This window comes from Clostridium sp. (assembly GCF_051654825.1).
GTDB lineage: Bacteria > Bacillota > Clostridia > Clostridiales > Clostridiaceae > Clostridium.
In genome coordinates, this window is the sequence record NZ_JBOFYU010000041.1 from 1 (window position 1) to 46,440 (window position 46,440).

The 46,440-nt window shown below is 29.7% G+C and carries 39 protein-coding genes, 8 tRNA genes, 1 riboswitch and 2 other annotated features; of the genes, 42 read left to right on the forward strand and 5 right to left on the reverse strand.

Annotated elements, in window-relative coordinates; all coding sequences use genetic code 11:
- Together ACRDBA_RS02450 and ACRDBA_RS02455 are read left to right on the forward strand one after the other, a co-directional pair.
- The coding region (locus ACRDBA_RS02450; protein WP_438571354.1) for a 4Fe-4S single cluster domain-containing protein at positions 1-409 on the forward strand (409 nt) is incomplete at its 5' end.
- Between the two features lie 45 nt (positions 410-454).
- Positions 455-554, forward strand: a riboswitch (purine riboswitch).
- A gap of 76 nt (positions 555-630) precedes the next feature.
- Positions 631-1,203, forward strand: coding sequence for a xanthine phosphoribosyltransferase (locus tag ACRDBA_RS02455; protein ID WP_438571355.1), 573 nt, complete (start codon positions 631-633; stop codon positions 1,201-1,203).
- 148 nt (positions 1,204-1,351) lie between these two features.
- Here the strand turns inward: ACRDBA_RS02455 and asnS are convergent, their stop codons facing one another.
- Positions 1,352-2,746: an asparagine--tRNA ligase gene (gene asnS / locus ACRDBA_RS02460; protein WP_438571356.1), complete on the reverse strand. Its 1,395-nt coding sequence runs from the start codon at positions 2,744-2,746 to the stop codon at positions 1,352-1,354.
- Positions 2,747-2,804: 58 nt separating this feature from the next.
- Positions 2,805-3,046, reverse strand: a binding site (T-box leader).
- Positions 3,047-3,137: 91 nt separating this feature from the next.
- Here asnS and ACRDBA_RS02465 point away from each other — a divergent pair.
- Positions 3,138-3,551: a cytochrome b5 domain-containing protein gene (locus ACRDBA_RS02465; RefSeq protein WP_438571357.1), complete on the forward strand. Its 414-nt coding sequence runs from the start codon at positions 3,138-3,140 to the stop codon at positions 3,549-3,551.
- Positions 3,552-3,565: 14 nt separating this feature from the next.
- Here the strand turns inward: ACRDBA_RS02465 and ACRDBA_RS02470 are convergent, their stop codons facing one another.
- Positions 3,566-4,264, reverse strand: a complete 699-nt coding sequence (locus ACRDBA_RS02470) for a metallophosphoesterase family protein (RefSeq protein ID WP_438571358.1) — start codon at positions 4,262-4,264, stop codon at positions 3,566-3,568.
- A gap of 133 nt (positions 4,265-4,397) precedes the next feature.
- Here ACRDBA_RS02470 and ACRDBA_RS02475 point away from each other — a divergent pair, with 133 nt between their 5' ends.
- Positions 4,398-5,474: a M24 family metallopeptidase gene (locus ACRDBA_RS02475; protein WP_438571359.1), complete on the forward strand. Its 1,077-nt coding sequence runs from the start codon at positions 4,398-4,400 to the stop codon at positions 5,472-5,474.
- A 103-nt stretch (positions 5,475-5,577) separates the two neighbouring features.
- Here the strand turns inward: ACRDBA_RS02475 and ACRDBA_RS02480 are convergent, their stop codons facing one another.
- From ACRDBA_RS02480 to murC, 3 genes are all read right to left on the reverse strand, one after another.
- Positions 5,578-6,798, reverse strand: coding sequence for a NupC/NupG family nucleoside CNT transporter (locus ACRDBA_RS02480; protein ID WP_438571360.1), 1,221 nt, complete (start codon positions 6,796-6,798; stop codon positions 5,578-5,580).
- 53 nt (positions 6,799-6,851) lie between these two features.
- Positions 6,852-7,670 carry a purine-nucleoside phosphorylase gene (locus tag ACRDBA_RS02485; protein WP_438571361.1) on the reverse strand — a complete coding sequence of 273 codons (819 nt, stop codon included), beginning with the start codon at positions 7,668-7,670 and terminating at the stop codon, positions 6,852-6,854.
- Between the two features lie 198 nt (positions 7,671-7,868).
- Complete coding sequence (gene murC, locus ACRDBA_RS02490) at positions 7,869-9,242, reverse strand: UDP-N-acetylmuramate--L-alanine ligase (RefSeq protein ID WP_438571362.1); 1,374 nt, start codon at positions 9,240-9,242, stop codon at positions 7,869-7,871.
- A gap of 304 nt (positions 9,243-9,546) precedes the next feature.
- On the opposite strand from murC, the gene purR reads away from it, so the two are divergent.
- The 38 genes from purR to murD all read left to right on the forward strand — a co-directional run bounded on the left by purR (position 9,547) and on the right by murD (position 45,888).
- Positions 9,547-10,365 carry a pur operon repressor gene (gene purR, locus ACRDBA_RS02495; protein WP_438571363.1) on the forward strand — a complete coding sequence of 273 codons (819 nt, stop codon included), beginning with the start codon at positions 9,547-9,549 and terminating at the stop codon, positions 10,363-10,365.
- Between the two features lie 344 nt (positions 10,366-10,709).
- Positions 10,710-10,997 carry a septation regulator SpoVG gene (gene spoVG / locus ACRDBA_RS02500; protein WP_438571364.1) on the forward strand — a complete coding sequence of 96 codons (288 nt, stop codon included), beginning with the start codon at positions 10,710-10,712 and terminating at the stop codon, positions 10,995-10,997.
- Positions 10,998-11,187: 190 nt separating this feature from the next.
- Positions 11,188-12,558, forward strand: a complete 1,371-nt coding sequence (gene glmU, locus ACRDBA_RS02505; RefSeq protein ID WP_438571365.1) for a bifunctional UDP-N-acetylglucosamine diphosphorylase/glucosamine-1-phosphate N-acetyltransferase GlmU — start codon at positions 11,188-11,190, stop codon at positions 12,556-12,558.
- A 53-nt stretch (positions 12,559-12,611) separates the two neighbouring features.
- Positions 12,612-13,571: a ribose-phosphate diphosphokinase gene (locus tag ACRDBA_RS02510; RefSeq protein ID WP_438571366.1), complete on the forward strand. Its 960-nt coding sequence runs from the start codon at positions 12,612-12,614 to the stop codon at positions 13,569-13,571.
- A gap of 148 nt (positions 13,572-13,719) precedes the next feature.
- Positions 13,720-14,418 carry a response regulator gene (locus ACRDBA_RS02515; protein ID WP_438571367.1) on the forward strand — a complete coding sequence of 233 codons (699 nt, stop codon included), beginning with the start codon at positions 13,720-13,722 and terminating at the stop codon, positions 14,416-14,418.
- Positions 14,418-15,827, forward strand: a complete 1,410-nt coding sequence (locus ACRDBA_RS02520) for an ATP-binding protein (protein ID WP_438571368.1) — start codon at positions 14,418-14,420, stop codon at positions 15,825-15,827. Before ACRDBA_RS02515 ends, ACRDBA_RS02520 begins: the two co-directional genes overlap by 1 nt.
- A 20-nt stretch (positions 15,828-15,847) precedes the next feature.
- Positions 15,848-16,993, forward strand: a complete 1,146-nt coding sequence (locus ACRDBA_RS02525) for a S1C family serine protease (RefSeq protein ID WP_438571369.1) — start codon at positions 15,848-15,850, stop codon at positions 16,991-16,993.
- A gap of 157 nt (positions 16,994-17,150) precedes the next feature.
- The gene (pth, locus tag ACRDBA_RS02530; RefSeq protein ID WP_438571370.1) at positions 17,151-17,729 is read left to right on the forward strand and encodes an aminoacyl-tRNA hydrolase; all 579 of its coding nucleotides are present in this window, start codon (positions 17,151-17,153) and stop codon (positions 17,727-17,729) included.
- Positions 17,730-17,748: 19 nt separating this feature from the next.
- Positions 17,749-21,267, forward strand: a complete 3,519-nt coding sequence (mfd, locus tag ACRDBA_RS02535) for a transcription-repair coupling factor (RefSeq protein ID WP_438571371.1) — start codon at positions 17,749-17,751, stop codon at positions 21,265-21,267.
- A gap of 98 nt (positions 21,268-21,365) precedes the next feature.
- Positions 21,366-22,343 carry a peptidylprolyl isomerase gene (locus ACRDBA_RS02540; RefSeq protein ID WP_438571372.1) on the forward strand — a complete coding sequence of 326 codons (978 nt, stop codon included), beginning with the start codon at positions 21,366-21,368 and terminating at the stop codon, positions 22,341-22,343.
- A 157-nt stretch (positions 22,344-22,500) separates the two neighbouring features.
- Positions 22,501-23,049, forward strand: coding sequence for a stage V sporulation protein T (spoVT, locus tag ACRDBA_RS02545; protein WP_438571373.1), 549 nt, complete (start codon positions 22,501-22,503; stop codon positions 23,047-23,049).
- A gap of 102 nt (positions 23,050-23,151) precedes the next feature.
- Positions 23,152-24,690, forward strand: coding sequence for a putative polysaccharide biosynthesis protein (locus tag ACRDBA_RS02550; protein WP_438571374.1), 1,539 nt, complete (start codon positions 23,152-23,154; stop codon positions 24,688-24,690).
- Positions 24,691-24,706: 16 nt separating this feature from the next.
- Entirely contained in the window at positions 24,707-26,167 is a 1,461-nt protein-coding gene (mazG, locus tag ACRDBA_RS02555; RefSeq protein ID WP_438571375.1) for a nucleoside triphosphate pyrophosphohydrolase, read from the forward strand.
- Positions 26,168-26,391: 224 nt separating this feature from the next.
- Positions 26,392-26,667 carry an HU family DNA-binding protein gene (locus ACRDBA_RS02560; protein ID WP_438571376.1) on the forward strand — a complete coding sequence of 92 codons (276 nt, stop codon included), beginning with the start codon at positions 26,392-26,394 and terminating at the stop codon, positions 26,665-26,667.
- Between the two features lie 83 nt (positions 26,668-26,750).
- Positions 26,751-27,011 (forward strand): RNA-binding S4 domain-containing protein, encoded by a 261-nt coding sequence (locus ACRDBA_RS02565; protein ID WP_438571377.1) that lies wholly within the window; start codon positions 26,751-26,753, stop codon positions 27,009-27,011.
- 51 nt (positions 27,012-27,062) lie between these two features.
- The gene (yabP, locus tag ACRDBA_RS02570) at positions 27,063-27,356 is read left to right on the forward strand and encodes a sporulation protein YabP (RefSeq protein ID WP_438571378.1); all 294 of its coding nucleotides are present in this window, start codon (positions 27,063-27,065) and stop codon (positions 27,354-27,356) included.
- Positions 27,357-27,365: 9 nt separating this feature from the next.
- Entirely contained in the window at positions 27,366-27,782 is a 417-nt protein-coding gene (yabQ, locus tag ACRDBA_RS02575; protein WP_438571379.1) for a spore cortex biosynthesis protein YabQ, read from the forward strand.
- 65 nt (positions 27,783-27,847) lie between these two features.
- Positions 27,848-28,123 carry an FtsB family cell division protein gene (locus ACRDBA_RS02580; RefSeq protein ID WP_438571380.1) on the forward strand — a complete coding sequence of 92 codons (276 nt, stop codon included), beginning with the start codon at positions 27,848-27,850 and terminating at the stop codon, positions 28,121-28,123.
- An 82-nt stretch (positions 28,124-28,205) separates the two neighbouring features.
- Positions 28,206-28,619, forward strand: coding sequence for a S1 domain-containing RNA-binding protein (locus tag ACRDBA_RS02585; RefSeq protein WP_438571381.1), 414 nt, complete (start codon positions 28,206-28,208; stop codon positions 28,617-28,619).
- 207 nt (positions 28,620-28,826) lie between these two features.
- Positions 28,827-28,913: transfer RNA gene (locus tag ACRDBA_RS02590), tRNA-Leu, on the forward strand.
- A gap of 23 nt (positions 28,914-28,936) precedes the next feature.
- Positions 28,937-29,012: transfer RNA gene (locus ACRDBA_RS02595), tRNA-Met, on the forward strand.
- Positions 29,013-29,018: 6 nt separating this feature from the next.
- Positions 29,019-29,095 (forward strand) — tRNA-Met (locus ACRDBA_RS02600).
- Between the two features lie 5 nt (positions 29,096-29,100).
- Positions 29,101-29,187, forward strand: a tRNA-Leu gene (locus ACRDBA_RS02605).
- A 478-nt stretch (positions 29,188-29,665) separates the two neighbouring features.
- Positions 29,666-32,053 carry a stage II sporulation protein E gene (gene spoIIE, locus ACRDBA_RS02610; RefSeq protein WP_438571382.1) on the forward strand — a complete coding sequence of 796 codons (2,388 nt, stop codon included), beginning with the start codon at positions 29,666-29,668 and terminating at the stop codon, positions 32,051-32,053.
- A gap of 174 nt (positions 32,054-32,227) precedes the next feature.
- Positions 32,228-33,622 (forward strand): tRNA lysidine(34) synthetase TilS, encoded by a 1,395-nt coding sequence (tilS, locus tag ACRDBA_RS02615; RefSeq protein ID WP_438571383.1) that lies wholly within the window; start codon positions 32,228-32,230, stop codon positions 33,620-33,622.
- A 4-nt stretch (positions 33,623-33,626) separates the two neighbouring features.
- Entirely contained in the window at positions 33,627-34,163 is a 537-nt protein-coding gene (gene hpt, locus ACRDBA_RS02620) for a hypoxanthine phosphoribosyltransferase (RefSeq protein ID WP_438571384.1), read from the forward strand.
- Positions 34,164-34,201: 38 nt separating this feature from the next.
- Positions 34,202-36,004: an ATP-dependent zinc metalloprotease FtsH gene (gene ftsH / locus ACRDBA_RS02625; protein WP_438571385.1), complete on the forward strand. Its 1,803-nt coding sequence runs from the start codon at positions 34,202-34,204 to the stop codon at positions 36,002-36,004.
- 221 nt (positions 36,005-36,225) lie between these two features.
- Complete coding sequence (locus ACRDBA_RS02630; RefSeq protein ID WP_438571386.1) at positions 36,226-37,896, forward strand: formate--tetrahydrofolate ligase; 1,671 nt, start codon at positions 36,226-36,228, stop codon at positions 37,894-37,896.
- Positions 37,897-38,028: 132 nt separating this feature from the next.
- On the forward strand, positions 38,029-38,808 hold the full coding sequence (locus ACRDBA_RS02635) for a type III pantothenate kinase (RefSeq protein WP_438571387.1): 780 nt from the start codon (positions 38,029-38,031) through the stop codon (positions 38,806-38,808).
- Between the two features lie 6 nt (positions 38,809-38,814).
- The gene (gene dusB / locus ACRDBA_RS02640; protein WP_438571388.1) at positions 38,815-39,789 is read left to right on the forward strand and encodes a tRNA dihydrouridine synthase DusB; all 975 of its coding nucleotides are present in this window, start codon (positions 38,815-38,817) and stop codon (positions 39,787-39,789) included.
- A gap of 202 nt (positions 39,790-39,991) precedes the next feature.
- Entirely contained in the window at positions 39,992-40,474 is a 483-nt protein-coding gene (gene greA / locus ACRDBA_RS02645) for a transcription elongation factor GreA (RefSeq protein ID WP_438571389.1), read from the forward strand.
- 14 nt (positions 40,475-40,488) lie between these two features.
- A complete protein-coding gene (lysS, locus tag ACRDBA_RS02650) occupies positions 40,489-41,991 on the forward strand; it encodes a lysine--tRNA ligase (protein ID WP_438571390.1) in 1,503 nt (500 codons plus the stop codon).
- Positions 41,992-42,160: 169 nt separating this feature from the next.
- A tRNA-Asn gene (locus ACRDBA_RS02655) sits at positions 42,161-42,235 on the forward strand.
- 34 nt (positions 42,236-42,269) lie between these two features.
- Positions 42,270-42,344: transfer RNA gene (locus tag ACRDBA_RS02660), tRNA-Asn, on the forward strand.
- 33 nt (positions 42,345-42,377) lie between these two features.
- A tRNA-Asn gene (locus ACRDBA_RS02665) sits at positions 42,378-42,452 on the forward strand.
- Positions 42,453-42,485: 33 nt separating this feature from the next.
- Positions 42,486-42,560 (forward strand) — tRNA-Asn (locus ACRDBA_RS02670).
- Between the two features lie 122 nt (positions 42,561-42,682).
- Positions 42,683-42,849, forward strand: a binding site (T-box leader).
- Positions 42,850-42,898: 49 nt separating this feature from the next.
- On the forward strand, positions 42,899-44,290 hold the full coding sequence (locus ACRDBA_RS02675) for a glycine--tRNA ligase (RefSeq protein ID WP_438571391.1): 1,392 nt from the start codon (positions 42,899-42,901) through the stop codon (positions 44,288-44,290).
- Positions 44,291-44,508: 218 nt separating this feature from the next.
- Positions 44,509-45,888 carry a UDP-N-acetylmuramoyl-L-alanine--D-glutamate ligase gene (gene murD, locus ACRDBA_RS02680; RefSeq protein WP_438571392.1) on the forward strand — a complete coding sequence of 460 codons (1,380 nt, stop codon included), beginning with the start codon at positions 44,509-44,511 and terminating at the stop codon, positions 45,886-45,888.
- Positions 45,889-46,440: the final 552 nt, after the last annotated feature.

A 46,440-nucleotide genomic window follows, 5' to 3' on the forward strand; every position in this document is an offset into this window, starting at 1 on the left:
CGATGAATGCTTTAATCCTGATACTCACGACTTTTTTGGTGGTGAAGAATGTAATATGGATGATTTAATAAATGATGCATTGGATAATCCGATAATTAAGGGGATAACTTTTAGTGGAGGTGATCCATTAGAGAGAGCGGAAGAATTTTCTTATATGGCAAAGGCTTTTAAAGCTAGAGGGCTAAATATATGGTGTTACTCAGGATATACCTTTGAACATATATTAAAAAACTTTAAAAATAGAAGTGAGTGGAAAGAACTTTTAGAAAATATAGATGTACTAGTAGACGGTAGATTTGATAAAAACAAAAAAGAAGATGGGTTAAGGTTTAGAGGGTCTTCAAACCAAAGAATTATTGATGTAAAAGAAAGTTTAAAGGAAAATAAAGTAATAACTTTAGAATATTAATTGGTATAAAAGTTAGATTATTGTTTTAATTGATGATATAATAATCAAAAAGAATAAAGAATATTTCGTATATGCTTGAGAATAAGGTTCAAGTGTCTCTACAGGAAACCGTAAAAATCCTACTACGAATATATTGAATAGTAATTAATTCAAGGCATAGTATATTCATGTAGAGATAGGCATATAACTTAATAAATATATGAATAATGAGGATGTTGAGGATGAAGGAACTAAAGGAAAAAATATTGAGAGAAGGTAAAGTAAGAGAAGGTAATATATTAAAGGTAGATTGCTTTTTAAATCACCAAATGGATATAAAGTTTTTCAATGAAATGGGAAAAGCATTTAAAGAAAGATTTAAAGATGAAAAAATAGATAAAATACTTACTATAGAAGCATCTGGAATTGGAATAGCGGCTATAGTATCACAATATTTTGATTATGCACCTGTAGTTTTTGCAAAGAAAACAGAAAGCTTAAATTTAGATAAGGATGTATATGAATCAGAAGTACATTCATTTACTAAAAAGAAAACATATAAAGTAAGAGTTGGAAAGCAATTTTTAAGTAAGGGTGAAAATATATTAGTTATAGATGATTTCTTAGCTCAAGGATGTGCGACTAAGGGAATGATAGATATTTTAAACCAAGCTGAAGCTAATTTAATTGGTGTTGGGATAGTTATTGAAAAAGGATTCCAAGATGGTAGAAAGGCTTTAGAAGATTTAGGTGTTAGGGTAGAATCATTAGCTATAATAGATAGATTTGAAGATAATGCTGTTAAGTTTAAATAAAAAAGCGCCTGAGCGCTTTAAATAAATGGGGGGATGGGAACCTGCATTAAACAGGTTTGTATCTACATTAATATTATGACCAATATATGTAAGGTATATACATATAAAAATAAAAAACTCACCAAAAGGTGAGTTTTTTTATTATTTATTAGAAGTCTGATTGACCAGTAGTTCTTGGGAATGGTATTACGTCTCTTATGTTTGACATTCCAGTCATGTACATAATTAATCTTTCAAAACCTAATCCAAATCCAGCATGTTTTGTTTCACCGAATTTTCTAAGCTCTAAATACCACCAATAATCTTCTTCTTTAAGACCTAATTCAGCCATTCTCTTAGTTAAGATATCCATTCTTTCTTCTCTTTGAGAACCACCAATTATTTCACCAATTCCAGGAACTAATAAGTCCATAGCTGCAACTGTTTTTCCATCATCATTTAATCTCATATAGAATGCTTTAATGTCTTTTGGATAATCAGTTACGAATACTGGCTTCTTAAAGTATTCTTCTGTAAGGTATCTTTCATGTTCTGTTTGTAAATCAATTCCCCATTCAACTGGATAATCAAATTCTTTATCTGTATTCTTTAATATTTCAATAGCTTCTGTGTAAGAAACCTTTCCGAAATCTGAAGAAATTACATGATTTAATCTATCAAGAACTCCTTTATCGATAAATTGGTTAAAGAAAGCCATTTCTTCAGGACATTCAGCCATTACATGACTAATTACATATTTAAGCATATCTTCAGCTAATTCCATATCATCTTTTAAATCAGCAAATGATATTTCAGGTTCTATCATCCAGAACTCTGCAGCATGTCTAGCTGTATTTGAATTTTCTGCTCTAAATGTAGGTCCAAATGTGTAAACATTTCTAAATGCTAATGCGTAACATTCTGCATTTAATTGTCCTGATACTGTAAGGTTTGATTCTTTTCCAAAGAAATCTTTAGTAAAGTCTATATTACCTTCTTCAGTTTTTGGTGTATTGTTAATGTCTAAAGTTGTTACTCTAAACATTTCTCCAGCACCTTCACAGTCGCTTCCAGTTAAAATTGGAGTATGAGTATATACAAATCCTCTTTCTTGGAAGAACTTATGAATTGCATAAGCTGCTACTGAACGAACTCTAAATACAGCTGAGAACGCATTACTTCTAGGTCTTAAGTGAGCTATAGTTCTTAAGTACTCAAAAGTATGTCTTTTCTTTTGCAGTGGATAGTCAGATTGAGACATACCTTCTATAATAATTTCTTTTGCTTGTATTTCAAATGGTTGTTTTGCATCTGGTGTAGCTACTAATGTACCAACAACAGTAATTGATGAACTTATAGGTAATTTTGAAACTTCTTTAAAGTTTCCTAAGTTGTTGTCAAAAACAACTTGAACGTTTTTGAAGAATGTACCATCATTAACTTCAATAAACCCAAATGCATTAGATGCTCTTAATGTTCTTATCCATCCAGAAATCTTAACTTCTTTTGATAAGTATTCGTTTTCGTTTCTATAAAGTGCCTTAACTAAAATTACTTTATCCATAATTGCCTCCTGTTTTAAAATATAGTTCATAAAAATAAAAAAACCCTTCATCCCTAATATAAGGGACGAAAGGATATTTTCGCGGTACCACCCAAATTGCCATAAAATATGACCACTTAAATTAGCACAAATAATGCTATTCAATAAATAACGGTTTGACTCCGTCTAAGCCTACTTTCAATTAGATTTCGGTTAGAAACTCAGAGATGTTCTTCACTAAAGGTTTCGTATAAGGCTTACACCATTCCTTACTCGCTATGACTACATCCATATAGCTACTCTTCTCATCACAGTAATAAATTTATAATGTTTATTACGATTTTACACTAATTTACTAACATTTGCAACTTTAAATCATAATATATTTTATAGTATGTTTTAGGAGATAATTATGAGTGAAAAAAATTTTTTAGAAGAAAAATTTATAGAATTAAATCAATTAAAAACTTTATTATTAACATATCCAAGTGATTATTCATCTAATATAATAGAAACAATGGATAGGGTATGTAATCATATAACAGCATATTTAGAAGAGTGTAAATCACATATTCACTGTAAGAGAGAGTCATTTAGTGAGTTTACCATGGAGGAGTTATCAAAATATGATGGGAAAAATGGAAATAGGGCATTAGTTGCTATTTATGGAACTGTATATGATGTTGCTGATATTATTAAATGGGAAGAAGGATATCATTTTGGAGTAAAAGCAGGAACTGAAGCAAGTGAAGCCTTTACTAATTGTCATGGGGGATCAAAGGAAGTATTATCGAAGCTGCTAGTAGTAGGAACATTAAAAGAGTAAAAAGCAATTGCTTTTTACTCTTTTCCTAATTCATAAGAAGAGATTAAATTTCCTGGGAAATTTAGCATTCTACAATCTTTTACAATTCTTTTGAATTCATATTCTATTTCTTTAAATTTGACTTTTATTTCTTTATTATCATCAATATCAATTAGGCAATAGGTTGCATTTGGACGACCTATTTTTGGTTTTCCTACGCTTCCTACGTTAATAAATATCTTGTTATCGAAATTTTTAAAAGAAGGTATATGTGTGTGTGCACAAACAAGTACGTCTTCTAATAAGTTGTCCATGGTTTCCTTTGTATTTTCTGCATCTTCAAAAAGATATTCATTTATGGCTTTAGGGCTTCCATGAACGAATTTAAAGTTAACTCCATTTATAGTCTTTGTAAATTCTTCGGGTAAGCTATTTAAATAATACTTATTTGAGGCACGAACTTCATCAACAGCCCAAGGTAATGAAAAAGAGTTAATATTGTTGTTTCTTATGTAAGTAAAGTCTCCATCTACTACAGAGGCATCATAATTTCCTTTTAGGCAAGGAATTTCTCTTCTTTTAATTAAAGCAATAACTTCATTTGGATGTGGACCATATCCAACTAAATCACCAAGACATATTATTGAATCAACTTTTTCACTATCTATATCTTCTAAAACCTTCATCAATGAATATAAGTTTCCATGTATATCAGAAATAACTGCTATTCTCATTTTCTCTCCTCCTAAATGTTATATTTACTATTATATCACCCTTATGATAATCAAATAAATGGTTTTAAATAGATATTATTATAATATTGAGGTATATTATATTTATATAATTACAATAGAAGGAGAAATTCAAATGAAAAATAATAGAGTAAAAAATGTTTTAGAAGCTATGAAAAATCAAGGATTAAATCAAATTTTAGTAACATCTCCACCATCTATTTTTTATTTAACAGGTAAGTGGATTTCACCAGGAGAAAGAATGGTCGCATTATATTTAAACATAAAAGGAGAGCATAAATTTATAGTAAATAAATTATTTCCTATTTATGAGGATTTAGGCGTAGATATATTATGGTATTCAGATGTAGAAAGTCCTGTTGATTTATTATGCACAATTGTGGATAAAAATGATGTGTTAGGTGTGGATAAAAATTGGCCAGCTCATTTTTTAATTAGCTTAATAGAAAAAAATGCAGCAAAATCCTTTATTAATTCATCACCTATAGTTGATAGATTAAGAATGATAAAAGATGAAGAAGAAATAATGTTAATGAAAAAGTCATCAGAAATAAATGATTTAGTTATGACGACTTTATGGGATAATTTAAAAGAAGGTTATTCAGAAAAGTATTATTGTAATCTATTATCAGATATATATGAGAAAAATGGAGTAGGATCATTTTCATTTTCTCCAATAATAGCAACTAGTCCTAATGGAGCTGATCCACATCATAAGTCAGGAAAGTCTCCAATTAAAAAGGGGCAAAGTATAGTTATTGATATTGGAGGAGTTTATGATTATTATTGCTCTGATATGACAAGAACAATATTCTTTGGTGAAGAGCCTTCAGATAAGCATAGAGAAATATATAATATAGTTAAGGAAGCAAACTTAAAAGCTATATCAGTTGTTAAAGAAGGAGTTAAATTCTCAGATATTGATAAGGCTGCAAGAAATCATATAGAAAAAGCTGGATATGGAGAATACTTTACACATAGAACAGGTCATAGTATTGGTATTGAAGGTCATGACTTTGGTGATGTTAGTTCTGTTAATCATGAAGAGGTAAAGGCTGGAATGATATTCTCAATAGAGCCAGGCATATATTTAAAGGATGATATTGGTGTGAGAATAGAGGACTTAGTTTTAGTAACTAAAGATGGATGTGAAGTCTTAAACAAAGTTTCTAAGGAAGTTACTGTAATATAATAATGAAAAAGGATTTGATCAATAAATTTATGATCAAATCCTTTTTTATAAAAAAATAAATCCTAATCTCATAGAGAGTAGGATTTATTATAGAATTTATTTATTAGAATAATAAACCTGCTAAAGTAGCTGTTAAGCATGTAGCTAATGCACCACCAACAAGAGCCTTAAATCCTAACTTTGCTATTATACCTTTCTTTTCTGGAGCTAAACCACCAATTCCAGCTATTTGAATAGCTATAGAACTAAAGTTAGCAAATCCGCATAAAGCATAAGTTAAAATCATAACTGTTTTAGGTTGTAATGTATTAGTTGCCATTAAGTTAGCAAGCTCTGAATAAGCTACAAACTCATTAAGTATTATCTTTTGCCCAAGTAAACTACCTGCAACAGAAACATCTGACATAGGAACACCCATAACAAGTGCTAATGGTGAGAATAATTTACCTAATATCCATTGGAAGCTTAAATCTGGGAATCCAAATATTCCACCAATAGATGCTATAAAGAAGTTTACTAATGCTAATAATGCTATAAAGGCAAGTAACATTGCACCTACATTTAAAGCTAATCCTAAACCATCACTAGCTCCATTTGCAGCAGCTTCTACAAGGTTTGAAGCTGTATTTTCAACAACTATGTTAGCTGAGTCTTTAGTTTTACTTTCTTCTGTTTCAGGTACAAGTATCTTAGCTAATACTAATCCTGCAGGTGCAGCCATTATACTTGCAGCAAGTAAATGACCTGCATTAACTCCCATTGCAACATATCCAGCCATAACACCACCAGCAACAGTTGCCATACCACCAACCATAATAGCCATAAGTTCAGATCTAGTCATATCTTTTACGAAAGGTTTTACTAGAAGAGGGGCTTCAGTTTGGCCTAAGAATATGTTACCAACTGCACTAAGTGTTTCAGAACCACTTGTTCCAAGCAACTTACTTATGAATTTAGCTATAAATTTTATTAAAAATTGCATAATTCCTAAATAATATAATACTCCCATTAAAGCTGAGAAGAATATTATTGTAGGTAAAACTTGAACAACCCATACAAATCCTACTGCATTTGTATCAGCTAGAGGTCCAAATAAGAAATTAGTTCCTTCTTTTGTGAAGTCTAATAACTTTGATATTGCATCACTTGCAGATTGGAATACTCTTTGTCCTAGAGGAATCTTTAAAATAAGTATTGCAAATACTATTTGAAGTCCAAGGCCAGTAGCGACAAGCCTCCAGTTAATTTTTTTCTTGTTTTCTGAAAGTAAATAAGCTATACCAATTATAACTATTATACCAATAATTCCTATAAATCTGTCCAAAATTTTTCTCCTTTGTTTTTCAAGTTATTTTATCATTTGTTTAGTAAATTAAATTATAGTGCTGATATAATTCCATTCATTAGAGAAATAAATTTCTCTTTAACCATATTAGATGTTTCCATTACTTCTTCATGGTTTAAAGGTTGCTCTAAAATACCAGCAGCCATGTTTGTCATGCAAGAAATTCCTAATACTTCCATGCCAGTATGGTTTGCAATAATAACTTCTGGTACAGTAGACATTCCAACAGCATCTCCGCCAAGAATTCTTACCATTCTTATTTCAGCTGGAGTTTCATATGTTGGTCCACTCATCATTGCATAAACACCTTGCTTAATATCAATGTTTAACTTAGCAGCAGTTTCTATAGCTGTGCTTCTAAGTTTAGGACTATATGCTGTAGACATATCTGGGAATCTTGCACCAAATTCATTTAGATTTTTTCCTATTAAAGGATTATCTCCAGATAAATTAATGTGATCAGTTATTAGCATTAAGTCTCCAGGAACATAATTTGTATTAACTGCACCAGCTGCATTAGTAACAATTAGCTTTGTAACACCTAGTAGCTTCATAACTCTAACTGGGAAGGTTACATCATTATATTCGTATCCTTCGTAGTAGTGGAATCTACCTTGCATTGCAATTACACATTTGCCATTTAACATTCCTAAAACTAATCTTCCAGCATGACCTTCTACTGTAGAAGTTGGGAAGTTAGGTAAATCTTCATAAGCATAAAATTCAGGGTTTTCTATAGTATCAGCTAAAGAACCAAGACCAGAACCTAGAATTAAACCTATTTCAGGTTTGTATTTAGTTTTTTCAAGAATAAACTTAGCAGCAACTTGAAGTTTGTTTAATAAATCCATAAAATCACCTCTAACTATAGTTTGTTATAAATTTTGCTTTTTATTACCGTAATAATTAAACAAATCCCTTTAGACTTGTAAATTATAAAGTAAAATTAAAAGAAATGAAATAAAAATAACATAATTTAATCATAAAATGTCGTTAAAAGTAATAAAAAAGTGATTTTCAATTAGAAAACCACTTTTCATTAGTATAAATTACTTTAATAATATATCTGCAATTTTAACTACATCACCAGCTCCAACAGTTAAAATTAAATCGTTATTAGAGATTTTAGAGCGTAAGTACTCAGCAGCTTCTTCGTGACTATGAACATTTATACAAGATATTCCTTCTTTTCTTATAGCATCACCTAATTCTTCAGATGTAACTAATCCAGTATCCTTTTCACGAGCAGCATATATATCCATTAATAGTAGCTCATCAGTTTCTGAGAAGCATTTTGTGAACTCATTGAATAAAGTTTTAGTTCTAGTATAAGTGTGAGGTTGGAATACTGTATATATTTTATTGTGAGGTATAAGTTGTGCAGTATTTAAAGTTGCTTTAATTTCAACAGGGTGATGAGCGTAATCATCTATTATTGTTGAACCATTTATTTCACCTTTATACTCAAAACGTTTATGCGCACCCTTACATTCAGCTAGACCTTCAATAATATCTTTATGAGGTATATCAAATATTAATCCTACACAAATTGTAGATAAAGCATTTAAAATATTGTGTCTTCCAGTTGTATTTAATGTTACTTGGAATAAATCTTTGCCATCTCTACAAGCAGTAAATGTAGCACAACCTTTATTGTTAAAGCTTATATTTTTAGCAGTAACATCACCTACGTTAATTCCATAGCTTAAAGTGTTACATTTAGCATCTTTTAATATTTCTAGAACCTTTTCATCCTCTGCGTATCCGATTAAATAACCATCCTTAGGAATTATATTAGAGAATTTCTTAAATGTTTCTTGAATATGATTTATATCTCTATAATAGTCAAGATGATCTGCATCTATATTTAAGATAATTCCTACATAAGGATAGAATTTAAGGAATGATTCCTTATATTCACAAGCTTCAGTTAAAAAGTACTCGCTTTTACCTATTTTAAAATTTCCGTTTATTACATCAAGATCACCACCAACAAGAATAGTAGGATCTAAGTCAGCTTTTAAAGTTACATGTGAAAGCATAGAAGTACAAGTTGTTTTACCATGAGTTCCAGCTACAGCAACATTATATTTATGACCTTTCATTATTAAGCCTAAGAATTCAGCTCTGTCCATAAGTTGTATATTTTTAGATTTAGCTTCTAATATTTCAGGATTATCAGAAGGAATAGCAGCTGTATAAACAACTAAATCTACATTTTGTATATTTTCTTTTTTATGACCTATGTATATTTCAGCTCCTGAAAGTTTTAATTTATTTGTAATATCAGATTCCTTTGAATCAGAACCAGATACTTTAAATCCGTTGTGTAATAAAACTGCAGCAAGTCCACTCATACTTACTCCACCGATACCAATGAAGTGAACTTTTTTGTTTGTATCTTTATTAAAATCAAAAGACAAAAAATCAACCCCTTAAAATTAGTTTTAAAATGACTTATGTATATATTTATTTTATTTATCCAATAAATGTATAGAAGTCATCTTTATAATTATATACAAATTTAAGAAAATGAACACATAAAAAAGAAGATTATATTGAATATTTTATTTATTTAAGTTAAAAATGCCTTTATTACTATAAATAATATTTACCAAGTGTTTAAAATCTATTGATATTGAGCAGAATATGGAATAAAATATGAATATTAGAGGGTTGAAAATAACAAATAATTCGGAAAAAAACAAAAATTGTAGGTGATATATTTTGGAGAAACTAAGTAGAAATAGCAGAGTTGTTGCTATTACAAAGATATTAATGGAAAATCCTAATAAGGTAATTGGTTTAAATAATTTTTCAGAGTTGCTTAATGCCGCTAAATCAACAATTAGTGAAGATATAGTAATAGTAAGAGAAGTTCTTGAAAAGTTAGAAATGGGAAAAATAGAAACTATTGCAGGAGCAGCAGGTGGAATAAGATATATTCCAAGTATAGGTCATAGTAATAGTAAAAAGTTTGCAGAGGAACTTTGTGAATTATTAAGAGATGAAACAAGAATAGTTCCAGGTAATTTTATATACATGACTGATTTAATGTATAATCCTCAAATAATAAGTAGAGCGGGAGTTATATTATCATCCTTATTTAAGGCAACAGAAGTAGATTATATAGTTACTGTAGAAACAAAAGGAATTCCTTTAGCTTATGAAGTAGCTAGAAACCTAGGAATTCAATTAGTTATAATTAGAAGAGATAGTAAAGTAACAGAAGGATCTACCGTTACAATTAATTATGTTTCAGGAACAAGCGGAAGAATTCAACAAATGTCACTTTCTAAAAAATGTATGAAGCCAGCAAGTAAGTGTATCTTTATAGATGACTTCTTAAGAGGTGGAGGAACTGCTAAAGGAATAAGAGATTTATTAAAAGAATTTGATAGCGAGTTAGTTGGAATTGGTGTTTTAGTTGATAATGTTGGAGTAAATAAGAAAAAGGCAACAGATTATATCTCAATAGTAGAGCTTGAATATAAAGAAGATATAGAAAAATTAGAAGTTAACCCTTCAAAAATTATGAGCAACTAATAAGAGCTAAAAATAATGTTTAACAAAAAAAGTATTTCTAGTAAATACTTTTTTTAGCATTTATTAATAATAAAAGTTAATAGTTATGTAAAAAGTACCTTGAAATAGCTAAATGGTACATTTATTAAAAAAATTCAATTTTTTTATGTGATGATTTTTAGAATGGCCTTATAAAAGATAATGAGAAATGAGTATTAAAAAATCTTTTATATATTAGTTATAAAGTACTATTTCTCTAGTGTAAATGATATGTAAATAACTTATAAAATTTGGAATAAAAAGAGGAAAATGGAAGAAAATATAGAATTATATTATTGTATCATAGCAACTGGAGGTGTAGTGCAGTGACAATTACAGACGTTAGGATTAGAAAAATAACTACAGAGGGCAAGATGAAGGCGATAGTTTCAGTAACATTTGATAATGAATTCGTAGTTCATGATATCAAAGTTATTGAGGGACAAAACAGCTTATTCATAGCAATGCCAAGTAGGAAAACTCCTGATGGTGAGTTTAAGGATATAGCACATCCTATAAACACAGAAACAAGAGAAAAAATTCAAAATTCTATTATTGAAGCTTACGAGAAAGCAATAGTAGAAGATGAAAAAGTGGTAATAGAAGTAGAATAATGCTTTTATTACAAAAATGAAAAGAGGGAGACCTCTTTTTATTTTTTATAGGTAGAGCTACAAACTATATAAATTACTGGTTGGTGTTGAAATACTACAGGTAATACAATATAATATATAAATATATATACGAACATTTTTTAAGTGATTTATAAGTTTGTCCTTAAAATGTTTATGATGAGGTGGTTATATGTATAAAAGTGCTTTAATATTAGCAGCAGGTCAAGGAACTAGAATAAAATCTGATTTACCAAAGGTTCTACATAAAGTAGCTGGGAAAGAAATGGTAAATCATGTGATAGATACAATGAGAAAAGCAAATATTGATGATGTTAATGTAATAATAGGAAAAGGTGCAGAAAAAGTTGAGGCTTTAACAGCTTCAAGAAATGTAACTTATTCATTACAAGCAGAGCAATTAGGAACTGGTCATGCAGTTAAGTGTGCTAAAGACTTTTTAAATGGTAAAAAGGGAACAGTGGGAATATTTTGTGGAGATGCTCCATTAATAAAGCCTGAAACTGTAGAGAGATTATTTGAAGAGCATATTAGCAATAAAAATAGTGCTACATTATTAACTTCAATTGTTGAAGATCCAACAGGTTATGGAAGAGTTATTAGAGAAAACAATGAAGTTTTAAAAATAGTAGAGCATAAGGATTGTAATGAAAAAGAATTAAAAGTTAATGAAATGAATGCAGCACTATACTGCTTTGATATTGAAGAATTATTAGAAAGCTTAGAAAAGCTATCCAATAATAATAATCAAGGTGAATATTATTTAACAGATGTTATTGGTATTTTAAAAGAAAAGGGTAGTAAGGTTGGAGCTGTAGTAATTGATTATGAAGAAACTATAGGAGTAAATTCAAGAACTCAATTAGCAGAAGCAGAACAAATTTTAAGAAAAAGAATAAACTCAAAGCATATGATAAATGGAGTAACTTTAATAGACCCAAATACTACTTACATTGGAGATGATGTAGAAATAGGAAAGGATACTATAATATATCCTGGGAATGTTATTGAGGGAAAAACTATCATAGGTGAAAGAGTTATGTTATATCCAAACTCAAGAATAAAAGATAGTGTTATTTTAAGTGATGTTGAAATTCAATCATCAGTAATTTTAGAAAGTAAAATTGGAGAATTTACAACAGTTGGTCCATTTGCATTTATTAGACCGGATTCAGTAATAGGAAATCATGCAAGAATCGGTGATTTTGTTGAGATAAAAAAATCAACAATTGGAGACAATACGAAGGTATCTCACTTAACTTATATAGGTGATGCTAGTGTAGGTGAATCTTGTAATTTTGGATGTGGAACTGTAGTTGTAAACTATGATGGTAAGGAAAAACACAAAACAGAAATAGGAAATAATAGCTTTATAGGGTGCAATACTAATTTAATTTCACCTGTAAAGGTTGGAGATAGTAGCTATATAGCAGCTGGATCAACTATAACGAATGAAGTTAAAGATGGAGATCTTGCAATAGCTAGAGCTAAGCAAAGAAATATTCAAGGTTGGGTAAGTAAAAGAGGTCTTATTAACAAATAGTTATTTAGATATAAAACAAAAGTGTCAAAAATTTGAAGGAGGTCTTCATAAATATGATAACCCATGGAAGAAACATTAAAATATTTACTGGAAATTCACATCCTGAATTAGCACAAGAAATTGCTGATATATTAGGATTACCACTAGGAAAAGCAAAGGTTTCAACATTTAGTGACGGAGAAATTTCAGTAGATATAGATGAAACTGTTAGAGGTACAGATGTATTCTTAGTACAATCAACTAGCTCACCAGTTAATAACAATTTAATGGAATTATTAATAATGATCGATGCATTTAAGAGAGCATCAGCAGGAAGAATTACTGTTGTTATGCCTTATTATGGATATGCAAGACAAGACAGAAAAGCAAAATCTAGAGATCCTATTACAGCAAAACTTGTTGCAGATCTTTTAACAGCAGCAGGAGCTCATAGAGTATTAACTATGGATTTACATGCAGCACAAATACAAGGATACTTCAATATACCAGTTGATCATTTACTTGGATCACCTATATTAGCAAAGTATTTTGTTGAAAGAGGATTTGATGATAAGGAAGATGTAGTAGTTGTATCACCAGATTTAGGAAGTGTTACTAGAGCTAGAAAGTTTGCAGATAAATTACATGCACCAATAGCTATAATTGATAAAAGAAGACCAAAAGCTAATGTATCAGAAATTATGAATATAATTGGAGATATAAAAGGTAAGAGATGTATTCTTATCGATGATATGATTGACACAGCGGGAACAATAGCTAATGCTGCTAATGCATTAAAGGACTTAGGAGCTACAAATGTTTATGCATGTTGTACTCATGGTGTATTATCAGGACCTGCATTTGATAGAATTAATGATTCTGCAATAGAAGAATTAATAATGTTAAATACAATAAAGTTACCAGAAAGAGATAATGCAAAGAAGTTTAAGGCAATATCAGTTGCTCCATTATTTGCTGAAGCAATTCAAAGAATATATGATGATAAGCCAATAAGTAAATTATTTGATGCATAATAATATGTAGTATTGTATTAAAATCCTCTAATGAGTTAAAACTCTTTAGAGGATTTATTATTTTAGAATTAATATTTTGTAAAATTTATGAACATTTAAAAAAGTTACTCCATAGAAATAAATAAATCTATTATAATAATAAAATAGGATGGTGATTATCGTGGAAAATAAACAAGGAAGAGTTTTAATTGTAGATGATGATGAAAATATATGCGAAGTATTAAATATGTATTTAATGAGTGCCGGATATGAGACTAGAAAATGTCATAATGGAAAAGAAGCATGTAATATATTTAATGATTTTAAACCAGAATTAGTTTTATTAGATATAATGCTTCCAGGTATGGATGGTGTAGAAGTATTAAAGTGGATAAGAAAAAATAGTGAAATACCAGTAATTATGTTAACTGCTAAAGGAGATACTTTTGATAAGGTCTTAGCATTAGAATTAGGAGCAGATGATTATGTAGTAAAACCATTTGAACCTAAAGAAGTTTTAGCAAGAGTAAAAGCAGTAATGAGAAGATATAACTTTGAAAGTTCAGATAAAGAAGTTATAAAGTTCTCTGACTTGGTTATTGATATTAATTCATATAATGTAATTTATAGAAATGAAGAAATAAAAATGCCTCCAAAGGAGTTTGAATTACTTTATTATCTTTCAAGCAATAAAAATAAAGTATTTACTAGAGAACAATTACTATGTGAAGTGTGGGGATATGATTATCCAGGCGATTCAAGAACAGTAGATGTGCATGTAAAAAGATTAAGAGAAAAGATTAAAGGCGGAGAAAACTGGCAGTTAGAGACGGTATGGGGTGTAGGATATAAGTTTGAGGTGAAATAATGAATAAAAATAATATAGCCTATAAGCTAATAATTTCATTTACATCTGCAACAGCTGTAGTTCTTATATTTATAGCATTGATACTATCAAACTGCATTAGTAATGAATATGAAAGTGGAAGATTTAAATTAATAGAAAAACAAGTAAGCTTAATTGAAAAATCAACAGTTGCATATTTAAATCAAAATAGCAAGACTTCATATGAAGATTTAAAGAGTGTTATTAATATGGTTAATGACACTATAGATATGGATGTATTTATAGTTGATAGCTTAGGTTATATTTATCTAGTTTCAGATGAAGCTTATGCAGATAAAAAATATACAAAAATTGAAATAAGAGAAGATAGATTAAATAAAATAAAAAATGGGGAAAGTGTAAGTTTAAGTACTGCTAATGATGGTATTAAGTATGATGTTTACATAGAGCCTATATTTAATAATGAGTATTTTTCGGGAAGTATCATATTAGCAGGGGAATCAAGTAGTCATTTGTCAAAAGAAAGAACGTATATTTTAATATGGAGTTTAATAGGTTTAGCTATTATTCTATCTAGTTTAATAAGTTATTATTTTGCTAAGAAGATTTTAATAAAGCCTTTAAAGGAAATTAATGATGCTGCAAGAAAGTTATCAAAGGGTGAAGTTGAAAAAAGGATATCAATACATTCAAATGATGAAATAGGAGAATTAGCTGAGTCATTTAATATAATGGCAGAGTCATTAGAAGAATCTGATAAGACTAGAAGAGATTTTATTTCTAATGTTTCTCATGAACTAAGATCGCCAATCACATCTATTAAAGGATTTATAACAGGAATACTTGATGGTGTAATACCAAAGGATAAGGAAAATTATTATTTAAATATTGTAAATGATGAAATAGGTCGTTTAGCTAGACTTGTTAATGATTTATTAGATATTTCAGCAATGGAATCAGGAAAGTTTAACTTAAACATGATTAATATAGATGTAAATGAAGTTATTACATTATGTATTTTAAATCTTGAAGGAAAAATAAATGCTAAAAAAATGAATGTTGAAGTTATTTTTCATGATGATCATGAATATGGAGTAGCTGATAGAGATAGGTTGATACAAGTAGTGACAAATATTATAGAAAATGCAATAAAGTATGGATATGAAAACGGAGAAATTAAAATAGACACATATTCAAAAGGGGATAAAATATATGTAAGTATATTTAACACAGGACCTATTATTGCAAGAGAGGATATAAATAATATTTGGGATAGATTCTATAAGAGCGACAAATCAAGAACTAATAAAGTAAGTCTAGGTTTAGGATTACCTATAGTTAGATTAATATTATCACAGCATGGTCAAGATATATGGGTTAATAATGTCGAAGATAAGGGCGTTAAATTTACCTTTACAATTAAAAAATAATTAATAAGGAGGGATTAGTAATGAGTAAAAAAAATAATATTAAAAAATATAAAAGCGAAGATTTTTTTAATCAAGAAAATTCCTCTATAAGATTTAAAAGAAATAAAACAAAATCTAATATAAGGTTTGGAGGTAAATTGATTTTATACTTCATTTTGGCGGGAGTGTCAGGGGCTTTATTTTCGAATATTATGATGAAGATTAAATATGATGTTGTTATTCAGCAAGCAAAAGAAAATAGAATAAATGAAGATATGGTTATATTAGATTATACAAAGATAATAAAAAAAGTATCTCCATCATTAGTTAGCATTAGTGATAAACCTGATAAGCTTACTGAAAATGATTATTTTGAAGGAAATACAACAGGTATAATAATTCATGAGGATGGAACTATACTAACTAATTACTCGAAAGTAAAGGAATTAGAAAATATATATGTAAAGCTGTCATCAAAAGGAACAATGCCTATAAAGGCTGTTGTGGTTGGTGGAAATGAAGAAACAGACATTGCAATATTAAGAATTAGCTATGAGGGTGAATTAGTTCCAGTTAAATTAGCAGCATCGGATGAGATAAAGGAAGGTCAAGGAATTGCAGTTTTAAGTAATGCAATTGGTGACGAATATATAGGAAGTATAGTACCTGGAATGATTACATCTACTAATAGAAAAATGGAATCAACTGATAAATTAAATAAATACCAACTTATAGAGATAAGTTCACCAATAAATGAGTTGAATACTGGAGGGGCTGTTTGTAATGCTAAGGGAGAGTTAATAGGAATTGCAAGCTATAGTATTACAAATAAAAATAAACAAGAAGGTTTATATTATGCAATAGATCTAAGTGTCTTAGAAGAAGTAATAAATTCTACAAATATATTTAAAGGTATATTAGGATTAAGTGGTGGAGGAATTATAAGTAGCGTAAATACAGAAGTAAACGGATTTTATGTAGAGAATGTAGTTCAAGATGGTAATGCATATAATGCAGGAATAAGACCAACTGATATAATATTCGAATTAGATGGTAAGCAAATAGTAGGAACTGAAGATTTAAGTAAAATTGTTGAAGAAAAGAAAAGTGGAGATGTAATAGATTGTAAAGTAATGAGAGATGGAAAAGTAGAAGAGGTAGAGATAATATTAAAGAGGAAAAACTAGGGTTTTAATAAACTCCTAGTTTTTTTATTTTATAATATTTTATTTTAAGTAGTATTATAGGGAAATATAAAAAATGAGAGGCATAAAAATACCTTTTATTATTGTAAAAAACTAGTATAATAATAACTATGTTAAGTGAACTAAAGGAGGAAAAGTTATGTTTTTAATAGTTGGACTAGGAAACCCAGGTAAAGAATATGAAAACACAAGACATAATATTGGATTTGAAGTAATAGACTATCTTGCAAATAAGTATAATATAGAATTAAATAGGATAAAATTTAAAGGTATATGTGGTGAAGGGTTTATAAAAAATCAAAAGGTAATATTATTAAAACCTACTACGTATATGAATTTAAGTGGGGAAAGTGTAAGAGAGGTAGTTAATTTTTATAAGTTATCAGAAGAGGAAGAGGTTGTTGTATTATATGATGATATAAGCCTTGAAGTTGGAAAACTTAGAATAAGAGAAAAGGGAAGTGCTGGAGGGCATAATGGAATAAAGAGCTTAATAGCACATCTTTCAACAGATAAATTCCCGAGAGTTAAAATAGGGGTAGGACAACCTAAAGGAGATTTAGTTTCTCATGTTTTAGGAAGATTTTCAAAGGAAGAAAATGAAATTTTAAAAGAAAGTATAGAAGCTTCAGCAGAAGCTGTTGAGATAATTATAAAAGAAAGCACTAAAGAAGCTATGAATAAGTTAAATGGATTTAAAGCATCAAAAAGTATATAGTTTAAGGAAGGTGTCGTTAATGAGATTAAGGGGGGTAATGGAACCATTACAAGATAGTTCGAAATTTAAAGAGATATTATCTTGTATGGAAGCAAAAAAATATCCCATAAATATAAATGGACTTTCAGAGTCTGGTAGAAGTTATGTTGTTTCTGGAATATATGATAGTGTAGATAATCCTATGGTTATATTAACTCATAGTGATATGGAAGCAAAGAGTTTATATGAAGACATGAGTTTTTATACAACTGATGTTTATTATTTTCCTACTAAAGATGTAGTATTTTATAATGTAGATGCTATTTCAGGTGATTTAAGATGGGCTAGATTAAAGGTAATAAAGGAAATTTTAGATAGTAGAAAGAAAATAATTGTTACATCAATTGATGCACTTGCTACAGTGTATACTCCAGTTGAGCTTTTTAAAGAGTATTCATATAAAATTTCAGTAGATGATGAGGTTAACTTTAAGGATTTATCAAAAAGGTTTTTAGAATGTGGATATGAGCGTGTTGAAATAGTGGAAGGAAAAGGTGAATTTTCTTTAAGAGGAGGGATACTAGATATATTCCCTCCTACTTCGACGTATCCATTTAGAGTTGAACTTTTTGGAGATCAAGTAGATTCAATAAGAACATTTAATACAGAATCACAAAGAAGTATAGAGAAGGTTGAATATTTTGATGTATTTCCAGCAAAGGAATTAATAATTAATGAGGATGCTTTAAGTAGGGCAAAGAATAAAATGTCTTTAGAGCTTAGCGAAATTAAGGTGAATTCAAGTAAGGAATCAAAAGAAAGAGTAGAAAAGCTAGTGGAAATAGTTAATAAAAATATTGAGAGTCTTACAGAGTCATTAACATTTGAAACTGCAGAGAGTTATCTTCCTTATTTTTATGAAAATGCAGCAGATTTTTTTGATTACTTAAATGGTTACGTTTTTATAGTAGATGATACAAAAAGATGTCAAGGCAAAATAGATAGCACTTATTATGAGTTTATGGAGGATTATGAATCCTTTTTACAAAGAGGAGGAATATTACCATCTCAAAATGAACTTTTAATAAATAAGGAAGTTTTAATAGAAAGATTAGAATCTAAAAATGTTATTACATTAGATACATTTTTAAGTAATAGAGATTTATTAAAGCCTTTTGTTAATATAGGATTAAATCAAATAACATTAAATAATTATCAAGGTCAATTAAATTTATTGTTAGATGAGATAAAGGATAAAAAATCAAAAGGATATAAAACTGTAATTTTATCAGGTACACGAAGCAGAGGAGAAAGGCTTGTAAGTACGTTAAGAGATGAGGGAATAGAAAGCTTTTATAAGGATAGTATAGATAATTTAAATTATGGTGAAGTTGCAATAACATTTGGTAATCTTTTAAAAGGTGTAGATTATCCAGATTTTAAGATATGCTTAATATCTGATAAAGAGGTATTTGGTGAAGCTAAAAGAAAAACAGTTAGAAAAGTATCTGCTAAAAAGAAAAAAGGTGTATCTAAGATAAAAAGCTTTACTGATTTAAAGCCAGGAGATTATGTAGTTCATGCAAGTCATGGAGTTGGTATTTATAAAGGAATTAAGCAAATAGAGGTAGCAGGGCATAAAAGAGATTATTTAGATATTGTATATGATAAGGGTGATAAGCTTTATGTTCCAGTAGATCAGTTAGATTTAGTTCAAAAATATATTGGTAGCGAAGGAAAAGCTATTAAAGTAAATAAGCTAGGTGGTACTGAATGGAGTAAAGCAAAGGCAAAAGTAAAGAAATCTATAAATGAAATTGCTCAAGATTTAGTAAAACTATATGCTACGAGATCAACGCTTAAGGGATATAAGTTTGGTAGTGATACAGAATGGCAACGTCAATTTGAAGATGAGTTTCCGTTTGAAGAAACTCCAGATCAATTAACATCTATAGAAGAAATAAAGAATGATATGGAATCAGATAAACCTATGGATAGGTTGATTTGTGGTGATGTTGGATATGGTAAAACAGAGGTGGCTATAAGAGCAGCATTTAAGGCTGTTATGGATGGCAAGCAAGTAGCATTTCTAGTTCCAACAACAATATTAGCAGAGCAACATTATAAAAATATGGTTAAAAGATTTTCAGATTTTCCAGTGAAAATAGATATGGTAAGTAGATTTAGAAGTGCAAAGGATCAAAAGGCAACACTTCAAGCTCTTAAAGAAGGAAATGTAGATATATTAATAGGAACTCATAGACTAGTATCAAAAGATATAGAATTTAAGGATTTAGGGTTATTAATAATAGATGAGGAGCAAAGATTTGGAGTTGCACAAAAGGAAAAAATAAAAGCATTAAAGAAAAACGTTGATGTATTAACTTTAAGTGCTACACCTATTCCAAGAACACTTCATATGTCATTAACAGGAGCGAGAGATATTTCGGTAATAGAAACTCCTCCAGAAGAAAGGTATCCAATACAAACTTATGTAGTAGAGCATAATGAACAGCTTATAAGAGATGCCATATTAAGAGAAGTTAATAGAGGTGGGCAAGTATATTATGTTTATAATAGAGTTGAAAGCATTCAAGGAATGGCAAATTATCTTCAGGAGTTAATTCCGGAATGTAAAGTAGGTATTATTCATGGGCAAATGACAGAAAGACAGCTAGAAAAAGAAATGATAAACTTTATGAATAAGGAATATGACATATTGGTATGTACAACTATAATAGAAACAGGAATAGATATACCAAATGTAAATACTATGATTATTCATGATTCCGATAAGATGGGATTATCACAGTTATACCAATTAAGAGGTAGAGTTGGTAGATCTAATAGAATAGCTTATGCATACTTTATTTACACAAAAGATAAGGTGTTAACAGAAGTTGCAGAAAAAAGATTAAAGGCATTAAAGGACTTTACTGAGTTGGGTTCTGGATTTAAAATTGCTATGCGTGACTTAGAAATAAGGGGAGCAGGTAATATGATGGGTTCAGCTCAACATGGGCATATGGCTTCAATAGGATATGATTTATATTGTAGAATGCTAGAGGATACAATAAAAATTATAAAGGGAGAAATAGAAAAAGAGCCTATCGAAACTACAGTAGATATAAAGGTCGATGCATATATACCAGGAACTTATATAGAAAATGAACTTCAAAAGATTGAAATATATAAAAAGATTGCAGCTATTGATGGTGAAGAGGATTATAATGAAATTAAGTTAGAGCTTGAAGATAGATATTCAGATATTCCTGATCCAGTATATAATTTAATGGATATTGCTTATATTAAAAGTAAGGCTAAAAGGCTATCTATAGAGGAAATTAAAGAAACTCCAAAAGAGGTTAGATTTAATTTTGCAGAAGGATTTAATGGAATAAATAATATCTATAAACAACTTTTAAATGGATATAAAGATAAGGTGTTTCTTATGTTTGGAGAAAAGCCATATTTCGCTATAAGAACTACTGAAATTAAAAAAGAAACAGCATTACATTTATATAAAGAAATTTTAAATGATTTAACAAAAAATATGTAAACATTTTAGTATTAAATTGAATAACTGACACAATATTGATATACTAATGGTGTATAATGGTATTGAACAAAATAAAAAAGAAAAGTGAGGGAACGGGTTTGAAAAAAATTAAAAAGGTATTAGCTACAGCAATGGTAGGAGCATTAGCTTTCTCTGTAGTGGGATGTAAGATGATTGAAAGAACGCCAGAATCAATTCAAAAAACGGTTCTAGCAAAGGTTGGGGATGAAAATATCACTAGAGGAGACATAGATAAGGAATTAAAACCTTATTTAGAGCAATTTGCAGCACAATATGGTGAAGATTTTGAAGAAATTCCAGAGTTAAAAGAACAATTAAAAATGCAAAGAGAGCAAATATTAGAAGCATTAGTTGATGAAAAACTTTTAGTTCAAAAAGCATATGAGTTAAATTTAGTACCAGAAGAAGCTGAGTTAGAAGCAGAAATTCAAACTAGAATAGAAGAAATGAAAACTGCTTACGGGACAGAAGAAAACTTTAAGAAAGCTTTAGATTCATATGGTTATACAGATGAAACATTTAAAGAGTTTATGAAAAATCAAGTTATTTCACAAAAAGCTGTTGAGTATATGCATAAGGATATAGCTGCAACAGATGATGAAATAAAAGAATATTATGAAAAGAATAAAGAAAGTTTTGGTGGAGCAAACGTTGCTCATATTTTAATAGAGGATGAAACAAAGGCTAAGGAAATAAGAGAAAGAGCAGCAAATGGTGAAGATTTTGCAACATTAGCTAAAGAATTCTCAGAAGATCCTGGTTCAAAAGATAAGGGTGGAGATTATGGATTTATTCCTTACAACTCAACTCAATATGTACAAGAATTTGTAGATGGATTTAAAAACTTAGGTGAAGGTGAAATATCACAACCAGTTAAAAGTGATTATGGATATCACATTATAAAGGCTACAGGAGTAGGAACTAAGTCATTAGAAGAGTCTAAAGAACAAATAAAAACAACTATTGAAAATGAAGAAAAGAACACAGTTTACGAAGAAACTATGACTAAGTGGAGAGAAGAAGCAAATGTAAAAACTTATGCAGATAAGTTATAATAAAAAACTCAGCGAAAGCTGGGTTTTTTTATTTACATAAGAAATAATATAATTTCTTATATTATATAAATTTTGGCTATATGTGTATAAAATTTCTAAGAAGTCAAATAATATTACTGCAACTAATTATTATTAATTAAGGAGGTAGCTCATAATAATGAAAGCAACAGGAATTGTTAGACGTATTGATGACTTAGGAAGAGTAGTAATACCAAAAGAAATAAGAAGAACTCTAAGAATCAGAGAAGGAGATCCTTTAGAGATATTTACAGATAGAGAAGGTGGAGTAATACTGAAGAAGTATTCACCAATAGGGGAGTTAACAGATTTCTCAAAGGAATATGCGGAAAGCTTACAACAAGCAATCGGACATATTATAGTAATTGCTGATAAAGATGCCTTTATATCTGCTAGTGGAGCTCCAAAAAAGGATTATATGGAAAGAAAGGTAAGCGCAGAGCTAGAAAAAATCATGGAAGATAGAAAAGCTACGCTAGTGACAGATGCCGCTAAAACTATTCCACTTCATAATGATGAAGAACAAGGTAAATATTCTAGTCAAGTTATTGCACCTATAATAGCAGAAGGAGATGCAATAGGAGCTGTGCTTATTTTATCAAAGCAAGCAGGTGAAAAGTTCTCAGAATTAGAGTTGAAATTAGCTGAAACAGCAGCATCATTTTTAGGAAAACAAATGGAACAATAGAATATTAAAAGATTAAAATAGGGTTATCAATAAAATAAAAGTAATAATACCTCTAAACTTAAAATAAACATTATTAGTACTAATAAAGTTTGGAGGTATTTTATGAAGAAACAAGGTTTGATGAAAGCAAGTTTAATCCTTGGAATAGCTGGCATATTGACTAGATTCTTGGGATTGTTTTTTAGATGGCCATTACTTATGTTAATAGGTGATGAAGGTGTTGGATATTATCAAATGTCATATCCGTTATATATGTTTTTTATAGCACTAGCATCAGGAGTTCCTATTGCAATGTCTAAAATGATTTCAGAGCGAAGAGCTAAAGGTGAGATTGAAGGAATATTTGAAATAGTAAAAGAATCTACATTGTTAATGCTTCTTCTAGGGACAGGCACTAGTGTGATTTTATTTTGTTTTGCTAAACCTATTATTAATTTTTTAAGGTGGGATAGTAAAGCATATTACTCTTTACTTGGAATATCATTTGCTCCCTTTGTAGTATCTATAATGACCATATACAGAGGCTTTTTTCAAGGATTAAAAAATATGACACCAACAGCTACTTCTCAAGTTTTAGAGCAAATTGGAAGAGTGATAATTGGAGTTGGACTAGCTGTGCTACTTTTACCTAAAGGTATAGAATATGCAGCAGGAGGGGCTGCGTTTGGAGCAGCAGCAGGAGGCGTTATTGGAGCAGCATATTTACATACTAAATATACTAAGGCTAAAAAGGAATTTGGTATTAAAAAAATTCGTACGAATAGCGCTATTCTTAATAAAATATTATTGACGGCTTTGCCTATATCAGTTGGAGCAGCAGCAGGTACAGTTATGAACTTAATAGATTCTATATTGGTACCTCAAAAGCTTTTAGAAGCTGGATTAACAGCACAGCAATCAACAGTACTATATTCGCAATTAACAGGTAAAGCTGCATTAATTACTAATATACCATTAACATTATCTATGGCAGTTGGTATATCATTAATACCAATGATAGCAGATAAGTTAAATAATCCTAGAGAAATGAATTCTAAGGTATCTTTATCACTTAAATTATCTTCTGTAATTGCACTGCCATGTACATTAGGTCTATTCTTTCTAGCAGATCCAATAATGAGGGTAATATTCCCAGGTAAGTTTGAAGGTATAGAAATACTAAAGTTTTCAGCTATAGCAATTCCCTTTATAATAATGACACAAACAACTACATCTATATTGCAAGCAACTAATCATGTATATAAACCAATAATAAATTTATTTATTGGATGCGCAGTTAAGGTAGTTCTTACATATGTATTAGTTCCGATTCCAGAAATTAATATATATGGTGCAGTTATAGCAAGTATTAGTGCATATATAGTGTCTATGGTCTTGAATTTAATATCAGTTAAGACTAAAATTAAAAATATAGCAAAAATAAATATTTATGAGGTATTAATAAAACCTTCAATGGCAGCATTATTAATGATAATTGGAGTAATGACAACATATATATATGTATCTACCAAAGTAGATAGCAATTCTATTATTTGTTTAACATCTATTTTTGTGGGAATGATTTTATATGGAGTAGGAATATTAATATTTAGAGTATTTAGAGTAGAGGATATTAAAGATACTATAATAAGAAATAGGTAAGTGAGGAGAGAATCTGATGATAAAAATAATAGGATTAGGACCAGGTGCACCAGAAGCATTAACTATAGGAACTATCAAAGCATTAGAAGAAAGTAAAAATATATATTTTAGGACGGAAAAGCATCCAACGGTAGATTATTTAGAGAGCAAAATAAGTGGATTTAAAACGTATGACCATTTTTATGAAGAAGGAAGTAGCTTTGATGAAGTTTATGAAAATATAGCACAAGATATTATTAAAAAATATAAGGATACAGAGGAACTTATATATGCTGTACCAGGGCATCCTTTAGTTGCAGAAAAATCTGTATTTAATTTAATAGAATTATGTGAGCAAAACAATATAGAATATAAATTATTACCAGCAGTAAGTTTTGTTGATGCAATGATGGATAGCTTAAAGATAGATCCTATAGAAGGACTAAAGATAATAGATGCATTTGATATGAAAAATCAAGTGTTAGATAAAAGAATAGGAACGATTATAACACAAGTATATAATCCTTTAATTGCATCAGAAGTAAAATTGCAATTATTAGACTTCTATAATGATGATACAGAAATATATTATGTAAGAGCAGCAGGAATAGAAGGTCAAGAAAGTGTAAGAAAAATACCTATATATGAATTAGATATGCAAGAGGACATAGATTATTTAACATCTGTATATATTCCTAAGGATTTAGATAATAAGAAAGACTTTAATGACTTGCTTCAAATAATAGATATTTTAAGAGGCGAGAATGGTTGTCCTTGGGATATAGAACAAACTCATGAAAGTATTAAAAATCAATTAGTAGAAGAGGCTTATGAAGTAGTAGATGCAATAAATAATGATGATATAGATGGTATTATTGAAGAATTAGGAGATGTGTTATTACACATTGTATTCCATGCTTCAATAGGAAAAGATGATGGATATTTCAATATAAGTGATATAGTTGAATCTATTTCTAATAAAATGATATATAGACATCCACATGTATTTTCAGATAAAAACGTTGATAGTAGCGATGAAGTAATCCAAAATTGGGATGAACTAAAAAAGAAAGAAAAGGATTTAGAAAGTACTACTGATGAATTAAATGCAGTAGCAAAATCATTACCTGCTTTAATAAGAGCAGATAAAGTTCAAAAGAAGGCTGCTAAGGTTGGATTTGACTGGGATGATGTTGATGGTGCATTTTTAAAGGTAAAAGAAGAATTAAATGAAATATTAGAGGTATATAAATCCAATAATAAGGAAAAAATAAAAGATGAGGTAGGAGACTTGTTCTTTGCTTGTGTTAATGTTGCTAGATTTTTAGGTGTAAATGAAGAAGAAGCCCTAAATGGCACAACAGAAAAGTTCATAAGAAGATTTTCATTTATAGAAGAAAATTCTAATAAAATGGGTAAAAGCTTAGCTGAAATGAGCTTAGAGGAAATGGATGAATTATGGAACCAAGCTAAAAAATACGAAAAATCAACAAAATAATATTCAAAAGAAGGAATTTCATTTTTTATGAAGAATATTATATACTAATCTTTACTATACCTACATAATAATATTCTAATATATAGTGCTTATAACAAATAATTCATAATCCTATGGACTACTTTGGAAAGAGACTATATAATAAGAAGATGTAGTTATAGTACATATATATAGAAACAGTTAACTACTAAATATATAACTGGTTATTTAAGGAGGATTTAATTGTGAATAAAGCAGAATTAATCACTAGTATGTCAGAAAAAAGCAAATTAACTAAGAAGGATGCAGAGGCAGCTTTAAAAGCATTTATTGAAAGCGTAGAAGAGGCTTTAGAAAATGGGGATAAAGTTCAATTAGTTGGATTTGGAACTTTCGAAACAAGAGAAAGAGCAGCTAGAGAAGGAAGAAACCCAAGAACAAAAGAAACTATAAGTATTCCTGCTTCAACTGTTCCAGTATTTAAAGCTGGTAAAGAATTCAAAGAAAAAGTTAATAAGTAATATATAGAAACCCGAGTTACCTCGGGTTTTTTTGATAAAATATATTATAAATTTGGCTACTATAATGTATGGAGGATTTAATAATGAGATTAGATAAGTATTTAAAGGTTTCAAGAATTATAAAAAGAAGAACAGTTGCAAAAGAAGCATGTGAAGGTGGAAGAGTAGCTATAAATGATAAAATAGCAAAACCATCAACAGTTATTAAAGAAGGCGATGTAATAGAAATTACTTTTGCTAATAGAAAATTAAAAGCTAAAATAGTAAATATAGCTGAACATGTTAAAAAAGAAAATGCAAAACAGATGTATGAGATTTTAGAAGGTGAAGAAGATAAAGAATAAAAATAGAATTCTAGTCATATATTTTTATAAAGAATATATGGAGGAGATTCTATGGAAAGAAATATTGAAAGTAAAATGTCAGATGGTAGAGGTAATATAGTCTTAGAAGATAGAAAAAGATTATCTTTAACAGGAGTTGAAGAAGTTATTAGCTTTGATGATGAAAAAATTTTATTAAATACTAGTCTAGGAGCTTTAACTATAAAGGGATCTGAGTTAAAGATGAATAAATTAGATGTACAAAATGGTGATGTAATAATTGTTGGGCATATATCATCAATGGTTTATAGTGGCAAGGAAGTAAAAAAAGAAAAAGAAAATATAATTACTAAGTTATTTAAATAGAGTATGTAAATGCCGTTAAATATATTAGTTCAAGTAGATATAGTAGTTTATGCTATTTTAGCAGGATTACTTACAGGAATAATATTTGATTTATATAGAATAATAAGAGGGGTTAAATTACCTAAAGTAATATTGATATTTGAAGACATCTTATTTTGGATTTTAACCGCACTTATAGTTTTTACTTTCTTGTTATATACTAACTATGCATTTTTAGGTCCATACGTATATGCATTTATGGTAGTGTCACTAATTATATATATTAAGTTTATAAGTCCAACAGTTTTCAAATTTGAAAAAAGGCTTTTTATTGCAGGAGGAAAGGTCACAAGGCTTTTATTTAAAAATGCAATATATCCTTTTAAGGTAATATATTCTGATATTTCGGGGAAAAACAATTCTAAAACTAGGAACATAAAAAAATAACTTGAATAAAATATGTAGAGTGTTTAAAATATAATTATAGAATATATTTGAAGAGGTTAATATCAATGAAAAAGCGATTATCTCTTAAAAACGTAATTATAATTTTACTTTTTGCGGTTTTTATATTAAGTTATATTAGACAAGGACTTACAATGAAAAGAATTCAAGCTGATATTGAGTCAAATCAAAATCAATTAGAAGAACTAAAAGATAAAAATACTAGATTAGAAGCAGAATTAAAAAAAGCTGAGTCTGATGAATACCTTGAAAAGCTTGCGAGAGAAAGACTAGGTATGGTTAAGGATGGAGAGCAAGTTGTAAATCCTAAAAAGCAAAATTAAAGAATATGTTTTAAAATTATAGAAAAAAGGTTATTATTATAATAACATACATTATTTAATTTTAAGGAGGAGTCTTTGTAACATGACCTTAATGGCAGGAAACATATTAGAAGGTACAGTGGTTAATATCACAAGTTTTGGAGCTTTTGTAGAGATCGAGGGAAAAACAGGTTTAGTTCATATTTCAGAAGTAGCAGACTCGTTTGTAAAAGATATTAGACAACATCTTAATGAACAAGATAAAGTTAAGGTAAAAGTAATATCAATTGATGACAATGGAAAAATTAGCTTATCAATTAAACAAGCAAATGTAAAAAAGAAATCAGTTAAGCCGGTTGAGATAGATTGGTCTACAGAAACTAAAAAAGGCACTAGCAATCCAAATGGGAATTTTGAAGATATAATGTCAAGATTCTTAAAAGATAGTGAAGAAAGAATGCAAGATGTTAAAAAGAATCAAGACTTCAAATCTAAAAGTGGTAGAAGAGGAGTTTAATTCTTAGTAAAATTAGAGAAATAAATAGATAAAATATTGAAAGACTTTAGTAAAAAAACTAAAGTCTTTTTTTATGAATATGCTCTAAAGCCAGTAAACAAGCTGTTTGTGAGGGTTATAAAAAAATACAAAAAAATAGTTGACACTATAAATAATATGATATATAATTAATCTTGTCGCTGAGAGGTGACAGACGAAAACTAATACGCTGGGGTGGCGGAACTGGCAGACGCACAGGACTTAAAATCCTGCGGTAGAGATACCGTACCGGTTCGATTCCGGTCCTCAGCACCAAGTTAAATTCAACTTTTAAATATCGCGGGGTGGAGCAGTTGGCAGCTCGTCGGGCTCATAACCCGAAGGTCGTAGGTTCAAGTCCTGCCCCCGCAACCATAATATGGCGGAATAGCTCAGCTGGCTAGAGCACTCGGTTCATACCCGAGGTGTCGTAGGTTCAAGTCCTATTTCCGCTACCATATACGCTGGGGTGGCGGAACTGGCAGACGCACAGGACTTAAAATCCTGCGGTAGAGATACCGTACCGGTTCGATTCCGGTCCTCAGCACCAAGACTTAAACTATAGTTTAAGTCTTTTTTTGTTTTGATTAGCAATTTTAAAATAGTTATTATTAATTGATAGCTATTGTAAGTAGAAATAGAAAAGTTAATTTTAAAAGCTAAAAGATAAGAGAGATCTATCTTTTGGCTTTTTTTATTTTAGCAAAAAAGTTAGTATTTTGTTTATAAGAAATAAATAGTTCTTCAAAAACATATTAATAGTGACAAAAAATATATTTTGAAAAGAAATTGAAAAAGGCTTAAAATTCAATAGATTTAATGTATTTATGGATTAAATGTTGATAAATCTAATGATAACATTGAGTTTTGTGAATTAATAAATTTATTTTAATTTATACTTTAACTTAGAATAAAGAAGATAATTGTCCTACGAAAAAGGTAATACATAGCATTATATGACATATATCTTTAGGTGATGGTGATATAATTTAAATTACAAATTATGGAAACTAAGGGGAGGGGAGTATATGCAATATGGATTAGATGTTTCAACTTATAAAAGAGTTGATAGTAAAAAGAAGAAGGAAGGCGTTAAACTACAGCATATATACAGTAAACTTATAATTATAGGATTAACATCTTTATTATTAAGTAGAGTGGTTTTGTTTATGACGCCAGGTATGGGAATTGCTCCGTTTGGACTAGCTTATATATTAGCAGTTAGCAATAGGAGCAGTGTTAAAGAAATTATTGTATCTATGATTGGAATTATTATGGGATACTTATCTATTTATAATGTGGTAGAAGGAGCTTTTGTATATGTAATATCTACTGTTGTAATAGCTAGTTATTCAATAATAAGAAATAAAATTAGCGATAATAAGAAAGAAGGATTTGGGTTTGCTTTAATTTTTGCTGTGTTTATAGCATATAGCTTATTGTCGAGCAAACAACCAGTAGGAGTTAATATTACATTTTCATTAATAAAAGTAATATCTATAGTTCCGGTTTATTATATTTTAAAATATGCTATTAAATGTATTGAAGAGATTAAAGCAAATTATTTTTTCTCTACGGAAGAATTAATAAGCATAGCTATATTAATATGTTTACTGGTAGCTGGGATTGGGGATGTATCTGTAGTAGGAATATCTATAAGGAACATAGTAGCCTTAACTGTAGTAATTTCCATAGCTTATGTAGGTGGGAGTGGGTTAGGTGCAGCCGTAGGTGTTACTATGGGTTTTATTATAGGAATAACTTATAATGACGTTATGCTTTTAATAGGATTATATAGTATTTGTGGTTTGATAGTTGGTGTTTTTAAAGACACAGGTAGAATTTTTTCTGTTATATCATATATAGTAATATTCTTTATTGTTACAATGTATTCTGAAAGCTTTAGTATTAATGGTGCTATAGAATCAATAATAGCAGCAGGAGGATTATTAATACTTCCTAAAAGTTTATTAAATAAGGCGACACAAGAAATAAATCAAGAAAAAAAGGCTGAAATAATAAGCGATGTTCATCTTCAAGGAATAAAGGGTGAGTTTGTTGATAGATTAGATTCATTAAAGGGTGTTTTAGGAAGTTTATCAGTATCGATTTCTAATTTAACAGAAAATGATAAGCTTTTATTAAGTAATAAGGGAACTGCTTTAGTTGAAAGCTTAGCAGATAGAGTTTGTTATAATTGTGAAATGAAAGGGCGTTGTTGGGATAGAAATTTACACAATACATTTAATTCTTTTTCGGATCTTATAAGTAGTGGGGAAAATAATAATATAATACTTCCTGCAGATTTAGAAAAAAGATGTGTAAAAACTTCTAATTTACTAAGAAGTGCTCAAGAGCTTATAAATAATTATGCTGTTAATGAAGCATTAAAAACTAGATTGTCAGAAGGCAGGAATTTAATATCAAATCATATAAATAATATGGCAGTAACTATGGGGGAAATAGTTAGAGATTTTAATAAAGATATATCTGTATGTACTGATATAGATAAATTATTAAGAAAGGCATTGAATAAAAGTAAAATAGAATATAGAGATGTATTTTGTTATTTAGATAGAAAGGGAAGATTAAAGATAAAAGTATCGCTTTCAAATTGCGAAGGATCAAATTACTGTTCAAAAAATGTTTTGCCTATAATTAGTTCATTAGTTAAAATTCCAGTGTCTATAGGCTGTGAGGGATGTAAAATAAATCCTGACAGTGGAGATTGTTCTATAGTAATTGAGGAAACACCAAAGTTTCATGTAACTACGTACACATCAAGTAGCGTAAAGGATGGAGAAAAATTTGCTGGAGATAGCTATAGCTTTGGTAAAAATGAAGATGGAACATACTTAACTATGGTAAGTGATGGTATGGGTTCAGGCCCTGAAGCTGGTGTTGAAAGTAAGGTTGCTGTAGATTTAGTGGATAAGTTTATAGGAGCTGGATTTAGCAATAAAACAGCAATAAACACTGTAAATTCAATAATGGGTATGAAGTTTAGTGAGGACGAAAAATTCACTACATTAGATTTAAGTGTAATTGATTTATATACAGGGGAAACTGAATTTATAAAAATTGGAGGTGTGGCAAGCTTTATTAAAAGAGGAGAAGAAATAGAGGTAATAAAGTCAGAAAGTTTACCTTTTGGTATTTTAGATAATGTGGATGTTAATATTGAAAAAAGAAGATTAAGGCATGGAGATATAATTGTCACCATAACTGATGGAGTCTTAGATATTGATAAAAATAATGTTGGAAGTTTTGAGTGGCTAGAAGAATATTTAAGATATGCAGATACAAATCCAGATGCATTATCAAGAGATATATTAGAAAGGGCTAAATCTTTAAGTGGTGGAAGAACTCTTGATGATATGACTGTATTAATATCTAAAATATATTCTGTTTATTAGGTTATAATTAAAGAGGTGAGATTGATATAAAGTTAAAAATCTCATCTCTTTTAACGTTAAATACTCTAATAATAATTGAATTTTTATTATTAATTATAAATATTTACATCTTTAACTGTTAAGGGTATTATATTATATTATATATTAAAATATTTATGAATTAGGAGTAGACGAGTGATAAATAAGGTAAAGCACTTTATAATAAAAAATAGTCTATTAAATAAAGGTGATAAAGTATTAGTAGCTTTATCTGGAGGACCGGATTCTGTATGTCTTTTACATTGTTTGCATATGCTAAAAGGTGAATTTAACTTGGAGATAGGAGCAGCACATGTAAATCATATGCTAAGAGGTAACGAAGCAATAAATGATGAAGAATATGTTAAAGAGCTTTGTGGAAAATTAGGTGTACAGTGCTATATAGAGAGAATAGATATAGACAGGATATCTAAGGAAAAAGGTATATCTCATGAAATGGCAGGTAGAGAGGAAAGGTATTCTTTCTTTGAAGGGCTGAAGAAAAAACATGGATATACTAAAGTAGCAATAGCACATAATGCTAATGATCAGGCTGAAACTGTCATTATGAGAATGATGAGAGGAACAGGATTAGATGGGTTATGTGGAATTAGAGTAAAAAGAGAGGGCGATATAATAAGACCTATTTTATCTTTAAAAAGAAATGAAATAGAGAAATATTGTTCTTCAAATAATTTAAATCCACAAATAGATAAGAGTAATCTAGAAAAGGTTTATAGTAGAAATAAGGTTAGATTAGATATACTTCCGTATATGCAAGAAAACTTTAATGAAGATATAATAAATGCTATAAATAGAATGGCTAGCATACTTCAAAAAGATAACGAGTATATGGATCAGGAAAGTGATAAGATTTATAAAAAATATTGTACTAATATAAGTGATGATTTATGTATTAATAATGAATTATTTAATTTAAATGAAGCTATAGTTAGTAGAGTGGTAAAAAAGGCCTTTATAAAATATTCTAATATTCATAATAACTTTGAGATGAAGCATATATATGATGTAATAGAATTAAGAGGCTTAGGTACAAACAAAAAGATAAATTTACCTAATGGAATAATAGCCGAAAATATATATGGAGATATATATTTAAGAAAACGAATATCTTCTTTAAAAATTAACAATAACAAAGATATAGCAGTGGTTAAGGATGAAATAGAAAAATCTATTATTAGCTTTGGGGAGTATAGAATCGCCTTTGATGTTTTAAGTAATAAAAATAATATAGAATTTTCCAATAATCCCTTAATAAAATATTTCGATTATGATAATATAAAAGAAGGGCTATCTATTAGAAATAGAAAAGATGGAGATAAGATTAGATTACTTGGAATGAAGGGGACGAAGAAATTAAAGGATATATTTATTGATTTAAAGATTCCAAGAGAAAAAAGAGATTATATTCCTATTTTATGCTTCGATAATAGTATAGTGTGGATAATTGGACATAAAGTATCAGAAGATTTTAAAGTTACTAAAAAAACAAAAAAAATTTTAAAAATTACTTTTTCTAGAGAGGGATAGGCGAATGATAGGAGATATTAAAGACATATTATTAAGTGAAGAAAAGATATTAAACAAGGTAAAAGAATTAGCAGGAAGAATAAGTGAAGACTATAAGGGAAAAGATTTATTAGTAGTAGGAATTCTTAAAGGGTCTGTTATTGTTGCATCAGATTTAATAAAAAACATTACAATACCGTGTGCTATTGACTTTATGGCAGTTTCTAGTTATGGTAGTTCAACTGAAACTTCAGGAGTAGTAAGAATACTAAAAGATTTAGATCATGGAGTTGAAGGAAAGGATATTATAATAGTAGAAGATATAATAGATAGTGGAGTTACATTAGATTATTTATTAAAATACTTAAAAGCTAGAAAAGCTAATAGTATTGAAATTGTAACCTTACTAAGCAAGCCTGCAAGAAGAAAGGTTGAAATAGATGTTAAGTATTGCGGATTTGAAGTTCCAGACGAATTCTTAGTAGGTTATGGATTAGATTTTGCAGAAAAGTATAGAAACTTACCTTTTATAGGAATATTAAAAGAAGAAGTTTATAAATAATAAGAAAAATAAAAAAGTAAAAGAGAGGGGGGCCTTGGATGAAAAAATATTCAAGCGCATCTGTGTGGATATTTGCCATAATTGTATTATTCTTATCGGCAACGTTATTGTGGAATGGTGGAAAAATGGCAGATGAAATAGCTTATAGCGATTTTCAGCAAAAATGGGTTAGTGATCAAGTTGATAATGTAGTAGTACAAAGAGATAAGATGATCATTACTGGTAAAACAAGAGATGGTAAACAGTTTACAACATATGCACCAAGTGAGATGTTACAGCTATTAATGGCTCAAAACCCTAAAGATAATGTGAGGGTAGATTTTAAACCACCTTCAAATAGTAGCATATGGATAAGTATAATACCTAGTTTAATGCTACTAGTATTAGTTTTAGTATTCTTCTTTATGATGAGTCAGCAATCACAAGGTGGAGGCGGCGGTAGAGGTGTAATGAGCTTTGGTAAGAGCAGAGCTAAAGTAATGCCTCCTGATGCAAAAAGAGTAACTTTTGATGATGTTGCTGGAGCTGATGAAGAAAAGCAGGAGTTAGAAGAAATAGTTGATTTCTTAAAACAACCATCAAGATATACTGAAATGGGTGCAAGAATTCCTAAAGGTGTATTATTAGTTGGACCTCCTGGAACAGGGAAAACTTTACTTGCTAGAGCTATAGCAGGAGAAGCTGGAGTTCCGTTTTATAGTATATCAGGATCAGATTTCGTAGAAATGTTTGTTGGGGTTGGAGCTTCAAGAGTTAGAGACTTATTTGAGCAAGCTAAGAAAAGTGCTCCTTCATTAATATTCATAGATGAGATAGACGCTGTTGGTAGACAAAGAGGTGCTGGTTTAGGTGGAGGACATGATGAAAGAGAACAAACATTAAATCAGTTACTAGTTGAAATGGATGGTTTTGGAGCTAATGAAGGAATAATAATGATAGCAGCTACAAATAGACCAGATATTTTAGATCCAGCTCTTTTAAGACCAGGTAGATTTGATAGACAAATAGTTGTTGGAGCACCTGATGTTAAGGGAAGAAAAGAAGTTTTACTAGTTCATACTAAGAAAAAACCACTTGGTGAAGATGTTGATTTAACAGTTTTATCAAAGAGAACACCAGGATTTAGTGGTGCAGACTTAGAGAACTTAGCTAATGAAGCAGCTTTATTAGCTGTTAGAAAAGATAAAAAGAAAATTGGAATGGAAGAGTTTGAGGAAGCTATTACTAGAGTTATAGCAGGACCAGAAAAGAAGAGCAGAGCGATAAGTGAGCATGATAGAAAGTTAACTGCTTATCATGAAGCAGGTCACGCTGTTGTAATGCGTCTATTAGAACATTCAGATCCAGTACATGAAATAAGCATTATACCAAGAGGTATGGCTGGTGGATATACAATGCATTTACCAAGAGAAGACAGATCATATACATCAAAAGAAAAACTAAGAGATGATATGGTTGGACTTTTAGGTGGTAGAGTTGCAGAAAAATTAGTTTTATCAGACATAAGTACGGGAGCTAAAAATGATATTGATAGGGCTAGTGCAATAGCTAGAGCTATGGTAATGGATTATGGAATGAGTGATAGATTAGGAACTATTTCTTATGGAACTGATAACAATGAAGTGTTCTTAGGCAGAGACTTAGGTAGAGGCAGAAACTTTAGTGAAGAAGTAGGAGCTGAAATTGATAAAGAAGTAAAGAGATTTATTGATGAAGCTTATGATAGAGCAGAAAAGTTAATAAAAGAAAACATGAGTAAGCTTGAAGCAGTAGCAGAAGCTTTACTAGAAAAAGAAAAAATAGACGGAGAAGAATTTGTAAAAATCTTTGATGTTAGTTAAAAAGAGTAGCCTGTAGGGCTACTTTTTTTATTTATATATTCAAGAACAATATACGAATTATTGATTTTTAATACAATTAAAAATAAGTCAAAAACAGTGAAAATACGAATTTTTAGACTTTAATATAAATAAATATTCGATATGTGTATTTAAAAGTATAAATTATAATGGTATAATTTATAGTATATATAATAGAAAATAACGAAAAGGGGTATTAAATAATGAAAAGTGATATTCAAATAGCTCAAGAATCAAAAATGGAACCTATAGTAAATATAGCAAAAAATTTAGATATAAATGATGATCATATAGAACAGTATGGTAAATATAAATGTAAGTTATCATTAGATATTTTAGAAGAGAATAAGGAAAAAGAAAATGGGAAGTTAGTATTAGTAACAGCAATAAATCCTACACCAGCAGGAGAAGGTAAATCTACTGTAACAGTTGGCTTAGGTCAAGCATTATGTAAAATGAATAAAAAAGCAATTATAGCTTTAAGAGAGCCTTCATTAGGACCTGTATTTGGCATAAAAGGTGGTGCTGCTGGAGGTGGATATTCACAAGTTGTACCAATGGAAGATATAAATTTACATTTTACTGGTGATATGCATGCGATTACTTCAGCAAATAACTTATTAGCAGCAGCTATAGATAACCATATACATCAAGGAAATGTTTTAAATATAGACTCAAGAAGAATTGTATTTAAAAGAGTTATGGATATGAATGATAGAGCTCTTAGAAGTATAGTTGTTGGGATGGGTGGAAAAATAAATGGATTCTTAAGAGAAGATGGATTTATGATAACAGTAGCTTCAGAAATAATGGCTATTTTATGTTTAGCTAATAGCTTAAGTGACTTAAAAGAAAGAATGGGAAATATATTAATAGCTTATGATTTAGAAGGTAATCCAGTTTATGCAAAACAACTAGAGATTCAAGGAGCTATGGCTTTATTAATGAAGGATGCAATAAAGCCTAATTTAGTTCAAACATTAGAAAATACTCCTGCGATAATACATGGTGGGCCTTTTGCTAATATAGCGCATGGTTGTAATTCAATAATAGCAACAAAAATGGCTTTAAAGCTTGGGGATATAGTAGTAACAGAAGGTGGATTTGGAGCAGACTTAGGAGCTGAAAAATTCTTAAATATTAAATGTAGATATGGGAAATTAAATCCGGATTGTGTAGTTATAGTAGCTACAATAAGAGCTTTAAAGCACCATGGAGGAGCTAAAAAAGATGAATTAAATATTCCTAGTGTAGATACTTTAAAGAAGGGAATAGTAAATTTAGAAAAACAAATAGAAAATATTAAAAAGTTTAATGTACCTACTGTAGTTGCTATAAATAGATTCTTAACAGACAGTGATGAGGAAATTCAATTTATAAAAGATTTCTGTAATAGCATTGGAGTTAAGGTTGCTTTATCAGATGTATGGGCAAATGGTGGAGAAGGTGGACTAGAGTTAGGTAAAGTAGTAGTAGATACTTTAGAAAATGAAAAATCAAACTTTAAAACTATTTATGATGAGAATGAAAGTATAGAAAAGAAAATCAATATTATTGCTAGGGAAATATATGGGGCAAAAGGTGTTAACTTTACACCTGCTGCTAAAAAGCAAATTGCTGATTTAGAGAAGTTTGGATTAGATAAGCTACCGGTATGTATGGCTAAAACTCAATATTCATTATCAGACAACCCTATGCTTTTAGGAAGACCAGAAGGGTTTGATATAACAGTAAGAGAAGTAAAGGTTTCTAATGGTGCAGGATTTATAGTTGCGTTAAATGGAGATGTAATGACTATGCCAGGTTTACCTAAGATTCCTGCCGCAAATAGAATGGATATATTAGAAAATGGAGAAATACTAGGTTTATTCTAAAAAATGGAATTTACAGCACTTGACAAATACTGTGTAATTGTTAAAATTAAATTGTTATTTTATGAGTATAATTACTGAAAATAAAGGCAGCTTTACAAAGCTGCTTTTAATTGTATTAAGGGTGGTGCTTTTATGATTTTATTGGTAGATGTAGGGAATACTAACATAGTATTGGGAGTATATAGGGGAACTGAAAATATTGCAAGTTGGAGAATTTCAACAGATGCAAAAAAGACTTCAGACGAATATTCAATACAAGTAATGCAACTATTTACACAAAGTGAACTAAATCCTAAAGAAGTTGAAGGAATAATTATTTCCTCAGTGGTACCAAATATTATGCATTCTTTAGAAAATATGATAAGAAAAAGTTTTGGAATTAACCCTTTAGTTGTAGGGCCTGGAATCAAAACTGGAATAAATATTAAATATGATAATCCAAAAGAAGTTGGCGCAGATAGAATAGTAAATGCTGTAGCAGCTCATGATATGTATAAAAAAGATATGATATTAATAGATTTTGGAACAGCAACTACATTTTGTGCTGTAACTAAAGATGCTAATTATCTTGGGGGATGTATAGTTCCGGGAGTAAGAATATCATCAGATGCATTATTTGATAGAGCAGCAAAGCTACCAAGAGTAGAATTAGAAGTGCCAAAAAATATAATATGTAAGAATACGATAACAAGTATGCAAGCGGGAATACTTTATGGATATATAGGGCAGGTTGAATATATAGTTAAGAAAACTAAGAAGGAAATGATGGAGCTTGGTTCAGATGAACCTTTAGTAATAGCAACTGGAGGGTTAGCAAATTTAATAGCTAATGAAACAGATGTTATTGATAAGGTAGATTCTAGTTTAACATTAGAGGGGTTAAGAATAATATACGAAAAGAATAAGGAGTAGTATAATATGAAAATTAAAAACCTAGAATTTAAAAATAATGTTTTTCTAGCACCAATGGCAGGAGTTACAGATATATCTTTTAGAGGATTATGTAAAGAAATGGGTTGTGGACTTGTTTATACTGAAATGGTTAGTGCAAAAGCATTACACTATGGAAGTGAAAATACACAAACTCTTCTTAGAATAGCCGATGAAGAAATGCCTGTAGCAGCTCAAATATTTGGTAATGATCCAGAAATAATGGCAGAGGTAGTTAAAAGACATTTTAATGAAAGAGAAGATATTTGTATTTTAGATATAAATATGGGATGTCCAGCACCGAAGATAACTAAAAATGGTGAAGGCTCTGCTTTAATGAAGGATCCGGAGCTAGCGGCAAGAATAGTCCAAAGTGTAAAAGCAGCTTCTACAAAGCCTGTAACTGTTAAGTTCAGAAAAGGTTGGGATGAAGATAATGTTAATGCTGTAGAATTTGCTAAAAGATTAGAGCAAGCAGGTGTTGATGCTATTGCAATTCATGGTAGAACTAAAAAGCAGATGTATGAAGGTAAAGCTGATTGGGATATTATAGCTAAGATAAAAAATTCAGTTGATATTCCTGTAATTGGGAATGGAGATGTATTTACACCAGATGATGCTTTAAGATTAAAGGAACATACTAATTGTGATGCTATAATGGTGGCAAGAGGTAGTATGGGAAATCCGTGGATTTTCAAACAAGTTGAAAGAAAGTTAAACGGTGAAGAGATTTTAGAGGTAACAGCATTAGATAAAATAGATATGTGTCTTAGACATTATGATTTAGCAATAAAATATGATGGAGAGCATAAAGCTGTTAGAGAAATGAGAAAACATGCATCATGGTATTTAAAAGGTTTACCAAAAAGTAGTGAATTAAGAAACAAAATGAACACTATGGAAAGTAGTTTTGAGGTAAAGGAAATTTTAAATCAATATAAAAATGAGTTCATTATTGATTAGAAAAGTTAAAGTAAGAGAATAAATATAGTAAAAACGGTAAATACATATATAAGTCACTAAACTAAGACATATAATAGGTATAACCGTTTAACTTTGTTGACATATTAAACTTACTGATTTATAATATTTTAAATGTTTGAAGAATATCAGACCTAGTGTTAGGTATTAAAATAAGTAGTAATATTTTGAAGGGGAGAAAAATATGAGCGAAGTAAAGAAATTTTTAATGACTTATGAAGGCGTTAAAAAACTAGAAGATGAGTTAGAATTTTTAAAAACAGTTAAAAGAAAAGAAATAACTGAAAAGATAAAAGTAGCTTTAGGATACGGAGATTTAAGTGAGAACTCAGAATATGATGAAGCTAAAAATGAACAAGCGTTTACAGAAGGAAGAATCCTTCAATTAGAAAATATGCTAAAAAACGCTGTTGTTGTTGATGAATCAGAAATTCCAACAGATAAGGTATCAGTAGGATCAATTGTAAAAGTTAAGGATTATGATTTTGACGAAGAAGTTGAGTATTCAATAGTAGGTTCAGCAGAAGCAGACCCTATGAACTTTAAGATATCAAACGAATCACCAGTAGGAAGTGCTTTAATGAGTAAAAAAGTTGGTGAAATAGTTGAAGTTTCAGTTCCAAATGGAACAAGTAAATTTGAAATACTAGGAATTAGAAGAGATTAACGGAGGGATATTTAATGTCAACTGAGGAAATGAATATACAAGAGTTAGAATCTCAGTTTAGTGAACAAGAAGCATTAAGAAGAGAAAAACTAGCTGATTTACAAGCCCAAGGTAAGGATCCATTTGATGTTTATAAAGTAGAAAAATCACACACATCAGAAGAAGTGAAAAATGATTTTGAAGCTTTAGAAGGATCAAAAGTAACTGTAGCAGGAAGAATTATGTCTAAGAGAGGTCAAGGTAAGGTTGTTTTCTCTGACATACAAGATAGAGATGGAAAGATACAATTATTCATAAAAATAGATGAAGTTGGAGAAGAAGCTATTAAATCATATAAAACTTATGATTTAGGAGATATAGTTGCAGCAACTGGTGAAGTATTTAAAACTAGAACAGGAGAAGTTTCTGTTAAAGTAAGTTCTTTTGAATTAGTATGTAAATCATTAAAGCCATTACCAGAAAAATGGCATGGATTAAAAGATCCAGATTTAAGATACAGACAAAGAGAAGTAGATATAATAACTAACCCAGAAGTAAAAGATACATTTATAAAAAGAGTAAATATAATAAAAGCAATTAGAGAATTCTTAGACAATAGAGGATATTTAGAAGTTGAAACGCCAATCCTTTCACCAATAGCAGGAGGAGCATCAGCTAGACCATTTATAACTCACCATAACACTATGGGAATGGATATGTATTTAAGAATAGCTACAGAGTTATACTTAAAGAGATGTATCGTTGCAGGATTTGAAAAAGTATACGATATGGGTAAAAACTTTAGAAATGAAGGAATCTCAGTAAGACATAACCCAGAATTCACTATGATAGAATTATATGAAGCTTATGCTGATTACAATGACATGATGGAAATAATGGAAAACATGGTTGCATATGCTTGTGAAAAAGTAAATGGAACAACTAAAGTTATGTATCAAGGAACTGAAATAGATTTTACTCCACCATGGAGAAGAATAACTATGGTAGATGCTGTTAAAGAGCATGCTGGAATTGACTTCAATGAAATAAAAACAGATGAAGAAGCTCAAGCAATAGCGAAAGAAAAGCACTTAGAGTTTAAAAAAGACCTTAAGTACGTAACTAAAGGTGAAGTTTTAAACATGTTATACGAAGAATTTGCTGAACAACATATGATACAACCGACGTTCATCTGTGATTATCCAGTTGAGATTTCTCCTTTAACAAAGAAGAAGAGAGGAAATGAGCAATTTACAGAAAGATTCGAAGGATTTGTATTTGGTAGAGAAGTATGTAATGCATATTCAGAGTTAAATGATCCTATAGTTCAAAGAGATAGATTTGAACAACAAGCAAAAGAAAGAGATTTAGGTGATGATGAAGCTTACCTAATCGATGAAGAATTTATGAGTGCGTTAGAAACAGGAATGCCACCTACAGGTGGATTAGGAATAGGAATCGATAGAATGGTAATGTTCTTAACAGATTCAGCATCAATTAGAGATGTTATAATGTTCCCAACTATGAAACCACTTTAATATTTAAAAAAGAGCAAGAACAAGTTTCTTGCTCTTTTTATTTTAAATAATGTGATTAAAGAGATAAGTTAATGGAGAAAATTAAAAAATTACATATTTTTTGAAGAAAATTTAAAAAAGGTATTGCAAAATTAGATAAAATTGATATAATTACTAATGTAGTAAATATTCCGCGATAGCTCAATGGTGGAGCACTCGGCTGTTAACCGATAGGTTGGAGGTTCGAATCCTCTTCGCGGAGCCATTTAATTTTAAATTAAATTGTTACAATAAAATATTCCGCGATAGCTCAATGGTGGAGCACTCGGCTGTTAACCGATAGGTTGGAGGTTCGAATCCTCTTCGCGGAGCCATTTAATTTTAAATTATTTGTTACAATAAAATATTCCGCGATAGCTCAATGGTGGAGCACTCGGCTGTTAACCGATAGGTTGGAGGTTCGAATCCTCTTCGCGGAGCCATTTTAATTTAATATTTGTTACAGTTTAAAATATTCCGCGATAGCTCAACGGTGGAGCACTCGGCTGTTAACCGATAGGTTGGAGGTTCGAATCCTCTTCGCGGAGCCATTTTAAAAAAGCTTTTATAAAAACAGATGATTCTGTTATTATAAAAGCTTTTTTATAGTTAAAATAAAGAGCGCATATACTTGACATATAAGACACATTTGGTAAAATTAATATATAATTTAATATACATATTGATAAAGAAGAGTAGTTTTAAAATCAATTTTAGAGAGGTAATGTATGGTGGAAATTACTATTGGTTTGAAATGAAGGGAACTTTGGAGTGTAAGTTTATAAAGTTGGGCTAAAGCCAAGAAGGGTGGAACCGCGGAATAGTTATTTCGTCCCTTTAGGTTTTTAGGCTTTTTTTTATTATATTTTAAAATTTGGAGGTAAGAAATATGGCAGTTGAAAAGACTATGGAAAAAATAGTTTCTCTATGTAAAAGCAGAGGATTTGTATTCCCAGGATCAGATATTTATGGTGGATTAGCAAACTCATGGGATTACGGTCCATTAGGAGTAGAATTCAAAAACAATGTTAAAAAAGCATGGTGGAAAAAATTTGTTCAAGAAAGTCCTTATAACGTAGGAGTTGATTGTGCAATATTAATGAATCCGCAAGTGTGGGTTGCATCAGGTCACGTTGGTGGATTCTCAGATCCATTAATGGATTGTAAAGAATGTAGATCAAGATTTAGAGCAGATAAATTAGTTGAAGATCATATGACTGAGCAAGGAGCAGAAGTTGCTACTGCTGATGGATGGACAAATGAACAATTAAAAGACTATATAGTAAGCAATAATATAGTATGTCCTAAGTGTGGAAAGTTAAATTACACTGATATCAGAAAGTTCAACTTAATGTTTAAAACATTCCAAGGTATTACTGAAGATTCAGCAAGTGAAATATACTTAAGACCAGAAACGGCACAAGGTATATTTGTAAACTTTAAATCAGTACAAAGATCATCAAGAAAGAAAGTTCCATTTGGTATAGCTCAAATAGGTAAGTCATTCAGAAATGAAATAACACCAGGAAACTTTACTTTTAGAACAAGAGAATTTGAACAAATGGAGTTAGAATTCTTCTGTAAGCCAGGAACTGATTTAGAATGGTTTGGATATTGGAAGGATTACTGTTGGAACTTCCTATTAAACTTAGGTGTTCAAACAGAAAACTTAAGAATGAGAGATCATGGTGAAGAAGAATTATCATTCTATTCAAATGCAACTTCAGATATAGAATACTTATTCCCGTTTGGTTGGGGAGAACTTTGGGGAATAGCAGATAGAACTGACTATGACTTAAAGAAACACCAAGAACATTCAGGTCAAGATATGAACTACTTAGATCCTACTACTAATGAAAAATATGTACCTTATGTTATAGAACCATCATTAGGAGCAGATAGAGTTGCATTAGCATTCTTAGTAGATGCATATGATGAAGAAGAACTAGAGGGTGGAGATGTAAGAACAGTAATGCATTTACATCCAGCTTTAGCACCGTATAAAGCTGCTATATTACCTCTTTCAAAGAAATTATCTGAAAAAGCTTTAGAAGTTTATGAAGATTTAAGTAAGAAGTTTAATATAGAATATGATGATGCAGGAAGTATTGGTAAGAGATATAGAAGACAAGATGAAATTGGTACACCTTACTGTATAACAATAGATTTTGATACGCTAGAAGACAACTGTGTAACTATAAGAAATAGAGACACTATGCAACAAGAAAGAGTTAAAATAGAAGAACTACAAGCTATAATAGAGAAGAGCTTAGAATTTTAATAATTGCCCCTAGGATTATTCCTAGGGGTGTTTTTATAAACATGTTAATAAATATTGTGGATATATAGATTACTAAAAAATATATCTGTGGATAAGATATTTATTATATATGTTATTTTTGTTTTTAAATAATTAAAGTGTTATAATTAGAAAGAATTGGGACAGACTTTTAAATAGCTAATATAATATTTAATATATAGTTTTGTGGAGGAAAGTAAATGAAAAAAGATTTTGTGGAATTTAAGAAATTTATAAATAAAAAAAATGTAGCCGTTGTTGGTATAGGTGTTAGTAATATTCCTCTAATAAATTTTTTAGTGAAATTAGGGGCTCAAATAACTGCATTTGACAAAAAGTGTGAAGAAGAATTAGGTGCAGTAGCAATAGATTTTAAAAATAAAGGTGTAAAATTAGAACTAGGAGAAGGTTATTTAAATAACTTAACAGGATTTGATGTAGTGTTTAAAACTCCATCAATGAGAATAGATTGTGATGCATTAGTCAAGGTAAAAGAGGAAGGTGCATATATTACTTCAGAAATGGAGGAGTTTGTTAGATATTGCAAGGGGAAGGTATTTGGAGTTACAGGTAGTGACGGCAAGACTACAACAACGAGTATTATTGCAAAGCTATTAGAAAGGGAAGGGTATAAAACCTGGGTAGGAGGAAATATAGGAACACCTTTATTTGCTCAAATAGAAGAAATAGAAAAAGAACATATGGTAGTTTTAGAGTTATCTAGTTTTCAGTTAATGACAATGGATTCAAATATTGATGTAGCAATAGTTACTAATTTAGCTCCAAATCATTTAGATATGCATAAGGATATGGAAGAGTATATAGATTCAAAGAAGAATATATTCTTATTCCAAGATAAGGATAGTATTCTTATTATAAATAAGGATAATGAAATTACTAATAGCTTTGCAAAAGAAGCAAAGGGAATAGTAAAAGAATTTAGCTCTAAAAGTATAATAGAAGATGGGGCATATTATAAAGATGAAAAGCTTTATTTAGAAGGAAAAGAAGTATGTAAAAAAGATGACATAGTAATTAAGGGGATTCATAATGTTGAAAATTACTTAGCTGCATTTATGGCAACGAAAAATGATGTATCAATTAAAACCATGAAAGAAGTTGCAGAAAGTTTTTGTGGAGTAGAGCACAGATGTGAGTTAATTAAAGAAGTTGAAGGGGTTAAGTATTATAATGATTCAATAGCATCTAGTCCTACACGTACTTTGGCTGGTTTATTTGCTTTTGATACTAAGGTAATATTAATTGCAGGTGGCTATGACAAGCAAATACCTTTTGAGCCGTTAGCTAATGAAGGATATCCTTATATAAAGCATTTAATACTTTTAGGTGCAACAAAGAATTTGATAAAGAATTCCTTTGTTAATTTAAAAATAGAAAAGGGAATAGATATACCAGTTACAATGGTTAAAGATTTAGAGGAAGCTGTAAGTGTTGCTAAAAGTATTTCGGAATCTGGAGATATAGTTACATTATCACCAGCGTGTGCATCATTTGATATGTTCCCTAACTTTGCTGTTAGAGGTAATAAATTTAAGGAAATAATAAATAAGTTAAAATAGGAAGTTAGGTCTTGGTAATAATAAGAAGTATTATCAAGGCCTAATTTTATTATAGGGGAATGGAGTAATGTTTAAGGGTTATATATTAAGATTAGTAATTTTTATTGTAAATTAGATTTTTGCTGAAATTAAATTAAGAATATTAATGAGAAAAATTAAAGTAAATATGTTGATTATTGGAGAAAATATGAATAAGTTATGTGTTTTAATAGTTAACTTATCCTGGTGTATCAATATATATAAATAGAAGAAAAAAAGAGAAAATAAGAGTAATATATGTATAAAACTATTTATATGTAGTATGTAAATATAATTGAATATAATAAACATGATATTATAAATGACGTCGCAGGGAACAAATGCGACAAGGAAAATCTGTAAAACATTGATTAAATATTTGAAGAGAAAAACGAAAAAATATTTTAAAAAATATGTTGACAGATAAAAAGATAAATGTTATTATAAATAAGCAGTCGAGAGGTTGCGAAATGAGATTAGATCTTTGAAAATTGAACAGAATAAAAGTTAAGTAATAACCAGCAATTCTTTTGA

Bases quoted from the DNA above. Each gene is read 5' to 3' on its own strand.
- ACRDBA_RS02455 (WP_438571355.1), top strand. From the start codon at position 631: ATGAAGGAACTAAAGGAAAAAATATTGAGAGAAGGTAAAGTAAGAGAA.
- asnS (WP_438571356.1), bottom strand. From the start codon at position 2,746: ATGGATAAAGTAATTTTAGTTAAGGCACTTTATAGAAACGAAAACGAA.
- ACRDBA_RS02465 (WP_438571357.1), top strand. From the start codon at position 3,138: ATGAGTGAAAAAAATTTTTTAGAAGAAAAATTTATAGAATTAAATCAA.
- ACRDBA_RS02470 (WP_438571358.1), bottom strand. From the start codon at position 4,264: ATGAGAATAGCAGTTATTTCTGATATACATGGAAACTTATATTCATTG.
- ACRDBA_RS02475 (WP_438571359.1), top strand. From the start codon at position 4,398: ATGAAAAATAATAGAGTAAAAAATGTTTTAGAAGCTATGAAAAATCAA.
- ACRDBA_RS02485 (WP_438571361.1), bottom strand. From the start codon at position 7,670: ATGGATTTATTAAACAAACTTCAAGTTGCTGCTAAGTTTATTCTTGAA.
- glmU (WP_438571365.1), top strand. From the start codon at position 11,188: ATGTATAAAAGTGCTTTAATATTAGCAGCAGGTCAAGGAACTAGAATA.
- ACRDBA_RS02510 (WP_438571366.1), top strand. From the start codon at position 12,612: ATGATAACCCATGGAAGAAACATTAAAATATTTACTGGAAATTCACAT.
- ACRDBA_RS02515 (WP_438571367.1), top strand. From the start codon at position 13,720: ATGGTGATTATCGTGGAAAATAAACAAGGAAGAGTTTTAATTGTAGAT.
- ACRDBA_RS02520 (WP_438571368.1), top strand. From the start codon at position 14,418: ATGAATAAAAATAATATAGCCTATAAGCTAATAATTTCATTTACATCT.
- ACRDBA_RS02525 (WP_438571369.1), top strand. From the start codon at position 15,848: ATGAGTAAAAAAAATAATATTAAAAAATATAAAAGCGAAGATTTTTTT.
- pth (WP_438571370.1), top strand. From the start codon at position 17,151: ATGTTTTTAATAGTTGGACTAGGAAACCCAGGTAAAGAATATGAAAAC.
- mfd (WP_438571371.1), top strand. From the start codon at position 17,749: ATGAGATTAAGGGGGGTAATGGAACCATTACAAGATAGTTCGAAATTT.
- spoVT (WP_438571373.1), top strand. From the start codon at position 22,501: ATGAAAGCAACAGGAATTGTTAGACGTATTGATGACTTAGGAAGAGTA.
- ACRDBA_RS02550 (WP_438571374.1), top strand. From the start codon at position 23,152: ATGAAGAAACAAGGTTTGATGAAAGCAAGTTTAATCCTTGGAATAGCT.
- mazG (WP_438571375.1), top strand. From the start codon at position 24,707: ATGATAAAAATAATAGGATTAGGACCAGGTGCACCAGAAGCATTAACT.
- ACRDBA_RS02565 (WP_438571377.1), top strand. From the start codon at position 26,751: ATGAGATTAGATAAGTATTTAAAGGTTTCAAGAATTATAAAAAGAAGA.
- yabP (WP_438571378.1), top strand. From the start codon at position 27,063: ATGGAAAGAAATATTGAAAGTAAAATGTCAGATGGTAGAGGTAATATA.
- yabQ (WP_438571379.1), top strand. From the start codon at position 27,366: ATGCCGTTAAATATATTAGTTCAAGTAGATATAGTAGTTTATGCTATT.
- ACRDBA_RS02580 (WP_438571380.1), top strand. From the start codon at position 27,848: ATGAAAAAGCGATTATCTCTTAAAAACGTAATTATAATTTTACTTTTT.
- ACRDBA_RS02585 (WP_438571381.1), top strand. From the start codon at position 28,206: ATGACCTTAATGGCAGGAAACATATTAGAAGGTACAGTGGTTAATATC.
- spoIIE (WP_438571382.1), top strand. From the start codon at position 29,666: ATGCAATATGGATTAGATGTTTCAACTTATAAAAGAGTTGATAGTAAA.
- hpt (WP_438571384.1), top strand. From the start codon at position 33,627: ATGATAGGAGATATTAAAGACATATTATTAAGTGAAGAAAAGATATTA.
- ftsH (WP_438571385.1), top strand. From the start codon at position 34,202: ATGAAAAAATATTCAAGCGCATCTGTGTGGATATTTGCCATAATTGTA.
- ACRDBA_RS02630 (WP_438571386.1), top strand. From the start codon at position 36,226: ATGAAAAGTGATATTCAAATAGCTCAAGAATCAAAAATGGAACCTATA.
- ACRDBA_RS02635 (WP_438571387.1), top strand. From the start codon at position 38,029: ATGATTTTATTGGTAGATGTAGGGAATACTAACATAGTATTGGGAGTA.
- dusB (WP_438571388.1), top strand. From the start codon at position 38,815: ATGAAAATTAAAAACCTAGAATTTAAAAATAATGTTTTTCTAGCACCA.
- greA (WP_438571389.1), top strand. From the start codon at position 39,992: ATGAGCGAAGTAAAGAAATTTTTAATGACTTATGAAGGCGTTAAAAAA.
- lysS (WP_438571390.1), top strand. From the start codon at position 40,489: ATGTCAACTGAGGAAATGAATATACAAGAGTTAGAATCTCAGTTTAGT.
- ACRDBA_RS02675 (WP_438571391.1), top strand. From the start codon at position 42,899: ATGGCAGTTGAAAAGACTATGGAAAAAATAGTTTCTCTATGTAAAAGC.
- murD (WP_438571392.1), top strand. From the start codon at position 44,509: ATGAAAAAAGATTTTGTGGAATTTAAGAAATTTATAAATAAAAAAAAT.